We start from the raw sequence: 43,927 nt of genomic DNA, 5'->3' as shown, positions 1-43,927 counted from the left end.
AAGCGCTGCGCGAAGCCTTGATGGATCAGCTGCGCTGCGCCTTGCATTGGTTGCAGAGCCTGGAGCCCACGGGGGTGGGGGCACGTAACTTGAGCGAATGCTTGCAGCTGCAACTGCGCCAGCACGTACACAACCCTGAGCGCGACTTGGCGATGCAGATTTGCGCCGCGCATCTCGACTTGCTGGCCCGGCGCGACGTGACCCGCCTGTTGGCGCTGACCGGGGCAGACGCCGGGGCCTTGCGGCTGGCGCAGCAACTGATCAAGTCTCTGGAGCCCAAGCCCGGCCGCCCCTTTTCGACCGCCGAGGCCAACATCATCGTGCCCGATGTGATCGTGCAAAAAGCCGGTCGCGGCTGGCGCGTGATGCTCAATCCGGACGTGATGCCGCGTTTGCGCATCAACGAGATGTACGCCCAAGCCCTGCGCCAACAGCGCGGTCAGCAGCGCAGCAACGCCGCTGCGGGTGGTGGTGGGGCGGCCGCTGGGGATGACTCCGGCAACGTGCTTGCCACGCGGCTGCAAGAGGCGCGCTGGTTCGTCAAAAACATCATCCAGCGCTTCGACACCATCGAGCGCGTCTCACGCGCCATCGTCGAGCGCCAAAAAGCGTTCTTCAGCCACGGCGAGATCGCCATGAAGCCGCTGGTGCTGCGTGAGATCGCCGACGAGCTGGGTCTGCACGAATCGACCATTTCGCGCGTGACCACCGCCAAGTACATGACCACGCCCTACGGCACCTTTGAGCTCAAGTACTTCTTCGGCTCCTCCCTCAACACCGAAACCGGCGGCAATGCCTCCAGCACCGCCGTGCGCGCGCTGATCAAACAACTCGTCTCGGCCGAGAGCCCCCACAAACCCCTCTCCGACAGCCACCTCTCCGACATGCTCGCCGAACAAGGCATCCAAGTCGCCCGCCGCACCGTCGCCAAATACCGCGAATCCCTGCGTATTCCCCCAGCCAATTTGCGCAAGGCGATGTGAGAGGCGGGGCGCTCCACCCTAAAAAACCATGTCGTCCATCCTTCCGATCAATCTTGATGGCCTGCTGCGTTTGCAGGGGGTTGAGTCGCCGCGAGTCGAGTTCAAGGCCTCGTGGGATGAGAAAACCACCGGAGCACAGGTCATTCGCACCATTTGCGCCTTTGCCAACGACTTTCAGAACCTCAACGGGGGTTACATCGTCATCGGGGTGGCTCAGAGCAACGACGTGGCGGTGCTGCCCCCCAAAGGGCTGACGGCGGAAGAGGTTGAAAGCGCCCAAAAGTGGTTGCGTGGGCATTGCAACGTGATCGATCCGGTCTACCAGCCGGTGCTGTCGCCCGAGGTGTACGACGGTCAGCGGATTTTGGTGATTTGGGCCCCAGGCAGCCAAGCCCGGCCTCATCAGGCTCCCGAGTCCGCAGAAAAAGGCGCAGCGCGGAAGTTTTATATCCGGCTGGGGTCGGAGACCACGGATGTGGAGCGGCAGCCCGAGCTCAAAACCCAACTCATGCAGTTGACGGCGCGCGTGCCTTTTGATGATCGGCGTGCGCTTCAGGCCAGCGTTTTGGATATTCGGGAAACCAAGGTTCGGGAGTTTCTCCACGACATCGGTAGCGGTTTGGTGGATGAGCAAGACACCCGCACCTTGTATCGCCACCTGCGCGTCGCGGAGCCTGTCAACGGCCACGATGCCCCGCGCAATGTCGGCCTGCTTTTCTTCAGCCAGAACCCGGAGCAGTGGTTTCCTGGTGCGCGCATTGAAGTTGTGCAATTCGCCGGCAATGCCAGCGGCAACGTGCTGGAAGAAAAGGTGTTCAACCAGCGCCCGATCCACGAGCAGCTCCGAGAGTGTTTGGCCTATTTGGAGGGCCTGTCCGTGCGCATGATTCAGAAACTGCCGGGCCGTACTCAGGCTGGACACTGGGTCAGTTATCCCTCTCTTGCCCTGCGTGAAGCGCTGGTCAATGCGGTGTATCACCGCACCTATGAAGGTGTGCAAGAACCCATCAAGGTTTATTTGTACCCCGACCGGCTGGAAGTCATCAGCTACCCCGGCCCGGTTCCCGGGATTGAACTGAAGCATTTGGAAGGCACCGCCCCGCTGCCGCCGGTGCCCGCCCGCAACCGCCGTATTGGGGAGTTGCTCAAGGAGCTGAAATTGGCCGAGGGCCGTGGCACCGGGATTCCAAAGGTGCGGCGCACCATGCAGCAAAACGGCTCGCCACCGCCGCGCTTTGATTTTGACGACAGTCGCAGTTATTTCCGGGTCACCTTACCCGTGCATCCGGAATATCAGGCCATCTTGGCGCTGCAAGATGTCGCGCATCTCAAGGCGGTGGGCGATCACCAAGGGGCGCTGCAACGGTTGCGTGATGCCCATGTGGCGAGCCCCGGCGCTCTTGGGATTGGTTTGGAGCTGGCGCGTGAGTTGACCACCAAGGGCGACATTCATGCTGCTGAGGAGGTTTATCGGCAGTTTGTGAGCAGTAACCCGGCGGCCAATCCCGCGCCGCTCATCACGCTGATCGCCACCGCCTTGCTCGATACCAACCGGCCAAGCGACGCGGTGATATGGCTAGACCGTCTACCGCTGTTGGATGCGGTGGGTGACGCTTTCGAGGCCGCGATTCAGGAAAAGCGTGCCGGCCGCCTAGAAAAAGCGCACCGCTATTTCCAGATCGCGGGCGACGCTGTTTTGCAAGACGTCAAGGCTTTGCATGAGTTTGCTCAGGTCAAAATGAAACTGGCCGACAAAGCCCGGCCCAGGCATCGCGCCGGTAACCGTATGGCCTATTTCCGCTTGCTCGACGAAGCGCGCGACATGCTACAGCGCGTGGTCCAACTAGACGCCCCCCGGGCTCGTCACGCTTGGGCTTGGTACGACCTCGGCCGAGTACTCCGCTGGAGCCAAGCCCCCCTACCCGACATCCGCCACGCCTTCGAAAAAGCCATCGCCCTTGATCCCCATGAAGAGCGCTTCTTGAAAGCCGTCAAGGACTTGGGCGGATCGAAAAGTGAAAAGCAATTCTCTGTGGATTCATGATTTTGATCATTTATCCGCCAGACTCTTTTGATATCAGGAATTTCCCTGAAATTATTTTTAGGGTTAAAAATATTGTTGATGATCCTTTTTTGGAGCTATTTGAACTTTCAACTTCCCAAGAAAAAGGTATGGTTGCTCGAATCTCCTCTGGGCGAGGAGATGCCTCTAGAAAAATATTGCCAAGGGTGTTTCTACGGATTGGCCATCTTTTGAAGAAGTTAGATCTGTCTTTTTCTATATAGCTTTTATCAACTATGCCTTTTGCATAGTAATCTACTTCTTGGGTGTAATACGGCAATATATCATTCCCATCTTGGGTTGATGAGTTTGTCGTAAACCATTCTCGTATTGTTTTCATTGCCAACTCATTGGTTATAGCTACTTGATCAGTGTTGGGTGCTGCTTCTGGATTGTTATTGGTGATGTTATATTTGCTGGCTGGTGCGCCTTCATGGGTTGGCTTGGGTTCCGGTGGTTGCTCTTCTGGAAAGTTGCTTATAACCATCGCATCTATGAAATTTTTATCACTCATCATTGATGGAGTGTTGCAGCTTTCTATAGAAAATAACTTATCCCAAGAAATTCTTTCCCCCGCCAAAGAGAATGCGACATAATTGCAATCCCTTAGATTGGCCCCAAAGCTATTTTGGGCATCAAATGCTGTTTTTACGATGTATGCATTTCTATTTTTGTATGTGCCTCTCCATACAATAGTTGATGATACAGGTGAAAATGATGATGGGCTTTTAAGTGCTTGTTGAATAATCTGTTGCGCAGCGTCGATGATTTTCGCTTCACTGGTAGCCGTTTTTTGGTTCTGTATGATTTCGTAAGTGTATTCATATATTCTTACGGATAGGCCGTAGATCATTAGTGGTGCAATGAATATTATTGAGATTTTATTTAATATAGATTGCTTTTTGAATTCATCAGAAATAACTTTGAAAGTTGGTGTTTTTGTTGATGGGGGTGCTGCTTGTAATTTTACTTTGTTTGATGTGGTTGGTAAGTCAACATCGATTGGTTGATGTTGTTCATCATCGCATCTTAATAGGCAAATGCCGCCAGCCATTTCTATGGCTTTTTTATATTTTTTGGCAATATCTTCTCTTAGGCCATTTTTTAGAATAAATCCTGGCGTGCTAAGAATATTTTCAATTTGTTCTGGTGTGGCCTTAAAAAGGGCTGCTAGATTTTCTCTGCTCTTTTCCTCTGAAGCATTTTTCTGTAAGCCGTTGATTATAATGCTGTAGGTGATATTTGTTGTTGGCTCCATTGTATTTCCAGTGTTTTTTAATTAAATCAAATAACAATTTATTTATTCTAAAAAAATGTGTTCGAGGCTGTATTTAATTGCAGTGCGTAATATTTCAATAGAAGGTCTTGCAAGTGCTGTACTTCACTTTTGAACCTGCACCGGAAATTATATGCATGATGCACGCAAGAATTTTATACAAGTAAATAAACAACTTATAAATTTGTTGAGATAACGCGATTTCATCGCGGGGGCAATAGATCTCTCACGGCAAATGGCTCAAGCACATCAAAGCTTCCTGCTAGTCCGCTAGGCATTAGTGATGTAAGAGATTTCTTAAAGCCATCACTGACTGCATCCATAATCCTGGAATTGCTTATGCCATCTATGTCTTTTCCGAGGTGAATTTGCCTAACAATGATTTGGATAATTTCTTCTGGAATATAATTTTTGTTCTGCTGGGCTAATTTAGATAGCTTGATATCTAAAGCTTTAATAGGATCAATATAGAAAATATTATTCCTTATTCTATAAGGAACAACTAAAATATCTGTACCGCCAGAATACTGCCAGCGACGGGTGGTAAACCTCTCAAAACGTAACTGAACTTCTGAGAAGTATTTTGGGGAGAAGTACCACTTAGAGTTGTTGCCAAAAAAATCGGCTGATACTGAAGTTTCGTAGCCCCAGCAATTTTTATCGCAAAACCCAACAAAATAAAAGTGAACCTTTTCACCAGTCAGATCATGAAGGTAACGGAGGCTCGGTCCGATAATGTCTTTGCAAATTCTATCTTCTGGCCTAGTGAATACAACCACCCCAAGGCGCCATATGTTCGACCAATTAGCATGCGTAGCCTCACAGTCGGCAATTTCCAGATCGTAACTATCGAAAGGAATCATATAAATCCCGCTTTTTATATAGTAGCTACTTGCACATTAGGCATAACTATTTAGTCGCCCATCACCGCCGGAATTGTCACCCGTGCAAAACGAGTGAGCATGGAGCGTAACGGCGACACAGGGGGCGACTCGGACGGAATGGTCCAACACTGAGTTCGGGTGCGTTAGCGCGGTGCATCTCCATCCTCCATTTTGTGTACGGCCATCAAGCTAGTGATGTGCCGTTGGAGGGCATCGTAAATCTTTACAAGAGCCCTGAAAAGATCCCGACTCCAACTTTTGGTGGATGGGTGTGGCATCCCCCTTTTGGGGGTTATGACTTGGTTTGTTGGGCTGCCATCGCTCGGGCCACGCGGGAGCCGGTGGGGCGGTGGAGGAGGGTGGAGATGAAGGTGCCGGCGTCGATGAGGGTGGGGAGGTCGATGCCGGTGGGGATGCCGAGGCCGTGGAGGAGGTAGACCACGTCTTCGGTGGCGACGTTGCCGGTGGCACCTTGGGCGTAGGGGCAGCCGCCGAGGCCGGCGACGCTGGTGTCGAAGATGTGGATGCCGAGCTGGAGGCTGGCGTAGACGTTGGCCAACGCTTGGCCGTAGGTGTCGTGGAAATGGCCGCTGACCTCATCGAGGGGGAAGTGGCGCAAGGCGCGCTCCAAAGCGTGTTGCACCTTGAGCGGCGTGCCCACGCCGATGGTGTCGGCTACGCCCAAGTGATCGACGCCCAGATCCTTCATGGCGCGCGCCACGCGCTCCACCGCATCGGGCGAGACATCGCCCTCATAGGGGCAGCCCAGCGCGCATGAAATCACCCCCCGTACCCGCAGGCCGGCGGCGTGTGCGGCTTGGGTCACGGGGCGGAAGCGCTCGATGCTTTCGGCCACCGAGCAGTTGATGTTTTTGCGGCTGAAGCTCTCGCTGGCGGCGGCAAACACCACCACCTCATCCACCTTGGCCGCCAAAGCCGCTTCAAAGCCTTGCATATTGGGGGTGAGGGCGCTGTAGCGCACGCCGGACCGCCGTTGCAGCCCAGCCATCACGGCGGCGTTGTCGCTCATCTGCGGCACCCAGCGCGGGCTGACAAAACTGGTGACTTCGATGGCGTCGAGCCCGGCGTTTTGCAGCCGATGCACCAGCTCAATCTTGTGCTCGGCCGCGACCATCTGAGCCTCGTTTTGCAGACCGTCGCGCGGTCCAACATCGACCAGCGTGACTTTAGAAGGCAGGGACATCGGGTATTCCTCAGGGGTAAATGTGACGATGCACACGGCTGTCACACATGACTTGCGAATTACGTGATTTTGGGGCTGGCGTTGTGGTGCCGCTCAGACAACGATAGCGCCTGCCCGCCCGCCCCATGTCCACGACCTTCGTGCTGCTATGACCGAATCCCTCCGCCTACGCCTTGCTTGCCGTATCCGTGACCTGCTGTTGCAGGAGGTGGGCGAGGTCATCGACGTCAACTTGATGCTCGGGTTGCACGGCTACGCCCGTGCCGTGCTTAGCCTGTGTCGGGGTGGGCGCAACGCTGAGTTGCGTAGTCTGGGTGAGCAGTTTTGCCAAGCCACCCAAGCCGAAGAAAAGGCCCAGCGGGCCGCGCGCAGTGCCCATGAGCCGAGCTTTTTTCAGGGCGGGCTGAGTTCGATGAGTGCCTCGCCCTCGGCGACCTGATCGCCCACGCTGTAGCGCAAGGCTTGCACCGTGCCGGCCTTGGGGGCTGTCAGGGTGTGCTCGATCTTCATGGCTTCCATCACCGCCACGGCTTGACCCGCAGCGACGACATCGCCCACCTTGACCAGCAGTGCAATCACCTTGCCTGGCATCGGCGCTTGCAAGCCGCCGCCATGGGCCTGAGCGGCGCTTTGGGTGGCGTTTTTTATCGCGTCTTCCAAGGGATCAATCCAGCGCACCACCGCTTGGCCAGCGTCGGTGTGGATCGAGAGCAGCGTGCCCGTGCGGTCTTCAAAACGATAGACCGCGCCTTTGAAGCGTGACGCATCAACGCTCAGCAGCTGAGCGCCCAGCGCCAACTGCATCGGCCGACCTGCTTGCTGGAGCAGGCTGAAACGCTGGCGCTCGCCGGCGTACACGATCTCAAACAAGCGCTGCGCTGCGCCGTGCATGCGCCAGCCGTCGCGGGCCGACCAAGGGTCGCTTGATCCTTGGTGATGGATCTGACTTTGCGCGGCTTCCTCGGCCAAGCTGTGCGCCACCACCGCTTGGGCCACTGTGGCGAGCGCCAAGGGTGGGGCCTCAAACAGGGCGGCGCGTTCGTGCTCGATCAAGCCGGTGTCGAGCTCGGCGGAGGCAAAGCGCTTGCAGTTCACCACCCGGCGCAGAAAAGCCGCGTTGCTCGGCAGGCCCACCACATGGGTTTGGGCCAAGGCCGCGTCGAGCCGCGCCAAGGCTTGGGCGCGGTCCTCGCCCCAGACGATGATCTTGGCGATCATCGAATCGAAGTGCGGCGAGATCGTGTCACCTTCTTTCACGCCGGTATCGACCCGCACCGCGCCGCGCTCAAAGGCGACGTGCTCGGGCCAGCGCAGCACCGCCAGGGTGCCGATGGCGGGCAAAAAGCCGGTGTCGGGGTTCTCGGCGCAAAGCCGCGCTTCGATGGCGTGGCCGTGGCAACGCAGCGCTTCTTGCGCCAGCGGCAGGGCTTCACCGCTGGCGATGCGCAACTGCCACTCGACCAGATCCAGCCCGGTGATGGCTTCGGTCACGGGATGCTCGACTTGCAGCCGGGTGTTCATCTCCATGAAGTAAAAGCGCGGCGGCGCAGCGCCTTGGCCGGGCTCGACGATGAACTCGACCGTGCCGGCCCCCACATAGCTCACAGCGCGGGCGGCTTGGATGGCGGCTTGCGCCATGGCTTGGCGCACGGCCTCGGGCAGACCGGGGGCCGGGGCTTCTTCAAGCACCTTTTGGTGGCGGCGCTGCACCGAGCAATCGCGCTCAAACAGATGCACGAACTGGCCGTGGCGGTCGCCAAAGATCTGGATCTCGACGTGGCGCGGGCGCTGCACGTAGCGCTCGATCAGCACGGCGGCATCGCCAAAGCTGGCTTGGGCCTCGCGCTGGCACGAAGCGAGGGCGGCCTCAAAGGCTGCGGCCTCGGTGACGATGCGCATGCCCTTGCCGCCGCCGCCCGCGCTGGCCTTGATCAGCACCGGGTAGCCGATGCGCTCGGCCTCCAGCGCCAGCCGTGCGGGGTCTTGGTCCTCGCCGTGATAGCCCGGCACCAGCGGCACACCGGCGTCTTGCATCAAGCGTTTGGCGGCCGATTTGAGCCCCATGGCGCGGATGGCGCTGGCGGGCGGGCCGATGAAGACCAGGCCGGCGTCTTGGCACGCTTGGGCGAACTCGGGGTTCTCGCTCAAAAAGCCGTAGCCGGGGTGGATGGCCTCGGCCCCGCTGGCTTGGGCGGCGGCGAGGATCAGCTCGGGGCGCAGGTAGCTGTCGCGCGCACTTTGGCCGCCGAGGGCGATGGCTTCGTCGCAGGCCGCCACGTGTTGACTGTGTGCATCGCTGTCGGCGTACACCGCCACGCTGCGCACGCCCAAACGGCGCGCGGTGGCGGCGATGCGGCAGGCGATTTCGCCGCGATTGGCGATCAGGATTTTCTTGAACATGGGTCCGTGGTCCAGGCAGGGGGGCGTTTGTCCAGAAAGGCGTGCAGACCTTCGCGGCCTTCGGCGCTGGCGCGGGTGTCGGCGATGCGCAGGGCGGTGTCGGCGCGCAGCTCGGGGCTGAGCGGTGCTTGGGCGACGTCGCGCACCAGTTGCTTGCAAGCCCGCACCGCCGCCGGGCCGTTCGCTTGCAGGCCCTCGATCAGCGCCTGCACGTGGGCGTCGAGCTGCTCGGGCGCTACCACCTCGTGGACCAGCCCGCAGCGGGCTGCTTGGGCGGCGCTGAAGCGTTCGGCGGTGATCATGTAGCGCTGTGCGGCGCTCTGGCCCATGGCGCGCACCACGTAGGGCGCGATGGTGGCTGGCAGCAGGCCGAGCCGCGCCTCTGAGAGGCAAAACTGCGCCCCTTGCGCCGCCACGCGCACATCACACACGGCGGCCAGCCCCAAGCCGCCGGCAAAGCAGTCGCCGTGGATGCGACCAATGATCGGCACGGGGCAGGACCAGATCGTCCAGAGCATTGCAGCCAGCGCTTGGGCGTCGCGGTGGTTTGCGTCCCAGCCTTGGGTGGCCATGTCACGCATCCAGCCCAGATCGGCCCCGGCGCAAAAAACCTTGCCGCGTCCGCCCAGCACGATCACGCGCAGCTTGGGCTCGGTGGCCAGTTGGGCAAAGCAGCGATCAAGCGCATGGATCAGCTCGGCGTTGAAGGCGTTGCGCGTGTCGGGACGGTTCAGCCAGACGCGGGCCACGGGCCCCTCGCGTTCCAGCGCCAGCATCGGGGGGGGGGTGTTCATGTGCTTTTTGACGGCTTGTTGAGAGTCACATGCGAAAGATGCCGAAGCGGGTCGGTGGGATCGGGGCGTTCAAGCTGACTGATAGGCCCAGGCCCAGCACGCGGCGGGTATCGGCTGGGTCGATGACGCCGTCGTCCCAGAGCCGGGCGCTGGCGTAATAGGGGTGCCCTTGGCGCTCGTATTGCTCAAGGATCGGCGCTTTGAAGGCGGCTTCTTCCTCGCTGCTCCAAGGGCTGCCCTTGGCTTCCAGCCCATCGCGCTTGACGGTGGCCAGCACGCTGGCGGCTTGCTCGCCACCCATCACCGAGATGCGCGCGTTGGGCCACATCCAGATGAAGCGTGGCGAGAAGGCCCGACCGCACATGCCGTAGTTGCCAGCGCCAAAACTGCCGCCGATGATGACGGTGAACTTGGGCACCTCGGCGCAAGCCACGGCGGTGACCATCTTGGCCCCGGCGCGGGCGATGCCTTCGTTTTCGACCTTGCGCCCGACCATGAAGCCGGTGATGTTCTGCAAAAAAACCAGCGGAATGCGGCGCTGGCAGCACAACTCGATGAAGTGCGCGCCCTTGTCGGCACTTTCGGCGAACAAGATGCCGTTGTTGGCCACGATCCCCACGGGCAGGCCTTCGATGTGGGCAAAGCCGGTCACGAGGGTGGTGCCGTAGCGCGCCTTGAATTCGTCAAAGGCGCTGTCATCGACGATGCGGGCGATGACTTCGCGCACATCAAAGGGCTTGCGTGTCATCACGCCGTGGGCGTCGAGCGGGATGATGCCGTGCAGCTCAAGCGGATCAAAACGCGGCGCGCGGGCGGGCAGGCAAGCCAGCTCGTGCGTCTTGCGCCGATTCAGGTGGCGGATGGCTTGGCGGGCCAAGGCCAAGGCGTGGGCGTCGTTGTCGGCCAGATGATCGGCCACGCCCGACAGACGTGTATGCACATCGCCGCCGCCCAGGTCTTCGGCGCTGACTTCCTCGCCGGTGGCGGCTTTCACCAGCGGCGGGCCGCCGAGAAAGATGGTGCCTTGCTCGCGCACGATGATGGTCTCGTCGCTCATCGCTGGCACATAGGCCCCGCCAGCGGTACATGAACCCATCACCACCGCGATCTGCGCGATGCCCTCGGCCGACATGCGCGCTTGGTTGTAAAAAATCCGGCCAAAGTGATCGCGGTCAGGAAAAACCTCGTCTTGGTTGGGCAGGTTGGCCCCGCCCGAATCGACCAGATAAATGCAGGGCAGGTGGTTTTGCTGCGCCACTTCTTGGGCCCGCAGATGCTTTTTGACCGTCAGCGGGTAATAGGTGCCACCCTTGACGGTGGCGTCGTTGCAGATGATCAGGCATTCGACGCCGGCCACCCGGCCGATGCCGGTGATCAGCCCAGCGCAAGGCGCTTCGTCCTTGTACAGCCCCAAAGCAGCCAGTGGGCTCAACTCCAAAAAAGGACTGCCGGGGTCGAGCAAGGCTTCGATGCGTTGTCGGGGCAGCCACTTGCCGCGCCCCAAGTGTTTGGCCCGGGCCACCTCGCCACCACCTTGATGGATGCGCTCAAGGTGCGTTTGCAAGTCAGCCACGAGGGTGCGCATCACGGCGGCGTGGGCTTGGACGTCGGCGGCGCGCGGGTTGAGTTGGGAGGCGAGGATCGACATACAAGCCATTATGTAGTGACGTTTACGTTAACGTCACTCGTAGAAACATCAAGCAGCCGTTACACCTTGATGGCACCATGCCGGCCATGCTTTTTCATGATCTTTTGACTTTCGCCCTGAGCGGTCACGGTTTGGTGGCCTTGGCGCTGACCGGGGTGGCGCTGGCTTTCCGTCCGTGGGCGACTTTGCGACAAACCGAGGCCCTACAAAACCCTTGGCTGGCCATGCTGGTGGTGCTGCCGTGGTTTTGGGCAACACAAAAAATCGTGCCCTTTTTTGGCCCACAGATGCAGCTCTCTGGCGCTTGCTTGATGGTGCTGATGTTCGGCTGGCCGCTGGCGATGCTGACCCTGTGGCCGGTGGCCTTTTTGGGCGGCTGGTTGGCGGGGGTCAGCATAGACCGCACCACCGAGTTGCTGCTCTGGAACGGCATGATGCCGGGCACGCTGGCCTTGCTGATCGGTTTGGCGACACGGCGCTTTTTGCCGCATCACCTGTTTGTGTACATCCTCGGCCGGGGGTTTCTCACCACCGCTTTGGCCTTGGGGATCTCAGGGTCGATCTGGCTGTGGCTTGGGCCGGTCACCGCCGCTCAAGCCAGCGTGGTGCCGTCGAATCTCTCAGAGCTGCTGATCGGTCGCTGGTTGATTTCCTGGGCCGAAGCCTTTGCGACCGGGGGTATGACGGCGGTTTTTGTGGCCTTCTTCCCGGAGTGGATGCTGACGTATTCAGACCTGCGCTACCTTCCCACATCGGAGAAGGCTCAGGCGGGTCGTTCTCAGCATCAGAACGAGAAGCGCTGACCCGTTTGTAGGGCTTGGATGGTGTGCGGTACGCGCAACTGCTCGATTTGCCCCATCACGGCGGCCCGCTCACCCGGCTTCATGTGGGTGATGGCAATGGCGGTTGGCCGGTCGAGTTGGATGATTTCGTCGCGCAAGCGGCAAGGTGAGAGGTGTTGGCTGATCTTGGCCAGCGCGAGTTCTTCGTCGCTGAAGGCGGTTTCGATCACCAACTGCGCCAGCTTGCGACCCTTAAGGGTGGCCCATAGGTCGGGGTTGGGGCCGGTGTCGCCGGTGTAGACCCACCAGCCGCTGGGCGTCTCAACGGCGTAGCCCACAGCTGGCACGGTATGCCGAGCGGGGAGCACTTCGATGCGTTGCCCACCGATGGCCAAGACTTGACCGACATCCAGCTCAATCAATTCGATGATCGGTTGATGGCTGGGCAGGCGGGTGAAGTCGGGCCATAGCACGCCGTTGAAAAGATGCTTGCGCAAGGCGTCCAAGGTGGCCGCGAGGCCGTACACCCGGATCGGCTGGTAGGGCATGCGTTCGAAGCGTTCGCGCATCACGCTATCGGCCAAGAGTGGAATACCCAGCACATGGTCGAGATGCGAGTGCGACAACAGGATGTGGTCGATCTGCGCCAGCTCTTCCAAGGGCAGATCACCGACGCCGGTACCCGCATCGATCAAGACGTTCTGATCGATCAGGAAAGCCGTGGTCCGGTTGCCGGCGGCAATCGATCCCGAGCAACCAAGAACATGCAGATTCATCAGCTTTGCAAAACAAAATCAGGGTTGCACAAACTGCATCTGTGATCCTGCCAGCTCGATCACATCACCATCTTTCAGATGCACAGGGTCCGACATCACGGGCATGCCGTTGACTGTGGGGCGATGGGTGCCTTCAACATGCGAAAACACATAGCCGCCCGGTCGTTTGGTGATGGACGCCACTTGCATGCCCGGCCGACCCACGGTGGTGACCACCTTGGTCAGGACCACTTCTCGCCCAGCTGCTGCACCCGACAACACTTTGATGACCGCTTGAAGGGGCGGTCCGGCATTGACGCTGGGGTAGCCCTGCGTGTTGCTGCCTGTGAGCGGGGCGTTCTGTCGCATGATCGGTCCGGGGCCCGGCGGCATTTGGCCGGGCTTCAAGATCATGGTTTTTTCGTAGTCGTTACTTTCTTCAACGACGTACTTGATCTTGTACTTACCGATTTCGACGGTGTCGTTGTGTTGCAGCAATTGCTTCTTGATGGCCCGACCATTGATGTAGGTGCCATTGGTGCTGTTTTGGTCTTCGATGTAGACCCCAGGTCCATCCATCTGAAGCACGGCGTGCTCACCGCTGACGGCCAAGTTGTCGATCACGATGTCGTTGTACGGACGTCGTCCGAGGGTCGTCCGGTCCTTCATGAGCTGGACTTCCTTGATGACGACCCCGTCCAGCGAAACGACGAGTTTTGGCATGCGTGGCCTCTGAATCAATGCGTGAAAACAGTACGAGTCGGCGGAGCGGTCAGTGACGGAAGGGCCACCAAGAACGGGCACCAGCCCCACCCCCCCGCACCGTGACGAGGATCAGGGCTATATTATCCCGTCCGCCGGCTGAATTGGCAGCAGATACCAAGGCATCACCTGTTTCTGCAATGGTGTGATGGGCATGAAGCACTTGGGAGATCTCATCGTCGCTCAGCATATCCGACAGACCGTCTGAGCACAGTAGGTAGATGTCACCCGGCATGACGCCATGTGTGTGAGTTTCCAGCAAAACCACGTCTTCGACACCGACCGCGCGCGTGACCAAGTTTTTGTGGGTGCTTTTGGCGGCTTGTTCGGGTGTCAGCAGACCGGCGTCGATTTGTTCTTGCAGTAAAGAGTGATCACGGGTGATTTGCGTCAAGCGCCCACCTCGCCAGCGGTAGGTGCGCGAGTCCCCGACATGACCCACCAGCAAACGGCTGCCCCGGAACACAGCCACCACCAAGGTGGTGCCCATCCCTGCATATTGGGGGTTGGCGTTGGCGGCGTTGAAGATCGAACGGTTGGCGTTATCGACGCAGATATCCATCGCACGACGGACATCGTTCTCGCTGACCATCGCTGGCGCTTCACCGAGCCAGCGTCCTAGCTCAGAACGGATAAAGGTGGTGGCCATGTTGCTCGCCACCTCACCCGCGTTGTAGCCGCCCATGCCGTCGGCAAGGACAGCCAAGGCCACGGACTCGTCAACGACGACGGAGTCTTCGTTGTTCGAGCGGGCGAGACCGCGATCGGTCACGGCGTAGAACTCGAAACTCATGGGGAGTGCAGGGGTAGGGTGGGGGCAATCCAAGGACGGGGCCGATTTTGCCCGTAAGTCGGGCGAGTGCCAAACAATCAGCGTAAGAACGGTCGCGGCATGCGCGTAATCCTGCACCCTTGTGGGTCTTGTTTCGAATCTAAGGCGCGTTGTTCAGGGCGCTTGCGCTTTTCATCCCTTGGTGCAAGCAGTAACATTCGTGCGCCCGGCGTTGCCGAGGCGCCTTAAGCGATCTGTTTGGGTGCCCGGGGTGCTGTTTCAATGAATGCTTTTGATGGAGATAAATGACATGGCAACTGCAAAAAAGGCCGCCGTAAAGAAGGCACCGGCGAATAACGCGGCAACCCCGGAGGTCGCAGTCAAGAAGTCGGCGGCCAAAAAGGCAGTACCGGTCACCAAGCCGGCTGCGGGTTTTATGAAGCCCCTTACCCCTTCTCCGGTCTTGGCCGCCATTGTGGGTGCCAAGCCGTTGCCCCGGACCGAAGTGACCAAGAAGGTCTGGGTCTACATCAAGAAGCACAAGCTTCAGGATGAAGCCAACAAGCGCATGATCAACGCCGACGCCAAGTTGAAGGAAATCTTCAAGGTTGATCAGGTGTCGATGTTCGAAATGACCAAGCTGATCAGCGCACATCTCAGCTGAGGCCACCGAGCTGGAAGACCCGGGCACCACGTGGTGCCCGTTTTTCATGCTTGCAGGGCTAAAGCCTCGTCAAGACCCAAGTGAATGTTCATCGCCTGAATCGCGGCTCCGCTCGCACCTTTGCCCAAGTTGTCGATGCGTGCCATCAGCACCGCTTGGCTGGCGTTCGCAAAAACACACACATCGGCCCGATTGGTGTCGTTACAGGCTTGGATGTCGAAAAAGCCATCATCCAGCGCCTCTGGGCCATTGAGCGGCAAGACCCGTACAAAGCGTTCGCCTTGGTAGCGCGCAGCTAAAGCGGTATGCAGGTGCTCGGCGGTCACGCCTGTGCCCAAGCTACTCAGATGCAGCGGCACGCTCACGGCCAACCCTTGATAGAAAGAGCCGACCACCGGCATGAACACTGGGGCGCTGTTCAGGCCCGTATGGGCCCCCATCTCAGGGATGTGTTTGTGGCTTAGACCCAACGCATAGGGGCGCGGTGAGGCCAGTTTGGCGTCTCCACTGCTGCGGTATTGCTCAATCATCGACTTGCCGCCGCCCGAATAGCCGGTGATCGACGTGGCCGTGATGGCCGCGCTGGCCGGGATCAAGCCGGCGTCGATCAAAGGGCGCAGCAGCAAGATGAAGGCTGTGGCGTGGCAACCCGGGTTGGCAATGCGCTTGCTGGCACGGATCGCATCGCGCTGTGTGGGTGCCAGTTCGGGCAAGCCGTAGACCCAGCCGGGCTGAGTGCGGTGGGCGGTGCTGGCGTCGATGATGCAAGTGGCCGGGTTGGTGACCAAGCTGACCGCTTCCTTGGCGGCGGCGTCGGGCAGGCAAAGGAAGGCGACATCGGCGGCGTTGAGCAGCCGGGCGCGCTCAGTGCTGTCCTTGCGCTTGTCGGGGTCAATGCGCAGCAGCTCCAGATCGGCGCGCGCCGACAACAGCTCGTGAATCCGCAGGCCGGTGGTGCCTTCCTGACCATCGACGTAAACCACACGTTTCATGTCCATCCTTTTGATCCTTCGCGGCCATCCGGCCTCAAGGCGGCCAAGCATAAGCGATCGGTGACAATGCGGCCATGGTGACAAAGATGCCCAAAGGACTTGGTCGCGGCCTAGAAGCGTTGCTCGGGCCGCAGGTGGCGGATGTGGTGGCGAGTCGCGGTCGCGACGATCTGCCCTCAACGCTGAACGTGGACCAAATGCAGCCAGGACGCTATCAACCGCGTACCCGCATGGATGAGGGCGCGCTGTTTGAATTGGCTGAGAGCATCCGCACCCAAGGGGTGATGCAGCCGATTCTGGTGCGGCCCATCGAGGCAGCACCAGGCGCGCCGGCCTACGAGGTCATCGCCGGTGAGCGGCGCTTGCGGGCCGCCAAGCTGGCGGGGCTCGACACCCTGCCGGTGCTGGTGCGCAAGGTGCCCGATCAGGTCGCCGCTGTGATGGCGCTGATTGAGAACATCCAACGTGAGGATCTCAACCCGCTCGAAGAGGCCCAAGGCGTGCAGCGCCTGATCGAAGAATTCCGTCTGACGCACGAAGACGCTGCGCAGGCCATTGGTCGCTCGCGCAGTGCCACGAGTAACTTGCTGCGGCTGCTCAACTTGGTGCCTGCCGTGCGGCAGATGCTCTCGGCCGGTGATCTGGACATGGGCCATGCGCGGGCGCTGTTGCCGCTCGAAGGCGCGGCTCAGATTGCTTGCGCGCATGAAGTCCTCTCAAGGCAACTCTCGGTGCGCGAAGCCGAGCGTTTGGTGGCGCGCACGCTCGAAGGCAAAGCCGGCCCGGCGGCCCAAGCCACGCCGCCTGCCAAGTCGCGCGATTTGCTGCGCATTGAGGAACAACTCGCCGACCGCTTCACCGCTCCGGTGGATATCCGCATCAAAAAAGCCACCCGGCGCGGTCAGCCGGGCGAGATCGCCATCGCGTTCGGCTCGATGGATGAGCTCAACAGCCTGCTCGACAAATTGGGTTTGGGCGAGTCGTGAATCTCGCTGTCGTCGATCCCGCCGCTTTGGCTGCGCTCTATCCGATCTTGGTGGAGGCACCGCCACCGGGTTGGTTGGACGATGTGCAGCGCGCGATCATCGAGGTGCCCGCAGGGACGGTGCTGTTTGACGAAGGTCGGGCCTGCGCGGGTTTCCCGATGGTGCTAAGTGGCGCGGTGCGGGTGGCGCGGGGTGCGCCGCAGGGTCGGGCGATTGAGTTGTACCGCGTCTCACCGGGTGAAATTTGCATCGTCTCGGCCTCGTGCCTTTATGGCGATGCGCCGCTTTCAGCCCACGGTGTGGCGGTGGAGGCGACGCGCTTGCTGCTGCTGCCGGGGCCGGTGTTCATGCGCTGGTGCGCGCACGAGCCTTTTCGGCACTATGTCTTCGCGGTCTTTGCCAGTCGCATGGCCGATCTGATCGCCTTGGCTGAAGCCGTGGCTTTTCAGCGCCTCGATCAACGTCTTGCCGCCGCTTTGCTTGGACGCGGCGGCACGCTCAGCTTGACGCATCAGCAGCTGGCCGATGAGTTGGGCACGGTGCGCGAGATGGTCACCCGCTTGCTCAAGCGCTTTGAGCAATCCGGCTGGGTGGCCTTGGGGCGTGAACGCATTGAGGTGCTTGACCCCATCGCCTTGCGCCACCTCGCTGCGGGCGCTCCACTTGCTGTGTGACTGCGGTCACAGAACTTCTGCGCCAAGGCGCGCACACTGCGCCCCAGTCGGCATCGGGCCGGCCTTTTTCCGGAGACTCTGTGATGAAACCCAATGTTGGTGGTATCGACCGTATCGTGCGTATCTTGGCGGGCTTGATCCTGATCGGCTTGGCCGCGACCGGCACGGTGGGCGTGTGGGGTTGGATCGGTGTGGTGCCGCTGCTGACGGGCTTGTTCAGCGTCTGCCCGGCTTATTCGATCTTTGGCGTCAAGACCTGCTCACGTTGAGCGGGCACTCTGCGTCGTGCTTGCGTCCCACTCGGGCACAGCGTGGTGTTTGAGGGCGGCGCGGCGCTGAAGGGCGTCGGGCAGCACCTTTTCGACATGTCGCCAAAAAGCGGGGCTGTGGTTCATCTCGTGCAGGTGAGCCAGCTCATGCACGACCACGTAGTCGATCAAAGGCATGGGCAGATGCAGCAAGCGCCAGTTCAGACGCACCGTCTGGAGCGCACCGCGCTGGCTTGCACTGCCCCAGCGGGTGCGTGCTGAGGTGAGTTGCAACTGCGGCAGCTCGCGCAGATCAAGGCGTGGCGCATAGAGCACCATGCGCTCGGCAAACAGGCGCAGCGCGGCTTGCTTCCACCAGCGGTGAACGGCAGCCCGCAGGTGATCGGCGTCCAGCGCCTGCGCCTTGAGTCGCAAATGCAAGGTCGGTGATGACTCTGGGGTCTCTGGCGCGGCTTCTCTCAGTTCGGGCCGAGGACCTTTCCCCGTCAAATCCAGCTGCAAACTGCCGCCTAAATAAGGCAGCACGGTGCCGTGTTGCCATGCGATGGGGGCTTGGTGGGGTTCTTGGTTGCGGCGCTCTTGCTCAGCCAAGCGTTGCAAGATCCAGTCGGCTTTCTGGCGCAGCGCGGCTTCGATGTCGCCCTGTGCCACCCAAGCCGGGGCGCGCACGAAGAGGCCATCGCGGCGAATCACCAAGCCGATGCTGCGCCGCTGCACCCGGTGCAGCTGGTAGCTGAGGTTTTGCTCACCGAGCCGGATTTGCGGCATCGGTTTCAGGGGGGACGCTGGGGTAAGCCTCGGGATCAAGCCGGTGCATTTCGTCCTCGATCCAGGTTTCCACCTCTTGCATCAGCGCATCCGGTCGACGTCCGGTCGGGTCGATGGGCACGCCGATCGAGATATCGACCACCCCGGGGCGCAGCAAAAAGCTTTTGCGTGGCCAGCAGCGGGCCGAGGTGACGGCGATGGGCACGATGGGCGTGCCTGCTGAAATGGCCAGGCGCGCTGCGCCGCTGTGATACGTGCCCTTGCCGCCGCGCTCAGCCCGGGTGCCTTCGGGGAACATGATCATCCAGTTGCCTTGGGCCATGAACTGCTTGCCTTGCTCGGAGACCTTGCGCCACGCCTCGGTGCGGCGGCCCCGGTCGATATGCACCATGTCGAGCCGCGCCATCGACCAGCCGAAGAAGGGGATATAGATCAGCTCGCGTTTGAAGACATAAGACAGCGGGTGTGACATCAGCGCCGGGAAGGCAAAAGTCTCCCACGTCGATTGATGCTTGGGGGCCAGGACCACCGCTTTATGGGCGTCGGCAGCGGTGGGCAGGTGCTCCATGCCTTGAATGCGCCAGCGCACGCCGCAGATCCAGCGCGCGCCTTGGGTAGCAAGCCACAACCAGCCGGCGCACATCCAGTACAGCCGGGTGCCGCGCAAAAAAATCGAGGCGATCAGCACCGCCGTGGCGTAGGGCACCACGGTGATGACCAGCCAAAGCACGAAGAGAAAAGAACGCAGATAGATCATCAAAAGCTTTCAGCTCAGGGACTGCTATTGAGCACAGCGTGGGCAAAGGCGGCCAAATCGGCGTGGATCTTGACGCCCTTGATCTGATCACGCAGGGCTTGTTGCCCTGCACTGTCCATGCGCGCCGCCTTGCCGGTCAGCACCAAGTGCGGCAGGCAACCGGCAGCGGTGGCCGCTTGCAGATCGCGCAGCGAATCGCCCACCGCGTGAACGCCGCCAGCCAAGCTGATGCCGTAGCGCTCAGCGATCTGCTCGAACAGCCCGGCTAGGGGCTTGCGGCAGCGGCAGTTGTCTTCGGGGGCATGGGGGCAGAAAAACACCGCATCCACCCGCCCACCGTGCTGGGCCAGCAGCTCGTTCATGCGCAAGTGCATGCCGTTGAGCGCGTCCATGTCGAACAACCCCCGACCCAGGCCCGACTGATTGGTGGCGATCACCACATGCCAGCCGTATTGATTGAGTCGGGCGATGGCTTCGAGAGCGCCGGGAATCGGCACCCATTCATCGACGCTTTTGACGTAGTCGTCCCGGTCCTCGTTGATGGTGCCGTCGCGGTCGAGGATGATGAGCTTGATGGGTTGGCCCATGGGGATCTCCTTAACTGGCCAAGCGCGCCAGATCGGCGACTCGGTTCATCGCGCCGTGCAAGGTCTTGAGCAGGCCCAAGCGGTTGGCACGCAAGGCGGCGTCTTCCGCGTTGACCATCACGCCGTCGAAGAAGGCATCCACCGGGCTTTTGAGCGCTGCCAGCGCTTGCAGGCTCGCGGCGTACTCACCTTGCTCGAACCGGCGATCCGCATCGGGCTGCACCGCGCTCAAGGCTGCAAAGAGCTGCTGCTCAGCCGCTTCGGCCAAGAGCGCCGCGTCCACCTTGGCGTCCACCGCGCCTTCGGCTTTTTTGAGGATGTTGCTGATGCGCTTGTTGGCCGCTGCCAGCGAGGCCGCTTCCGGCAGGGCCGAGAAGCTGCGCACCGCTGCCAAGCGGCGCGGCACGTCGCCCAAGCGGGTCGGGTTGAGCGCCAGCACCGCATCGACTTCTTGCGCGCTATAGCCCTGATCGCGCAAGGAGACCGCGAGCCGGTCGGCGAAGAAGGCCAACAGTTTGGTCGTCGGATCTTCGATCAGTTCGCCAAAGGCCGGCACCGCCGCCTTGATCAGCTCGGGCAGATCAAGGGGCAGGTTGTTTTCCACCAAGATGCGGATCACGCCCAAGGCGTGGCGACGCAGCGCAAAGGGGTCCTTGTCGCCAGTGGGCAGCTGGCCGATGCCAAAAAGGCCCACCAGCGTTTCGAGCTTGTCGGCCAAGGCGACGACGGTGCCGCTGTGGTTGCGCGGCAGGGCGTCGCCGGCAAAACGCGGCTTGTAGTGGTCTTCGATGGCGATGGCGACCCCGTCGCGCAGGCCTTCATGACGGGCGTAGTAGCCGCCCATGATGCCTTGCAGCTCGGGGAACTCGCCGACCATGTCGGTCAGCAAATCGGTCTTGGCCAGCAGCGCTGCTTGTTGCACCTTGCTGTCGAGCACCTTGAACTGATCCTCGGCCTCGACCGTGTACGGCACGGTGGCCATGCGCAGTTGGTTGACGATGGCGTGGCCGATGGCCTTGACGCGCTCGGCGCGCTCACCTTGGGTGCCGAGCTTGCCGTGGTAGACCACCTTGGCCAGACCGGCCACACGGCTTTCCAACGTCTTTTTGCGGTCTTGGTCGAAGAAGAACTTGGCATCAGCCAGACGCGGGCGCACCACGCGCTCATTGCCTTGGATCACTGCGCTTGGGTCCGCCGGGCTGATGTTGCTGACGAGCAAGAACTTGTGGGTGAGCTTGGCCGAAGCATCCAGCAGCGGGAAGTACTTCTGGTTGGCCTTCATCGTCAGGATCAGGCATTCCTGCGGCACAGCGAGGAACTCCTGCTCGAACTGGCAAGTCAGCACGTTCGGGCGCTCGACCAGCGCGGTCACTTCGTCGAGCAGCGCCTCGTCCTCAATCGGCTTCAAGCCTTCCTTGGCCGCTGCGGCGTCGAGCTGGCGCACGATCTCGGCCCGCCGGGCGTCGAAGCTGGCGATCACCGCCCCTTCCGTGGCGAGCTGCTCGGCGTAGCTGTCCGCATCCCGCAGCGTCACGGTCGGATGGGTGGCTTCAAAACGATGGCCGGTGGTGGTGCGGCCGGAAGTCAGACCGAGGGTTTGAAGCGCCACCACCTCCGCGCCGTGCAGCGCCACCAGCCCGTGCGCGGGGCGCACAAAGTTGACGCTCGACCAGCCGTCGGCCAGCTGATAGGTCATGACCTTGGGGATGGGCAGCTTGGCGAGTGCGTCGTCGAGCGCCTTTTGTAGGCCCTCAGCGAGGGTGGCCCCGGGGAGGGTCAAGTCGAGAAATAGCGCTTCGGCCTTGCCATCCGGCAGGCGCTTCAGGCTCGGCACGACGGATGCGTCAGCGCCGACCGAAGCCAGTTTTTTCAGCAGTGCGGGCGTGGCCTGACCGTCGGCGTTGAGCGCCACCGCCACCGGCATGAGCTTTTGCTGCACCGATTTGTCGGCGGCTTTAGACGCAACGCCGGTGACATGGACGGCCAAGCGGCGCGGCGAGGCGAACGGCGTCACCACCGCGTCGGCAGCAGCCAGACCACTGGCCTTCAGATAGGCAGCGAGCGTGCCGGCAAAAGATTCACCCAATTTTTTGAGTGCCTTGGGCGGCAGTTCTTCGACGAAGAGTTCCACCAACAGGTTTTGAGTCGTCATGGGTAGGTTCCGTAAATCGCTATGAATTTTGGCCGAGGCGCTCACTCACTGCTGTGCAAGCAACGCCAAGTACTCTGGCCGCTTGGTAGCCATGCCCTTGAAGCTGCGCAGCAGGTGTGCGAATTCGGCGTCGGTGATGCCATACAGGCGTGCCACGATCTTGTCGTTCTCGGCCCGCAGGTGGTCCTTCGCCTTGGCGGTGACGGGCACCTCTTTGCGCTTGACATCAAAGAGCGGGGCCAGTTCAGCAAAGTCATCCCAGTGGGCGGCTAGGCTCAGCAGCAGGGCGTTTTGGGCGAGCTGGGTGAAGTCGGGGTTGGCGCGAATCTCAGCGTCCGTGGGCTGCGGCATGGGCAGGCGGTAGAGATAGGTTTTGCTGATGTGAATCTGGATCATGAAGCGCGCCAGCCAGTCGGTCGGCACGCTGTTGAACCACGCCAGCGCAAACAGCAGGCGCAGCGGTGACACGGCCTGCGTTTGCACCTGCCCGTCGGCACCGAGCACATAGGTTTTTGCCGCGTCGGCAAACAGCGTGTGGCCGAAGCCGCTGTTTTTCGGCAGTAGCGCAAAAATCAGGCTGCGCTCGTCGGTGTCGCGGGCAATTTCCCGAAATGCCAGCCGGACAAAATCGCGGTCGTAGCGCACAGCGCTGGCGTGCTGCGCCACTTCCGCCTTGGGCACTTTCAAATCCTGCGCCATGCGGTACAGCTCTTTGCTGGTCAGCCGCTCGTCAAACTTGGCGCCATCCAGCCAGTATTGCGGCTGGTCGTGCTGGTGGCTGTATTGCCAGATCGTCTTGCCTTCAAACAGCGGCAGCAGGCCGGGCGCGGCTTTTTCAAGGAATAAATCCTTGTCATTGGTCATGTGCAGCTCGTTGCGGAAATCCAGCCAGTCGGCCGAGAGCGCGGGGAACGCGCCGTAGCACTTGGCGAGGATCGGCAAATCGGTTGCGTCGCTCAATTCCATCAACGCCCACTGCTCGGGCGATAGCGCCTTCACGGTGGCCAGCGGGTAGGCCACATGGACTTCCGGCCTTTTCAGCTCAGCAGGATCAAGCACGTAGAACGCCGTGTCGATGGCCGGATCGTTCGCACTTGGCGGTGTGTTGACCACCTGCATAAGCGCGAACTTGTAGCTGCGATGTACATCGAGAAAAATGCCCTTGTTGTTCTCGAAGCTGTGAAAGAAGCGCAGTTGGCAGTGACTGAAGATGTGCCGCCGCAGGCCCATCGAGCCTTCTTCAAACATCAACGCGCTGGGCAGCACGTAGCTGAGGTTGCCGCCCGGTTTGAGCAGGCCCAAGTTGCGCTCTATGAACAGCCGGAACAGATTGCCATCGCCCGCGCCCTTGTTGAGCGGAAAGACAGCCTTGTCCTTGTAGTACGTGTTGGTGGCATGGCCGGAAGCTTGCGCGCTGCTGTACGCGGCGGCAATGTGCGCGCTGCCCAGCAGGCGCTCTTGCACGGCGGCTTTTTCGGAGTTTTTCAGCGTGCGGTAGTTGCTGCAAAACTGCGGGAAAAAATCCGCGTCCGAAAACTTGGTTTTGTCCCACGGCGGATTGCCGACGATGATGTCGAAGCCTTTTCGGTCCCCGGCAAAGGCTTCGGGGAAGGCCACTTCGTGGTGGAAAAAGTGGTACTTCTGTGCGTAAGCCGCCACCTGCCGCAGCGCGGTGGTCTGGGTGCGTGATTCGTCAAACAAGTCGCTCAGCAGATTGGGCGTCTTGCCCAAGGCCTCGCAGGCTAGGGCATCGCCTTCGGCCAGCATGGCGCGGCGGGTGCAGACGAAGCTTAGCGCTCGGGACAGCAAGTTCAGCTTGGGCGCAATGCTGTTCTTCCACAGTTGTTTGGACTGCTCCACCTCGGCGGCGGTGGTGTCTTGCATGGCGTCTAGCTCTTGCATGACAGCGCGCAATGCGTCAAAGCGGGCGCTGAGGTTGTCCACAAACAGATCGTTCTGCCGGGCCTCGTTGGCGTTGTAGGCGATGAACTCCTGCACGCTGGCCCCCATCAAGGCATTGCCGTGCTGCACATGGTGCTCAATGAAGGACAGCGGCGTGCCAAAGATGAAGCTGTCCATCCACAGGCTCAGGCGTGCCAGCTCCACCGCAAAGGGGTTCAGGTCCACGCCAAAAATGCAGCGCTTGAGCAAGGCGCGCTTCAAGATTTGCGCGTCGTCCGGTTCGTAATCCAGGTTCAGGAACGTCAACTGCTCGGCGATCTTGGCGCTTTCCTGCTGCACCAAGGCTTGCAGGTCGGCGTCGCTGTCCAGCCGCTCTAGGGCCAAGTCGGTCAGGTGGTTCAGGGCCTCCACCAAGAAGTGGCCGCTGCCGCAAGCGTTGTCCAAAATTTTCAGCTCCATCAGGGCCTTGCCCTGGTGGGAGGTCGTCATCAGCGCTTGGGCCACGCTGGCCTTCACCAACGGTTCTGAAAGGGCGGTGGGCGTGTAGTAGCTGGCGCTGGTCTTGCGCGAATTGCTGGCGCTCTTGAGGTAGACCTCGCCCTTTTTCACGCTGATTTCACGCAGCGCTTTGAAGCCCTTTTCCTGACGGATCAGGGCGGTGTCATAGGCGTCAAAGTAGGCCTCGACCGACTTGCCCTTGGTGGCCGCACTTTCGTACTCCAAGTAGACCGCGCTTTCAGCCGCTTTCTCGAAGCGGAATTCCAGCAAGCCTTCGTAGATGCGCCCCAAGTGCGTGACGTTCATGTTCTTGAAGTCGCGCCGGGTGTCGAACAGTGTGGTGCCTCGGTGGGTCTTGTAGAGCAGCTTTTCCAGCATCTGCCGCAGCGTGGCGTTGTCAAAAATCTTGGCCCGGGTCAGCAGCGGCGCACGTTGCGCGTCGAACAAGCCCCCGTTGAACAGCGGCACGTCGATGTCTTCGGCTTCAGGCTGGTGGCGCAGCGTGTTGAAGATCTGGCCCAGGCTGTAGCGGCGGTAAAACGGATGGCGGGCCAGTAGCGCGTGGTTCTTGTCTTCGAAGTACACGACAAACAGCAGGCGGAACAGCAGCACCACGCTGTTTTCATACACCGCCGCCATGCTGGCCTTGGGGTTGGCGCGCTGAATGGCGCGGCCCATGATTTCAAACAGCGAATCCTCACCCGCGTAGCCGTAGATCACGGCCTTGAGGTTTTCCTCCACGCCCAGCGTGAAGTCGGCCGAAGCGGCAATGACCTGCTCGATGGCGCTGCGCTGCCCCGCTACGGCGGGCAGCACAAAGGTGGGTCGGCCGAAGAAAAAGGCAAACAGGGCCAGCGCCGAGGTTTTCTCTTCGCCCGCGCCCAACGCGCCAATGGCTTCTAGGTCGAACTGGATGAAGGTCTTTTTGGCGGTGATCTTGTGGGTGTCATAGATCCGCCAGATCCGGCCGTTGGTCAGAAAGCCAAAGCGCACCCGCAGCGTGCTCAGGTAGTCCTGAAGCTGATGGTGCGGATTGTCTTTGTGGGCCTTGCCGGTATCGAGCGGTTTCTCCCAAGCCTTGGCTTCGCAGATCGCCGCGATCAGCTGGTGACCGGCGCTAGCCTGCTCGATCAACGCTGTGGTTTGTTCCGGCTGCGCCAGCAAACACCAGTCGGGTTTGGCCTGCTTGCCTTGCACGGTGAAGGCCTGCTGCGGCACGGTAAACCAGCCCAACTGTGCAAGCAGGGGCGCGATGAGACGCGCTTCGAGCTGGGCCTCGTTGCCTGCGGCGAGTTGGGTCGGCTGAAAGTGCGTTTCCAGCCATTCAGCCAAGCCAAAGGGTAGCGGCTTGCCCGCGAGCTCGCGCTGTTTCTGGCGCAGAAAGCTCTCGTCCAGCAGGCTGTTGTCCAGCCACGGAAGTCGGGAAGGCTCCAGCCCTTGTGACCCCTGTGTTGCTTGTGCGGCCATGGATCGCTCAGACCGTCTTCTGGTCCAGTTGCGCCACCCACTCGCGCGGTGCCATCGGGAAGCCCAAGCGCTTGCGGCTGTCGAGGTAGGCGGCGGCCACGGCGCGCGCCAAGTTGCGGATGCGGCCGATGTAGGCGGCGCGCTCGGTCACGCTGATCGCGCCGCGTGCGTCGAGCAAGTTGAAGGTGTGCGCGGCTTTCAAGACTTGCTCATAAGCCGGCAGCGCCAGCTTTTGCGCCATCAGGTGCTGGGCGTTGCCTTCGTGGGCCCCGAAGGCGTGCAGCAGGAACTCGACGTTGCTGTGCTCGAAGTTGTAGGTCGATTGCTCCACTTCGTTTTGGTGGAACACATCGCCGTACTTCAAGTCAGGTGCGCCATTCACCCCCTTGGCGTAGATCAAGTCGTAGACGTTTTCCACGTCTTGCAAGTACATCGCCAAGCGTTCCAGCCCGTAGGTGATCTCGCCCGTGATGGGTTTGCAGTCGATGCCGCCCACTTGCTGGAAGTAGGTGAACTGCGTCACTTCCATGCCGTTCAACCAGACTTCCCAGCCCAGGCCCCAAGCGCCGAGCGTCGGGTTCTCCCAGTCGTCTTCGACGAAGCGAATGTCGTTTTTCTTCAGATCAAAGCCCAGCGCTTCGAGCGAACCCAGGTACAGCTCCAAAATGTTGGCCGGTGCGGGCTTCAAGACCACTTGGTACTGGTAGTAGTGCTGCAAGCGGTTCGGGTTCTCGCCGTAGCGGCCATCCTTGGGGCGGCGGCTGGGCTGCACGTAGGCGGCCTTCCACGGCTCGGGGCCGAGGGCGCGCAAGAAGGTGGCGGTGTGGCTGGTGCCAGCACCGACTTCCATGTCGTAGGGTTGCAGCAGCGCGCAGCCTTGGGCATCCCAATACGCTTGCAGTCGAAGAATGATTTGCTGGAAGGTCAGCATGTCGGGCGCGCAAGCTCGGCAGGGCTTGCGATCATGGAAGTCATGGGAGGGCTGATTCTAGGCGGCTGGGCTTTGCAGTGCGGCCCATTGCGCGGGGGTGCCGATGTTTTCCCAGCGGCCGGGGTAGCGTTCTAAGCTGATCCGGCCATTTTGCAGGCCTTGGTGCAACAAAGGCCCGAGCGCGGCCCGCCGCCCCGCGACGATGCTGTCGAGCAGGGCCGGGCGCATCAGGGCCAGATTGGCGTAGGTGAGTCGCTCATGCCCACCCTGCGGGGTGGCGATATCGAAGTCGCCCTTGGGGTGATAAACCGGGTTCGGTACCAGCCAAAGGTGCGCGTGCTGGCCGCTTTGTAAGAAGCGCTCAGCGGCCGTGGCGTCAAAGCGGAAATCGGGGGCCCAGATGTCGCCTGAGACGACCCAAAACGCCTCGCGACCGCCTTCGGTCAGCCAAGGCAGTGCGGTTTTAAGGCCGCCGGCGGTTTCCAGTGCGCCACCAAAGTCGCGCCCTTCGTGGGCGTAGCTAATAGATAAGCCGAAGCGGCGGCCGTCGCCCAACACCGCTGGGAAGTGATCTTCCAGCCAAGCGGTGTTGATCAGCACCTCGCGCACGCCGTCGCGCGCCAAGGCCAGCAAATGCCACTCGATCATCGGTCGGCCCAGAATCGGCAGCAGCGGTTTGGGGCTCTGATCGGTCAGCGGGCGCATGCGCTCGCCGCGTCCGGCCGCAAGAATCATCGCGCGCAAGGGCAGTGGGTTGAGCGTCATGGTGGGGCTTGTTGAAAGTTCTGGCAAAGTGAAAGATTTTGCGTCAAAATCGTCAGCTTTGCGAAAGAATGGGGCGCATTTCGCGTTTTGCGCCTCGCCATTGTGTTTTACCGAGGAGATTCTTCATGACCATCAAGATTGGCATCAACGGTTTCGGTCGCATCGGCCGTATGGTTTTCCGTGCAGCGATTCAGAACTTCAACGAGATCGAAGTTGTTGGGATCAACGACTTGCTGGAGCCGGATTACCTGGCCTACATGCTGAAATACGACTCGGTCCATGGCCGCTTCAAGGGCGAAGTGTCGGTAGACGGCAACACCTTGGTGGTCAATGGCAAGAAGATCCGCCTGACCGCGCTGCGTAATCCGGCTGAGCTGAAGTGGGATGAAGTGGGTGCTGACATCGTTGTCGAAGCCACCGGCCTGTTCCTGACCAAGGACACCTGCCAGACCCACATCACCGCCGGTGCCAAGAAGGTCATTCAAAGCGCCCCGTCCAAGGACGACACCCCGATGTACGTCTACGGTGTGAACCACACCAAGTACAGCGGCGAAGCCATCATCTCGAATGCTTCGTGTACCACCAACTGCTTGGCTCCGATCGCCAAGGTGTTGAACGACAGCTTCGGCATCAAGCGTGGCCTGATGACCACGGTGCACGCGGCCACTGCCACCCAAAAGACTGTGGACGGCCCGTCGAACAAAGACTGGCGTGGTGGTCGCGGCATTTTGGAAAACATCATCCCGTCCTCGACCGGCGCTGCCAAGGCCGTCGGCGTGGTGCTGCCGGAACTCAAGGGCAAGCTGACGGGCATGGCCTTCCGCGTGCCGACCTCCGACGTGTCGGTGGTTGACTTGACCGTCGAGCTCGACACCGCCGCTTCCTATGAAACCATCTGTGCCGCCATGAAGTCGGCGTCAGAAGGCTCCATGAAGGGCGTGCTGGGTTACACCACCGAGAAGGTCGTCTCGACCGACTTCCGTGGCGAGAGCTGCACCTCGGTGTTCGACTCTGAAGCCGGTATCGCTTTGGACGGCACCTTCGTCAAGGTCGTGTCTTGGTATGACAACGAATGGGGCTACTCCAACAAGGTGTTGGAAATGGTCCGCGTGATGGCTTCGAAGTAAATCCTTCGTCCGTCCGGCGCATCACGGCTCATAAAGCCTCATAAAGCCTCATAAGGGCGTGCTCTCGCAAGAGGGCACGCCCTTTGTCATGGGGCGCAGGATAATTGCCCGTATGAAACTCCGATTCACCAAGATGCAAGGCGCAGGCAACGATTTCGTGGTGCTTGACGCCACCCGCGCGCCGCTTGAACTCTCACCTGCGCAGTTCCGCTTCATCGCTGATCGCCGTTTTGGCATCGGCGCTGACCAGATTCTGATCGTCGGGCCCTCGCCAGCTGAGGGCATCGACTTCCGCTATCGCATCGTCAACGCTGACGGCAGTGAAGTCGAACAGTGCGGCAACGGCGCACGCTGTTTTGCCCGCTTTGTCAAAGATGCGGGCCTGACCGACAAGCTGCGTATACGGGTCCAAACCCTGTCGGGCGTGATTGAGCCTGAGCTGCACAGCGACGGCCGGGTCACGGTCGATATGGGCCCGCCGGTGCTTGACCTGCCGCGTGTGCCCTTCAACCCCGAAGGCCTCTCCGCGCCGCGTCAGGTCGGGGCCACCGAGCTGTGGTCGCTGCCCGTGGCTGATCGCCTCATCGAAGCGGCCGTGGTGTCGATGGGCAACCCGCACGCGGTGTTGCCGATCACGCAGTTCGGCGTCGAGGATGTCGATCAAGCGCCGGTGGCGCAGTTTGGTCCGTTGATCGAACATCACCCCGCCTTCCCGCGTCGGGTCAATGTGGGCTTTCTCCAAATTGTTTCACGTGGAACAGTGCGGCTGCGGGTGTTCGAGCGTGGCACTGGCGAGACGCTGGCCTGTGGCACCGGCGCTTGCGGGGCGGTGGTCGCCGGTATCCGTCTGGGCTGGCTGGATGAGCGGGTGGATGTCGAAACCCGGGGTGGTCAGCTGACGATCGAGTGGCGCGGCCCGGGGCATTCGGTCTTCCTCACTGGCCCCGCCGTGACGGTGTTTGAGGGCGAGATTGAGCTTCCAGTCTAAAAGCGAAGGCCATGGCGAGGTGAAGCATGATGGACGTGGATGGCGTGGCCCTGCAAATGCGCCTAGCGCGTATGGAACAGCGCTGGCGCGAGGTGCTGCATCACGGCCGCGACAACGCGCTCACCGCGCAGCGCATGCATGACTGGGCCTGCACCTTGTTGCGGGTCAATGAGCCGGATGAGCTGGTGGATGTGTTGTTGGCTGAGTTGATGGAAGCCTTCCTGATCCCCGAAGCGGGGCTGCGACTCTGGTCGGTGGCAGCGCGCTACCAAGAGGCACCTTTCTTCGAGAGAGTCAGCCCCGCTTTGCGTGAGGCCACCTCGGCCTTGGCCCCGCTCTACTGCGGTCCCCGGATCGCTTCACCGGCCTTGGTTTGGCTCGATGAGCCCGAGGCGGTGGCGTCGATGGTGCTGATTCCCTTGCGCTTGGCCCCCATGACCCCCGCCTTTGGTTTGATGGTGTTGGGCTCGCCTGAGCCGGATCGCTTCAGCGTCGCGCTGGCGACCGATTTTCTGCAACGTATGGGCGAGCTGGCCAGTGCGGCCTTGATGCGCCTTCTCCCGAATCGGCCCTGAACCATGCGTCAACGTGCCTCTGTCGTGCCTGCTCTGCCCGCCTTGGCGCAGGTGCGTGATCTGCCGGCTGACATCGCGGCCTTCCTGACGCACTTGCGTGTTGAGCGCCGCTTGGCCGAGCGCACCTTGAGCATGTATCACGATGCCTTGGTGCGCCTGATGCGCGCTGCGGCCGAGTTGCCGCTTGATCTGCGCAAGGTGCAGCCCAGCCACGTGCGGCGCTGGGCGGCGCGCCTTAACGGCCAAGGGTTGTCGGCGCGCAGCATCGCCATTCATTTGGCGGCGTGGCGCGGGCTCTATCGCTACTTGGGCCGTGCAGGGCTGGTGGGGCTCAATCCGGTGGAAGGCATCCGGCCGCCCAAAGCGGGGCGGCCCTTGCCCAAGGCGTTGAGCGTTGAACAGGCGGTGGCGCTGGCCGAGCACCGGGCTGGAGCTGCGGCGGCTGATGAACCTCTGGAGCTGCGCGACCGGGCCATCGTTGAACTGCTTTACGGCTGTGGCTTGCGCATCTCCGAATTGCTCGGTTTGGATGTCCGCCCCGGCGGGGCCACGGCCGGTTGGGTCGATGTGGCGGAAGCGCAAGCCCAAGTCTTCGGCAAGGGCCAGCGGCGGCGCAGTTTGCCGGTCGGGCCGGTGGCGGTGAGCGCCCTGAAGGCTTGGCTGGCGGTGCGTGCCACCTTGGCCAAGCCGGAGGAGGGCGCGCTCTTTGTCAGCACGCGCGGCACGCGGCTCACGGATGGTCAATTGCGGCGCAGGCTGGCGCAGCGAGCTTTGGAGGCGGGCTTGGGTGTGCATGTGCAGCCGCACATGCTGCGTCACAGCTATGCCTCGCATTTGCTGCAATCGAGCGGCGATCTGCGCGCTGTGCAAGAGCTGCTGGGCCACGCTCAGGTCACCACCACGCAGGCCTACACGCGGCTCGACTTCCAGCATTTGGCCCGGGTCTATGACGCCGCGCATCCTCGGGCGCGCAAGGGTTAAGTCGGTTTGAGACGGTCCGAATCAGCGTTGTTTCACGTGGAACAACAGCGACAATGCCGACATGAAAGTCATTCAAATTCGTGAAGGTAAAGAGCGTTCGCTGCTGCGACGCCATCCTTGGGTGTTCCAAGGCAGCGTTGCTTCTGGCAAGGCCGATTTGGGCGAAACGGTGCGGGTGCAGTCCCACGACGGCCAGTTTCTCGCTTGGGCGGCCTACAGCCCGAATTCGCAGATCCGTGTGCGCGCCTGGAGCTTCGACGAGAGCGAGCGCATCGACCGCGCCTTCTTCCGTCGCCGCATCGAGCAGGCGGTGGCCGTGCGCGCCCGCATGGCGGTGCCCAGCAACGGCGTGCGCTTGTTGCATGGCGAGGCCGATGGTCTGCCGGGCTTGGTGGTGGACCGCTACGACGACACGCTCTCGGTGCAGTTTCTCAGCGCAGGGGTGGAGCACTGGAAGGATGTCATCGCCGATGAGTTGCTTGCGACGACGGGCTGCACGCGCATCTTCGAGCGCTCGGATGCCTCGGTGCGCCAGCTCGAAGGCCTGCCTTCGGTGACCGGCTGGTTGCGTGGCGATGGCTCAACCGTGATCACCTTGCAAGAGCACCGCTGGCATTTGCGTGTCGATGTGGCTGAGGGCCACAAGACCGGCTACTACCTTGATCAGCGCGACAACCGGGCGCTCTTTGCCGACATGGTGCGGCAGTACGGCTGCAAGCAGGTGCTGAACTGCTTTAGCTACACGGGCGGTTTTTCAGTGGCGGCGCTCGCCGGTGGGGCGCAGGAAGTCTGGAGCATTGATTCTTCGGCCCCCGCCTTGGCCCGTGCGGTCGAGCACGTGGCGCTCAACGGTTTTGAGGCCGAGCGCCATCACGTGGTCGATGCCGATGTGAACGCTTCGCTGCGTCAGTACCTCAAAGAAGGTCGGCGCTTCGATGCCATCGTGCTTGATCCGCCCAAATTGGCCCCGACCGCTGCGCACGCTGAGCGGGCGGCACGGGCTTACAAAGACATCAACCGCTTGGCGCTGATGCTGCTCAACGAGGGCGGCTTGCTGCTGAGCTTCAGTTGCTCAGGCGGCATCAGCGCCGATCTGTTTCACAAGATCGTGGCCGGTGCCGGCATGGACGCCAAGGTCGATGCTTACTTGCTGCGCCGGCTCGAAGCGGCCAGCGATCACCCCACCACCTTGGTCTTTCCCGAGGGTGAATATCTCAAAGGCTTGGCGCTGTTGCGGCGCTGAACGGTGCGTGAAGCCCTGCTGTGGATAACTTTGACGCCCAGCGGGTTTTTTTGTGGGATTCTCTCTGCGGTATGGGTGGTTTTGAGCTGTGGATAACTTTGTGGATGGCCCCCAAAATTTAGAATCTCGCCCTGACTGAATCCGAGGACTTTTTCCATGTTGTATCCCCAGAAATTCGATGTGATTGTGGTGGGCGGTGGCCACGCTGGCACCGAGGCGGCGCTGGCTGCTGCGCGTATGGGCTGTGACACCCTGCTGTTGAGCCACAACATCGAGACCTTGGGGCAAATGAGCTGCAACCCCTCGATTGGTGGCATCGGCAAGGGCCATTTGGTCAAGGAAGTGGACGCGCTGGGTGGGGCCATGGCGGCCGCCACCGACGAGAGCGGTATCCAGTTCCGCATCCTCAATGCCTCCAAAGGCCCAGCGGTGCGCGCCACCCGGGCGCAGGCGGACCGGATTCTCTACAAGGCCGCGATTCGCCATCGGCTGGAGAACCAGCCGCACCTGTGGCTCTTTCAGCAAGCGGTCGATGACCTGATCCTTGAAGGTGATCGCGTTGCGGGCGTGATCACCCAAGTGGGGATTCGCTTCGAGGCCCGCACGGTGGTGTTGACCGCTGGTACCTTCCTCGATGGCAAGGTCCACGTCGGCTTGAACAATTACCCCGCCGGGCGGGCGGGCGATCCGGCGGCGGTGACTTTGTCGGCGCGGCTCAAAGAATTGCCGATGCCCCAAGGGCGACTCAAGACCGGCACGCCGCCGCGCATTGATGGCCGCTCGATCGATTTCAGCAAGCTCGTCGAGCAGCCCGGTGATCTGGATCCGGTGCCGGTGTTCAGCTTTCTCGGCACGCCTGAGCAGCATCCGCGCCAGTTGCCGTGCTGGATCACCCACACCAACACCCGCACCCACGACATCTTGCGCTCAGGGTTTGATCGCAGCCCGATGTTCACCGGCGTGATTGCTGGGGTGGGGCCGCGCTATTGCCCGAGCATCGAAGACAAGATCAATCGCTTTGCCGACAAGGACAGCCATCAGATCTTTTTAGAGCCCGAAGGTCTGACCACCCATGAGTTCTATCCCAACGGCGTATCGACCTCGTTGCCCTTTGATATTCAACTCGCCGCCCTGCGCTCCATGCCGGGGCTGGAAAACGCCTATGTGCTGCGGCCGGGCTATGCCATCGAGTACGACTACTTTGATCCGCGTGAACTCAAGGCCACGTTTGAGTCGAAGGTGCTTCAAGGCTTGTTCTTGGCAGGGCAGATTAACGGCACCACCGGCTACGAAGAAGCGGCCGCCCAAGGCCTGTTTGCCGGGGCCAACGCGGCCCTGCAAGCCAAAGAGCGCGACCCGTGGTCCTTGGGTCGGCACGAGGCCTATTTGGGCGTGCTGGTCGATGATCTGATCACCAAGGGCGTGTCGGAGCCGTACCGCATGTTCACCAGCCGGGCGGAGTTCCGCCTGCACTTGCGCGAGGACAACGCCGACGAGCGCCTGACCGAGATCGGCCACAAGCTGGGCTTGGTCGATGAGCATCGGTGGACGGTGTTCAACCGCAAGCGCGATCTTGTTTCACGTGAAACATCGCGCCTGCAATCGACCTGGGTGCATCCGCGCATCGTCTCGGCCGAGGTGGCCGAGCGCCATCTGGGCAAGGCGTTGGAACATGAATATCGTCTGCTTGATTTATTGCGCCGCCCGGGCATCGGCTTCGATGCCGTCTCGTCGTTGAGTGAAACCATCGATGTTTCACGTGAAACATTGCGCCAAGAAGTGGGCGTGCGGCTGGCCGATGAGGTGATCGAGCAGATCGAAATCACCACCAAGTACGCCGGCTACATCGACAAGCAAAAGGAAGAAGTCGAGCGCACGGCGGGCTACGAACAACTGCCTTTGCCCGCTGATCTGGATTACGCCGCCGTGACGGCGTTGTCGATTGAAGTGCGCCAAAAGCTGGCCCGCCAGCGCCCCGAGACCTTGGGGCAAGCGGCACGGATCTCAGGCGTGACACCCGCAGCGATTTCGCTGCTGTTGGTGCATTTGAAAAAGAAGCGCTTGAAAGGCGCGGTAAAAGACGCGGTGAAAGACGCGGTGAAAGACGGGGAGCCCACATGACGACTGCTGATGTACACGCTTTTTTACCCACCTTGCGCCAAGGTGCGGCGGAGTTGGGTGTCGCGCTGGATAGCGCTGCGGCTGAGCGCCTGCTGGCCTATGTGGCGTTGATCGCGCGCTGGAACAAGGTCTACAACCTGACCGCTTTGCGCGCGCTCGATCAAATGATCACTCACCATGTCATCGACAGCTTGGCGCTGATTCCACCGTTGCGCGCTGTGTTGGGTCACAAGGTCGAGGAGCAGCTCAGCGTGCTGGATGTCGGCAGCGGCGGGGGCATGCCGGGGGTGATGGTGGCGACGGTCTGTCCGGGTTGGCAAGTGACGTGCGTGGACGCCGTGGCCAAGAAGTCCACCTTCATTCGCCAGGTCTCGGCTGAATTGGGGTTGAAAAACCTCAGCGCGGTTCATAGCCGGGTCGAGCAGATGCCGGGCAGCTTCGACATCATCACCTCGCGCGCCTTTGCGTCGCTGGCCGATTTTGTGAGCCTGACCCGTCATCTGCTGCGCCCTGACGGTCTCTGGGTCGCCATGAAGGGCGTGGAGCCCTTCGATGAAATTGCCGCTTTGCCGCCGGACATTGAAATGTTTCACGTGGAACATTTGCGTGTTCCGGGGGTGGATGCCCGTCGTTGTCTGGTGTGGATGCGCAAGGTGAAGTGACAAGGTGAATTGATCATGACCAAGATTTTTTGTGTCGCCAATCAGAAAGGTGGGGTCGGCAAAACCACCACCACCGTCAATCTGGCTGCCGCCTTGGCGGCTGTGGGGCAGCGCGTGCTGCTGATTGATCTGGACCCGCAAGGCAACGCCACGATGGGCTCGGGGCTGGACAAGCGCAGCTTGCCGCTCTCGGTCTACGACGTTTTGCTGGGTTCTTCGAGCGTGCAAGAGGCGCGGCAGCACGTCGCGGCCGTGGGTTACGACGTGCTCGGGGCCAACCGTGAGCTGGCGGGGGCGGACATCGAGTTGGTGTCGATGGAACACCGCGACCGGCGTCTCAAGATGGCCTTGGTGGCGGTGGAGACCGAGTACGACTTTGTGCTGATCGACTGCCCACCGTCTTTGAGCCTACTGACGCTCAACGGCCTGACCAGTGCCCACGGCGTGATCGTGCCGATGCAGTGCGAATACTTTGCGCTCGAAGGCTTGTCCGATCTGGTCAACACCATCCGCCAGATCCAAGCTAAGTTGAATCCGCAGCTGGAAATCATCGGCCTGCTGCGCGTCATGTTTGATCAGCGCACCACCTTGCAAAACCAAGTCAGCCAAGATTTGTTGGCGCACTTTGGCGATCAGGTTTTCAACACCATCATCCCGCGCAATGTGCGCTTGGCCGAGGCCCCAAGCCATGGCCTGCCGGGGGTGGTGTTTGATCCATCCTCACGCGGGGCCAAAGCCTTCTTGCAGTTTGCCCGCGAGATGGTGGAGCGCGTCCAACCCGCCGCAGCGCGTTGAACGCTTAAACAGCGGTTTGAGCCCTTGAAAAGCGCCACGTCCCGGCGGCGTCTTGCTGGCGGTGCAGCTCACCGCTGTGCCAAAGCGCGTGCAAATGTGCGATGGCTTCGCCCATGGCGAACAAGGTTTGATGGGCATCGAGCGGGCGTCTAAAGAGCACCGGCAACACGTCGGCGGCGCTGATGCCCTCGGCTTCAACGGTTGGTGCGGCCAAGCTTTGGCGCAGGTCCGCAAAGCGATCCGCGTGGTGTTGCAGCAGTTGCGTGATGCGCCCTTGCAGGCCCCGAAAGGGTCGGCCGTGGGACGGCAGCACCCAGGTCTGATCGGGCAGATGCTGCATGGCGTGCAACGAGTCGAGATAAAGCTGCAAAGGATTGCCCTCGGGCTCGGCGTCGGTGACGCTGACGTTGGTCGAGATGCGCGGCAGCACCATGTCGCCCGAAATCATCAGCCCGGCGTCGGCGCAGTAGAGCGCCATGTGTTCGGGGGCGTGGCCGTGGCCGGCGATCAGGTTCCACGTGTGCGCCCCGATGCGCAGCGTTTGCCCGGCCATCAAGCGCCGGTAGGTGGGGGGGACCCGCGCAACAAGTTCGCTGTAGTAGCCCGCTTTGGCGCGTATCCAGGATTGCTTCTCGGCATCGACCAGCCCGTGGCTGCCCAGAAAGTCGGCCGCCGCTTGGCCCCAATGGCCTGAGCTTTGCTGCGAAGCGGCGCGCGCTGCCAGCCAGTCGGTGGCGCTGATCCACAGCCGCACCGGGCGCGTGGGAAGGCTCCAGCGCTCGATCAACCAGTCGGCCAAGCCGATGTGATCCGGGTGCATGTGGGTGACGACGACGCGCAGGATCGGCAAACCCTCCAGCGCATGGGCAAACAGCGTCTCCCACGCTTGGCGGGTCGTGGGCGTATCGAGGCCGGTGTCCACCACGGTCCAGCCTTGCACGCCCTCCAAGCAGTCACGCAGCAACCAGAGGTTGATGTGATCCAAGGCAAAGGGCAGCGGCATGCGCAGCCAGTACACCCCCGGCGCGATCAACACCCGCTCGGCCAAGGCGGGAACGCTTTCACCCTGGGGATAGGTGAGGACTTCGTGGGTGGCGGTGTGTTGGGGCAGGCTCATCGTGGGTAGACTAACGTTTACGTTAACGTCAGTGTAGCCATGACCACCAGCCCGTCTTCCGCGCGTCTTTTCACCATATCCGAGTTGGCGCAGGAGTTCGATCTCACGCCCCGGGCGATTCGTTTTTACGAAGATGTCGGCTTGCTCACGCCCAGCCGCGATGGGCGGCACCGGGTCTACACCCACCGCGACCGCACGCGTCTCAAGCTGACCTTGCGGGGCAAGCGCTTGGGCTTGTCCTTGCAGGAGATCAAGCAGCTGGTGGACATGTACGACGCGTCCTCGGACACCAAACCGCAGCTGGAAGCGTTTTTGCAGGTGTTGCACACCCATCGTCTGCAACTGGAGCAGCAGCTCGAAGACATCCGCATCACTTTGGATGAAATCAGCCAGCACGAAGAACGCTGCCGCAGCACGCTGGCTCAACAACACACCCCACCCATGCCTCTCGGAGACTGACCCATGACCTTGACGACCCTGCCTGGCCTCGACTTCATGTTGGGCGACGACATCGACGCGCTGCGCGATGCGGTACGCAGCTTTGCACAGCGCGAGATCGCGCCGCTGGCGGCGGAGATGGATCGCAGCGATCAGTTCCCCATGCTGCTGTGGCGCAAGATGGGCGAGTTGGGTTTGCTGGGCATCACCGTGCCACAAGAGCTGGGCGGTGCGGGCATGGGGTATCTGGCGCACATGATCGCCATGGAGGAGCTGAGCCGGGCCTCGGCCTCGGTGGCCCTGTCTTATGGCGCGCACAGCAACCTGTGCGTCAACCAGATCCGGCGCAATGGCAGCGCCGCCCAACAGGCCAAGTACTTGCCCAAGCTGATCTCGGGCGAGCATGTGGGTGCCTTGGCCATGAGCGAGCCGGGCGCGGGCTCCGACGTGCTGAGCATGCAACTGCGCGCCGAGTGGCGCGCTCCGCAGGGGCGCTATGTGCTCAACGGCAGCAAGATGTGGATCACCAACGGCCCCGACGCCGACACCTTGGTGGTTTACGCCAAGACCGCGCCTGAGCTGGGCGCGCGTGGGGTCACGGCCTTTTTGATCGAGAAGGACATGCCGGGTTTTCGGGTGGCGCAAAAACTCGACAAGCTGGGCATGCGTGGCTCGCACACTGGCGAGCTGGTGTTTGATAACGTTGAGGTGCCGGCTGAGAACGTGCTGGGCGAGGTCGGCGGCGGCACCAAGGTGCTGATGTCCGGTTTGGACTACGAGCGCGCCGTGCTGGCCGCTGGACCGCTGGGCATCATGCAGGCGGTGATGGACAACGTGGTGCCCTACATCCACGACCGCAAGCAATTTGGTCAGAGCATCGGCGAGTTCCAGCTCATCCAAGCCAAGGTGGCCGATATGTACACCGTGCTGCAAGCGGCGCGCGCTTTCACCTACACCGTGGGCAAAAACCTCGACAAGCTCGCGGCCCAACCGGGGGGCGGGCATGTGCGCCAAGTGCGCAAGGATTGCGCCAGCGTCATCTTGTGGTGCGCCGAAAAAGCCACCTGGATGGCGGGTGAGGGCATCCAGATCTTTGGCGGCAACGGCTACATCAACGACTACCCGTTGGGGCGACTGTGGCGCGACGCCAAGCTCTACGAGATCGGTGCGGGCACCAGCGAGATCCGCCGCATGCTGATCGGTCGGGAGCTGTTCGCCGAGACCGCTTGAGGCCGCGACCTTGTGCGTAAACTTGGGTGCTTCCGCCTTCACCCGTCTCTAGCCCCATGCCCACCATGCCCCACGCTTTGCAGGATCTTTTCCAGAAAAACCGCGACTGGGCCCAAGAGAGCGAAGCCCGCGAGCCGGGCTTTTTCTCGCGGCTGCTCAAGCAGCAGTCCCCGCAGTACCTCTGGATCGGTTGCGCCGACAGCCGGGTGCCAGCCAATGAATTGGTGGGTTTGCTGCCAGGCGAGCTGTTTGTGCATCGCAACGTTGCCAACGTGGTGGCGCATTCGGATCTGAACGCCTTGTCGGTGATCCAGTTCGCGGTGGACATGTTGCACGTGAAACATGTGATCGTGGTCGGGCACTCGAACTGCGGCGGTGTCAAGGCCGCGCTGAGCAATTTGCGTGTTGGGCTGGCTGATAACTGGCTGCGTCACGTGCAAGACGTGCGCAGCCTGCACCAAAGCTTCTTGGACTCTCTGCCGCCTGCTCGGCGGGTGGATGCGCTGTGCGAGCTCAATGTGTTGGAGCAAGCGCGCAATGTGTGTCGCACCACCATCGTCGAAGATGCGTGGCAGCGCGGCCAAGAGGTGGTGATTCACGGCTGGGTCTACGGCTTGCACAATGGTTTGCTGGAAGACTTGTGCATGACCGTGGCCGGTGCCGACGATATTGCGCCGATGTATGCCAAGGCTTTGGACGCTGTGACGCGGCGCTACGGCTTGAAAAATGTTGATTCCGTTGTCGAGGATGTTTGATGTTTCCACAGCAGTTGAATGACAGCCGGGCGTTTGAGATCGCCACGGCTTTGATCGAAGGTTTCAATCGCCACTACCGGCCCTTTCGCGCCACCAGCGCTGAGGCCAAAAAGCGCTTTGAACAACAAGATTGGCACGGCCAGCAGCGCGCGCAGCGCGAGCGCATCGAGTTCTACGATAAGCGCGTGGCCGAGGCGGCGGAGCGTTTGCAACATGAATTCGAGGCTGTTTCGCTGCCGCGTGATACCTGGCACCAAGTCAAACTGCATTACATCGGTTTGCTGACCAATCATCATCAGCCCGAATTGGCCGAAACTTTCTTCAATTCAGTCACGACCAAAATCCTGCACCACAGTTATTTCCATAACGATTTTTTATTCGTGCGACCAGCGGTCAGTACAGAATATATTGAAAATGATGAGCTTGAAGCCAAGCCGACGTATCACGCATATTATCCGAATGATAAAAATCTGCGTGAAACCCTGAATAAAGTCATCGAAAACTTTGGGCTTAACCTACCCTTTGAAAACATCAACGCCGATTTGGATGATGTTTACGCGGCCTTGCTCAAGGAAATGGACGACACGCGGCTGAGGGCGAATTTCCAGATCCAAGTGCTGTCGAGTCTGTTCTTTCGCAACAAGGGCGCTTATTTGGTCGGCAAGATCATCAACGGCTACCGCGATATTCCGTTCTCTTTGCCCATCTTGCACAATGATCACGGTGAGTTAATCATTGATGCCGCCTTGTTCGGCGAAGAAGACATCTTGGCGTTGTTTAGCTTTGCACGGGCTTATTTCATGGTGGACATGGAGATCCCGAGTGCCTACGTGCAGTTCTTGCGCTCGATGATGCCGCGCAAGCCGCGCAGCGAGCTCTACAGCGCCCTCGGTCTGCAAAAGCACGGCAAGAATTTGTTTTACCGTGACTTTCTGTTCCACCTGCGCCACTCGACCGACCGTTTCCGCATCGCCCCCGGTATCAAGGGCATGGTGATGATGGTGTTCGATCTGCCGAGTTTCCCGTTTGTTTTCAAGGTCATCAAGGATTTCTATCCAGCGCAGAAGGAAACCACCCGTGAGCTGATTCAGGGTAAATATTTGCTGGTGAAGCAGCACGACCGTGTTGGGCGCATGGCCGACACGCTTGAATTCAGCAACGTTACCTTCCCGCGTGAGCGTTTTGAAGAAGAGCTGATCAAAGAGCTGAAGCATTTTTGCCCCAGCCTGATTGAAGATAATGGTGAAAACATCGTGATTCGCCATGTGTATATTGAGCGCCGCATGATTCCGCTCAATATCTTCTTGCAAGACGCCACACCTGATCAGTTGGAGCATGCCGTGATCGAATATGGCAATGCCATCAAGGATCTGGTCTCGGCCAATATTTTTCCGGGCGATATGCTCTGGAAGAACTTTGGCGTCATGCGCCAAGGCAAGGTGGTTTTCTACGACTACGACGAAATCGAATACATCACCGATTGCAACTTCCGCCGTGTGCCCGAGCCGCGCAACGAGGAAGAAGAAATGTCGGGCGAGATCTGGTACACGGTTGGCCCCAAGGATGTGTTCCCCGAAACCTTCGGTCCCTTCTTGCTCGGCAACCGTGCGGTGCGCGCGGTGTTTATGAAGCATCACGCCGATTTGCTCGATGCCGCTTTCTGGCAAGGCCACAAGGAGCGTATTGCCGCCGGGCATGTCCACGACGTCTTCCCCTACGATCCGAGCCGCCGTTTCCGCGCCACCCGAGGAGTGCTCCATGCTTGATCCCGTGGTTATTGTTGCGGCCGCCCGCACGCCCATCGGCGGCTTGTTGGGTGATTTCGCTGGCTTGGCCGCGTGGGAGCTTGGGGCTGTGGCGATCCGCGCGGCCGTTGAGCGTGCTGGGGGCGAGATCACTGCGACGGCCGTGAATGAGGTCTTGATGGGCTGCGTGCTCATGGCCGGCCAAGGCCAAGCCCCGGCGCGCCAAGCGGCCCTCAAGGCGGGGCTGCCGCTCTCAGCCGGCGCGGTGACGCTCAACAAGATGTGCGGCTCGGGCATGCGCGCCGTGATGCTGGCGCACGACATGCTCCGAGCGGGCTCAGCCGAGGTGCTGGTCGCCGGCGGCATGGAGAGCATGAGCAACGCGCCGCACCTGATGTTTGCGCGCAAGGGCGTGAAGTACGGTGCCACGCCCATGTTCGACCACATGGCCATGGACGGGCTGGAAGACGCTTATGAGCGTTTGCCCAACGGGGGTGGCAAAGCGATGGGTGTGTTTGGCGAGCAGTGCGTTGAAAAATACGGCTTCACCCGTGAGGCCCAAGATGCGTTCGCGATTCAATCGACCTTGCGCGCCCAGCAAGCCCACCAAGACGGTTCTTTCGATTGGGAAATCGCGCCGGTGACGCTCAAGGGCCGCAGCGGTAGTACTGACACGGTGATCCGCCAAGACGAGCAACCCGCCAAGGCCAAGCTCGACAAGATCGCCAGCTTGAAGCCTGCTTTTAAGAGGGACGGCACCATCACCGCTGCCAATGCCTCAAGCATCAGCGACGGCGCGGCGGCTTTGGTGCTGATGCGCGCCTCGACGGCGGCGGCGCGCGGTCTGCAACCCATCGCGCGCATCGCGGCCCACGCGGTGCATGCGCAGGAACCAGCGTGGTTCGCGACCGCCCCGGCGGGCTCGATCCGCAAGGTGCTCGACAAAGCCGGCTGGTCGGTGGCCGATGTCGATCTGTGGGAAGTGAACGAAGCCTTTGCGGCGGTCACGATGGCGGCGATGGTGGATTTTGAGTTGCCGCACGCCCGCGTCAACGTCCACGGTGGGGCCTGTGCGTTGGGGCATCCGATTGGCGCTTCGGGCGCGCGGATCTTGGTGACCTTGCTCGGCGCACTGCGTCAGCGGGGTTTGAAGCGCGGTGTCGCTTCTTTGTGTATCGGCGGCGGTGAAGCCACCGCCTTGGCTTTGGAGATGTTATGAGTCGCTATTGGAGTGCGGTGGTCCACCAGCTCAAGCCCTATGTGCCGGGCGAACAGCCCAAGCTGGCCAACCTGATCAAGCTCAACACCAATGAGAACCCCTATCCGCCCAGCCCGCAGGTGTTGGCGGCCATCCGGGCCGAACTGGGCGACGACGCCAGCCGTTTGCGGCTTTATCCCGACCCGGGGGCCACGGGTTTGCGAGCCGCTTTGGCGCGTCAACACGGTTTGCAGCCTGCGCAGGTGTTTGTCGGTAATGGCTCGGACGAAGTGCTGGCGCACATCTTTTTGGCGCTGCTCAAGCACGAAGACGCCGCCGGCCAGCCCCGGCCGCTGCTCTTTCCCGACGTCACCTACAGCTTCTATCCGACCTACTGCCTGCTCTACGGCGTGACGGCGCGCACCTTGGCGCTGGACGAGCAGCTCGGCCTGCACCTGGACGACTACATCGCGCAGGCCGACGCTGGCGCGGTGATCTTCCCCAATCCCAACGCCCCGACCGGGCGCGGCGTGCCGCTGGCGGATGTCGAGCGCTTGCTGCTCGCCCGGCCCGACATGGTGGTGGTGGTCGATGAAGCCTATGTGGATTTCGGTGCCGAGTCGGCCGCCACGTTGGTGGATCGTTTTCCCAACCTTGTGGTGGTGCATACCTTCTCCAAGTCGCGCTCACTGGCCGGCATGCGGGTGGGCTACGCCTTGGCGCAAGTCCCGCTGATCGAAGCGCTGGAGCGCGTCAAAGACAGCTTCAATTCCTATCCGCTTGACCGGCTGGCCTTGGCGGCGGCGCAGGCGGCGGTCGAGGACGAGGCCTACTTTGAGCAGACCCGCCAAGCGGTGATCCGCAGCCGTGATGGGCTCAGCGCCGAGTTGCGCCAGCTTGGCTTTGAAGTGCTGCCCTCGCAAGCCAACTTCGTCTTTGCCCGCCATCCCCAACACAGTGGCGCGGCCTTGCAACAGATGCTGCGTGAGCAAGCCATCATCGTGCGGCACTTCCGCCAGCCCGAGCGCATCGCGCCCTACCTGCGCATCACCATCGGCACCGACGCCGAATGCCAAGCCCTGGTCCAAGCTCTTGTGGCCGCCTTGAAAGGATCCCTCTGATGACCATGCCTACTGCGGCTAGTTCTGCTACTTCTGCTGCTTCTTCGTCAAAGCTTTCCGTGTTGGTGATCGGGGCCTCGCGCGGCCTCGGTCTTGA

Annotated in this window: 40 protein-coding genes; 22 read left to right on the top strand and 18 right to left on the bottom strand. The window is 61.1% G+C overall.

Annotated elements, in window-relative coordinates:
• Positions 1–983, top strand: a 983-nt coding sequence (gene rpoN / locus AC3VI7_RS03805) for an RNA polymerase factor sigma-54 (protein ID WP_489671395.1), incomplete at its 5' end; no start/stop codon positions are given.
• A 28-nt stretch (positions 984–1,011) separates the two neighbouring features.
• A complete protein-coding gene (locus AC3VI7_RS03800; protein WP_489671184.1) occupies positions 1,012–3,027 on the top strand; it encodes an RNA-binding domain-containing protein in 2,016 nt (671 codons plus the stop codon).
• A gap of 10 nt (positions 3,028–3,037) precedes the next feature.
• Here AC3VI7_RS03800 and AC3VI7_RS03795 read toward each other — a convergent pair whose 3' ends face one another.
• From AC3VI7_RS03795 to AC3VI7_RS03785, 3 genes are all read right to left on the bottom strand, one after another.
• Entirely contained in the window at positions 3,038–4,303 is a 1,266-nt protein-coding gene (locus AC3VI7_RS03795) for a hypothetical protein (protein ID WP_489668348.1), read from the bottom strand.
• A gap of 221 nt (positions 4,304–4,524) precedes the next feature.
• Positions 4,525–5,184: a hypothetical protein gene (locus AC3VI7_RS03790; RefSeq protein ID WP_489668349.1), complete on the bottom strand. Its 660-nt coding sequence runs from the start codon at positions 5,182–5,184 to the stop codon at positions 4,525–4,527.
• Between the two features lie 313 nt (positions 5,185–5,497).
• Positions 5,498–6,409: a hydroxymethylglutaryl-CoA lyase gene (locus AC3VI7_RS03785; protein ID WP_489668350.1), complete on the bottom strand. Its 912-nt coding sequence runs from the start codon at positions 6,407–6,409 to the stop codon at positions 5,498–5,500.
• A gap of 148 nt (positions 6,410–6,557) precedes the next feature.
• Here AC3VI7_RS03785 and AC3VI7_RS03780 point away from each other — a divergent pair, with 148 nt between their 5' ends.
• Positions 6,558–6,848, top strand: coding sequence for a hypothetical protein (locus AC3VI7_RS03780; RefSeq protein ID WP_489668351.1), 291 nt, complete (start codon positions 6,558–6,560; stop codon positions 6,846–6,848).
• Here AC3VI7_RS03780 and AC3VI7_RS03775 read toward each other — a convergent pair.
• Genes AC3VI7_RS03775 through AC3VI7_RS03765 form a run of 3 tightly spaced genes read right to left on the bottom strand, consistent with a single transcriptional unit; the run spans position 6,803 to position 11,251 of the window.
• Entirely contained in the window at positions 6,803–8,809 is a 2,007-nt protein-coding gene (locus tag AC3VI7_RS03775; protein WP_489668352.1) for an acetyl/propionyl/methylcrotonyl-CoA carboxylase subunit alpha, read from the bottom strand. The two genes, AC3VI7_RS03780 and AC3VI7_RS03775, sit on opposite strands and share 46 nt — an antisense overlap.
• Positions 8,791–9,603 (bottom strand): enoyl-CoA hydratase/isomerase family protein, encoded by an 813-nt coding sequence (locus AC3VI7_RS03770; RefSeq protein ID WP_489668353.1) that lies wholly within the window; start codon positions 9,601–9,603, stop codon positions 8,791–8,793. Before AC3VI7_RS03770 ends, AC3VI7_RS03775 begins: the two co-directional genes overlap by 19 nt.
• Positions 9,604–9,628: 25 nt before the next feature.
• The gene (locus AC3VI7_RS03765; protein ID WP_489668354.1) at positions 9,629–11,251 is read right to left on the bottom strand and encodes a carboxyl transferase domain-containing protein; all 1,623 of its coding nucleotides are present in this window, start codon (positions 11,249–11,251) and stop codon (positions 9,629–9,631) included.
• Positions 11,252–11,337: 86 nt separating this feature from the next.
• Between AC3VI7_RS03765 and AC3VI7_RS03760 the strand changes: the two genes are divergently transcribed.
• Positions 11,338–12,054, top strand: coding sequence for a hypothetical protein (locus AC3VI7_RS03760; protein WP_489671185.1), 717 nt, complete (start codon positions 11,338–11,340; stop codon positions 12,052–12,054).
• On the opposite strand, the gene AC3VI7_RS03755 is transcribed toward AC3VI7_RS03760, so the two are convergent.
• From AC3VI7_RS03755 to AC3VI7_RS03745, 3 genes are read right to left on the bottom strand one after another with little or no spacing between them, the layout of a single operon-like run.
• The gene (locus AC3VI7_RS03755; RefSeq protein ID WP_489668356.1) at positions 12,036–12,809 is read right to left on the bottom strand and encodes an MBL fold metallo-hydrolase; all 774 of its coding nucleotides are present in this window, start codon (positions 12,807–12,809) and stop codon (positions 12,036–12,038) included. The genes AC3VI7_RS03760 and AC3VI7_RS03755 overlap by 19 nt on opposite strands.
• 18 nt (positions 12,810–12,827) lie before the next feature.
• Complete coding sequence (locus AC3VI7_RS03750) at positions 12,828–13,511, bottom strand: FHA domain-containing protein (protein ID WP_489668357.1); 684 nt, start codon at positions 13,509–13,511, stop codon at positions 12,828–12,830.
• A 49-nt stretch (positions 13,512–13,560) separates the two neighbouring features.
• Positions 13,561–14,343: a Stp1/IreP family PP2C-type Ser/Thr phosphatase gene (locus AC3VI7_RS03745; protein ID WP_489668358.1), complete on the bottom strand. Its 783-nt coding sequence runs from the start codon at positions 14,341–14,343 to the stop codon at positions 13,561–13,563.
• 289 nt (positions 14,344–14,632) lie between these two features.
• Here AC3VI7_RS03745 and AC3VI7_RS03740 point away from each other — a divergent pair, with 289 nt between their 5' ends.
• Positions 14,633–14,986 carry an SWIB/MDM2 domain-containing protein gene (locus tag AC3VI7_RS03740; RefSeq protein WP_489668409.1) on the top strand — a complete coding sequence of 118 codons (354 nt, stop codon included), beginning with the start codon at positions 14,633–14,635 and terminating at the stop codon, positions 14,984–14,986.
• A 44-nt stretch (positions 14,987–15,030) separates the two neighbouring features.
• Here the strand turns inward: AC3VI7_RS03740 and argC are convergent, their stop codons facing one another.
• Entirely contained in the window at positions 15,031–15,978 is a 948-nt protein-coding gene (gene argC / locus AC3VI7_RS03735) for an N-acetyl-gamma-glutamyl-phosphate reductase (protein WP_489668410.1), read from the bottom strand.
• Positions 15,979–16,052: 74 nt separating this feature from the next.
• Here argC and AC3VI7_RS03730 point away from each other — a divergent pair, with 74 nt between their 5' ends.
• From AC3VI7_RS03730 to AC3VI7_RS03720, 3 genes are all read left to right on the top strand, one after another.
• Positions 16,053–16,964: a ParB/RepB/Spo0J family partition protein gene (locus AC3VI7_RS03730; RefSeq protein WP_489668359.1), complete on the top strand. Its 912-nt coding sequence runs from the start codon at positions 16,053–16,055 to the stop codon at positions 16,962–16,964.
• The gene (locus AC3VI7_RS03725) at positions 16,961–17,638 is read left to right on the top strand and encodes a Crp/Fnr family transcriptional regulator (RefSeq protein ID WP_489668360.1); all 678 of its coding nucleotides are present in this window, start codon (positions 16,961–16,963) and stop codon (positions 17,636–17,638) included. Before AC3VI7_RS03730 ends, AC3VI7_RS03725 begins: the two co-directional genes overlap by 4 nt.
• 83 nt (positions 17,639–17,721) lie before the next feature.
• The gene (locus tag AC3VI7_RS03720) at positions 17,722–17,907 is read left to right on the top strand and encodes a YgaP family membrane protein (protein WP_489668361.1); all 186 of its coding nucleotides are present in this window, start codon (positions 17,722–17,724) and stop codon (positions 17,905–17,907) included.
• On the opposite strand, the gene AC3VI7_RS03715 is transcribed toward AC3VI7_RS03720, so the two are convergent.
• Genes AC3VI7_RS03715 through AC3VI7_RS03685 form a run of 7 tightly spaced genes read right to left on the bottom strand, consistent with a single transcriptional unit; the run spans position 17,899 to position 27,734 of the window.
• Positions 17,899–18,675 carry a M48 family metallopeptidase gene (locus AC3VI7_RS03715; RefSeq protein ID WP_489668362.1) on the bottom strand — a complete coding sequence of 259 codons (777 nt, stop codon included), beginning with the start codon at positions 18,673–18,675 and terminating at the stop codon, positions 17,899–17,901. The two genes, AC3VI7_RS03720 and AC3VI7_RS03715, sit on opposite strands and share 9 nt — an antisense overlap.
• A complete protein-coding gene (locus AC3VI7_RS03710; RefSeq protein WP_489668363.1) occupies positions 18,653–19,432 on the bottom strand; it encodes a lysophospholipid acyltransferase family protein in 780 nt (259 codons plus the stop codon). The genes AC3VI7_RS03715 and AC3VI7_RS03710 overlap by 23 nt, the downstream gene beginning before the upstream one ends.
• A 14-nt stretch (positions 19,433–19,446) precedes the next feature.
• Positions 19,447–20,019 carry a D-glycero-beta-D-manno-heptose 1,7-bisphosphate 7-phosphatase gene (gene gmhB / locus AC3VI7_RS03705; RefSeq protein WP_489668364.1) on the bottom strand — a complete coding sequence of 191 codons (573 nt, stop codon included), beginning with the start codon at positions 20,017–20,019 and terminating at the stop codon, positions 19,447–19,449.
• A 10-nt stretch (positions 20,020–20,029) separates the two neighbouring features.
• Positions 20,030–22,171: a glycine--tRNA ligase subunit beta gene (glyS, locus tag AC3VI7_RS03700; protein WP_489668365.1), complete on the bottom strand. Its 2,142-nt coding sequence runs from the start codon at positions 22,169–22,171 to the stop codon at positions 20,030–20,032.
• Positions 22,172–22,216: 45 nt separating this feature from the next.
• Entirely contained in the window at positions 22,217–26,038 is a 3,822-nt protein-coding gene (locus AC3VI7_RS03695; RefSeq protein WP_489668366.1) for an Eco57I restriction-modification methylase domain-containing protein, read from the bottom strand.
• A 7-nt stretch (positions 26,039–26,045) separates the two neighbouring features.
• Positions 26,046–26,969, bottom strand: coding sequence for a glycine--tRNA ligase subunit alpha (glyQ, locus tag AC3VI7_RS03690; protein WP_489668367.1), 924 nt, complete (start codon positions 26,967–26,969; stop codon positions 26,046–26,048).
• A gap of 57 nt (positions 26,970–27,026) precedes the next feature.
• Positions 27,027–27,734 (bottom strand): nucleotidyltransferase family protein, encoded by a 708-nt coding sequence (locus tag AC3VI7_RS03685; RefSeq protein ID WP_489668368.1) that lies wholly within the window; start codon positions 27,732–27,734, stop codon positions 27,027–27,029.
• Between the two features lie 125 nt (positions 27,735–27,859).
• Between AC3VI7_RS03685 and gap the strand changes: the two genes are divergently transcribed.
• The 8 genes from gap to AC3VI7_RS03645 all read left to right on the top strand — a co-directional run bounded on the left by gap (position 27,860) and on the right by AC3VI7_RS03645 (position 36,226).
• Positions 27,860–28,861 (top strand): type I glyceraldehyde-3-phosphate dehydrogenase, encoded by a 1,002-nt coding sequence (gap, locus tag AC3VI7_RS03680; protein ID WP_489668369.1) that lies wholly within the window; start codon positions 27,860–27,862, stop codon positions 28,859–28,861.
• A 112-nt stretch (positions 28,862–28,973) separates the two neighbouring features.
• Positions 28,974–29,849, top strand: coding sequence for a diaminopimelate epimerase (gene dapF, locus AC3VI7_RS03675; RefSeq protein ID WP_489671394.1), 876 nt, complete (start codon positions 28,974–28,976; stop codon positions 29,847–29,849).
• Positions 29,850–29,875: 26 nt separating this feature from the next.
• Entirely contained in the window at positions 29,876–30,424 is a 549-nt protein-coding gene (locus tag AC3VI7_RS03670) for a DUF484 family protein (protein WP_489668371.1), read from the top strand.
• 3 nt (positions 30,425–30,427) lie between these two features.
• Positions 30,428–31,405: a tyrosine recombinase XerC gene (locus tag AC3VI7_RS03665; protein WP_489668372.1), complete on the top strand. Its 978-nt coding sequence runs from the start codon at positions 30,428–30,430 to the stop codon at positions 31,403–31,405.
• 61 nt (positions 31,406–31,466) lie between these two features.
• Positions 31,467–32,648: a class I SAM-dependent rRNA methyltransferase gene (locus AC3VI7_RS03660; RefSeq protein WP_489668373.1), complete on the top strand. Its 1,182-nt coding sequence runs from the start codon at positions 31,467–31,469 to the stop codon at positions 32,646–32,648.
• A 156-nt stretch (positions 32,649–32,804) separates the two neighbouring features.
• Positions 32,805–34,769 (top strand): tRNA uridine-5-carboxymethylaminomethyl(34) synthesis enzyme MnmG, encoded by a 1,965-nt coding sequence (mnmG, locus tag AC3VI7_RS03655; RefSeq protein ID WP_489668374.1) that lies wholly within the window; start codon positions 32,805–32,807, stop codon positions 34,767–34,769.
• Complete coding sequence (gene rsmG / locus AC3VI7_RS03650) at positions 34,766–35,431, top strand: 16S rRNA (guanine(527)-N(7))-methyltransferase RsmG (protein ID WP_489668375.1); 666 nt, start codon at positions 34,766–34,768, stop codon at positions 35,429–35,431. Before mnmG ends, rsmG begins: the two co-directional genes overlap by 4 nt.
• A gap of 15 nt (positions 35,432–35,446) precedes the next feature.
• Positions 35,447–36,226, top strand: a complete 780-nt coding sequence (locus AC3VI7_RS03645) for a ParA family protein (RefSeq protein WP_489668376.1) — start codon at positions 35,447–35,449, stop codon at positions 36,224–36,226.
• Positions 36,227–36,230: 4 nt separating this feature from the next.
• On the opposite strand, the gene AC3VI7_RS03640 is transcribed toward AC3VI7_RS03645, so the two are convergent.
• Complete coding sequence (locus AC3VI7_RS03640; protein WP_489668377.1) at positions 36,231–37,343, bottom strand: MBL fold metallo-hydrolase; 1,113 nt, start codon at positions 37,341–37,343, stop codon at positions 36,231–36,233.
• Positions 37,344–37,382: 39 nt separating this feature from the next.
• Between AC3VI7_RS03640 and AC3VI7_RS03635 the strand changes: the two genes are divergently transcribed.
• From AC3VI7_RS03635 to hisC, 6 genes are all read left to right on the top strand, one after another.
• A complete protein-coding gene (locus tag AC3VI7_RS03635) occupies positions 37,383–37,802 on the top strand; it encodes a MerR family transcriptional regulator (protein WP_489668378.1) in 420 nt (139 codons plus the stop codon).
• A gap of 3 nt (positions 37,803–37,805) precedes the next feature.
• A complete protein-coding gene (locus AC3VI7_RS03630; RefSeq protein ID WP_489668379.1) occupies positions 37,806–39,011 on the top strand; it encodes an isovaleryl-CoA dehydrogenase in 1,206 nt (401 codons plus the stop codon).
• Positions 39,012–39,076: 65 nt separating this feature from the next.
• Positions 39,077–39,766, top strand: coding sequence for a carbonate dehydratase (can, locus tag AC3VI7_RS03625; RefSeq protein WP_489668411.1), 690 nt, complete (start codon positions 39,077–39,079; stop codon positions 39,764–39,766).
• Positions 39,766–41,532: a bifunctional isocitrate dehydrogenase kinase/phosphatase gene (gene aceK / locus AC3VI7_RS03620; protein ID WP_489668380.1), complete on the top strand. Its 1,767-nt coding sequence runs from the start codon at positions 39,766–39,768 to the stop codon at positions 41,530–41,532. Before can ends, aceK begins: the two co-directional genes overlap by 1 nt.
• Positions 41,525–42,730, top strand: coding sequence for an acetyl-CoA C-acyltransferase (locus AC3VI7_RS03615; RefSeq protein ID WP_489668381.1), 1,206 nt, complete (start codon positions 41,525–41,527; stop codon positions 42,728–42,730). Before aceK ends, AC3VI7_RS03615 begins: the two co-directional genes overlap by 8 nt.
• Positions 42,727–43,830, top strand: a complete 1,104-nt coding sequence (gene hisC, locus AC3VI7_RS03610; protein ID WP_489668382.1) for a histidinol-phosphate transaminase — start codon at positions 42,727–42,729, stop codon at positions 43,828–43,830. The genes AC3VI7_RS03615 and hisC overlap by 4 nt, the downstream gene beginning before the upstream one ends.
• The last annotated feature ends 97 nt before the right edge of the window (positions 43,831–43,927 follow it).

Source organism: Leptothrix toolikensis (SeqCode), from assembly GCF_057922285.1.
Note: the sequence above shows the minus strand (reverse complement) of the source record. Positions and strands in the feature narration are given on the sequence as shown.

What these genes read in the sequence shown, in the direction of transcription:
- AC3VI7_RS03740 (WP_489668409.1), top strand. Translation starts at nt 14,633, where the DNA reads ATGGCAACTGCAAAAAAGGCCGCCGTAAAGAAGGCACCGGCGAATAAC.
- AC3VI7_RS03635 (WP_489668378.1), top strand. Translation starts at nt 37,383, where the DNA reads ATGACCACCAGCCCGTCTTCCGCGCGTCTTTTCACCATATCCGAGTTG.
- AC3VI7_RS03670 (WP_489668371.1), top strand. Translation starts at nt 29,876, where the DNA reads ATGATGGACGTGGATGGCGTGGCCCTGCAAATGCGCCTAGCGCGTATG.
- AC3VI7_RS03795 (WP_489668348.1), bottom strand. Translation starts at nt 4,303, where the DNA reads ATGGAGCCAACAACAAATATCACCTACAGCATTATAATCAACGGCTTA.
- AC3VI7_RS03640 (WP_489668377.1), bottom strand. Translation starts at nt 37,343, where the DNA reads ATGAGCCTGCCCCAACACACCGCCACCCACGAAGTCCTCACCTATCCC.
- AC3VI7_RS03730 (WP_489668359.1), top strand. Translation starts at nt 16,053, where the DNA reads ATGGTGACAAAGATGCCCAAAGGACTTGGTCGCGGCCTAGAAGCGTTG.
- AC3VI7_RS03710 (WP_489668363.1), bottom strand. Translation starts at nt 19,432, where the DNA reads ATGATCTATCTGCGTTCTTTTCTCTTCGTGCTTTGGCTGGTCATCACC.
- can (WP_489668411.1), top strand. Translation starts at nt 39,077, where the DNA reads ATGCCCCACGCTTTGCAGGATCTTTTCCAGAAAAACCGCGACTGGGCC.
- AC3VI7_RS03720 (WP_489668361.1), top strand. Translation starts at nt 17,722, where the DNA reads ATGAAACCCAATGTTGGTGGTATCGACCGTATCGTGCGTATCTTGGCG.
- AC3VI7_RS03800 (WP_489671184.1), top strand. Translation starts at nt 1,012, where the DNA reads ATGTCGTCCATCCTTCCGATCAATCTTGATGGCCTGCTGCGTTTGCAG.
- AC3VI7_RS03780 (WP_489668351.1), top strand. Translation starts at nt 6,558, where the DNA reads ATGACCGAATCCCTCCGCCTACGCCTTGCTTGCCGTATCCGTGACCTG.
- AC3VI7_RS03660 (WP_489668373.1), top strand. Translation starts at nt 31,467, where the DNA reads ATGAAAGTCATTCAAATTCGTGAAGGTAAAGAGCGTTCGCTGCTGCGA.
- hisC (WP_489668382.1), top strand. Translation starts at nt 42,727, where the DNA reads ATGAGTCGCTATTGGAGTGCGGTGGTCCACCAGCTCAAGCCCTATGTG.
- glyQ (WP_489668367.1), bottom strand. Translation starts at nt 26,969, where the DNA reads ATGCTGACCTTCCAGCAAATCATTCTTCGACTGCAAGCGTATTGGGAT.
- mnmG (WP_489668374.1), top strand. Translation starts at nt 32,805, where the DNA reads ATGTTGTATCCCCAGAAATTCGATGTGATTGTGGTGGGCGGTGGCCAC.
- AC3VI7_RS03715 (WP_489668362.1), bottom strand. Translation starts at nt 18,675, where the DNA reads ATGCCGCAAATCCGGCTCGGTGAGCAAAACCTCAGCTACCAGCTGCAC.
- AC3VI7_RS03785 (WP_489668350.1), bottom strand. Translation starts at nt 6,409, where the DNA reads ATGTCCCTGCCTTCTAAAGTCACGCTGGTCGATGTTGGACCGCGCGAC.
- AC3VI7_RS03750 (WP_489668357.1), bottom strand. Translation starts at nt 13,511, where the DNA reads ATGCCAAAACTCGTCGTTTCGCTGGACGGGGTCGTCATCAAGGAAGTC.
- AC3VI7_RS03630 (WP_489668379.1), top strand. Translation starts at nt 37,806, where the DNA reads ATGACCTTGACGACCCTGCCTGGCCTCGACTTCATGTTGGGCGACGAC.
- AC3VI7_RS03665 (WP_489668372.1), top strand. Translation starts at nt 30,428, where the DNA reads ATGCGTCAACGTGCCTCTGTCGTGCCTGCTCTGCCCGCCTTGGCGCAG.
- gap (WP_489668369.1), top strand. Translation starts at nt 27,860, where the DNA reads ATGACCATCAAGATTGGCATCAACGGTTTCGGTCGCATCGGCCGTATG.
- AC3VI7_RS03615 (WP_489668381.1), top strand. Translation starts at nt 41,525, where the DNA reads ATGCTTGATCCCGTGGTTATTGTTGCGGCCGCCCGCACGCCCATCGGC.
- AC3VI7_RS03755 (WP_489668356.1), bottom strand. Translation starts at nt 12,809, where the DNA reads ATGAATCTGCATGTTCTTGGTTGCTCGGGATCGATTGCCGCCGGCAAC.
- AC3VI7_RS03695 (WP_489668366.1), bottom strand. Translation starts at nt 26,038, where the DNA reads ATGGCCGCACAAGCAACACAGGGGTCACAAGGGCTGGAGCCTTCCCGA.
- gmhB (WP_489668364.1), bottom strand. Translation starts at nt 20,019, where the DNA reads ATGGGCCAACCCATCAAGCTCATCATCCTCGACCGCGACGGCACCATC.
- AC3VI7_RS03765 (WP_489668354.1), bottom strand. Translation starts at nt 11,251, where the DNA reads ATGTCGATCCTCGCCTCCCAACTCAACCCGCGCGCCGCCGACGTCCAA.
- AC3VI7_RS03770 (WP_489668353.1), bottom strand. Translation starts at nt 9,603, where the DNA reads ATGAACACCCCCCCCCCGATGCTGGCGCTGGAACGCGAGGGGCCCGTG.
- AC3VI7_RS03790 (WP_489668349.1), bottom strand. Translation starts at nt 5,184, where the DNA reads ATGATTCCTTTCGATAGTTACGATCTGGAAATTGCCGACTGTGAGGCT.
- rsmG (WP_489668375.1), top strand. Translation starts at nt 34,766, where the DNA reads ATGACGACTGCTGATGTACACGCTTTTTTACCCACCTTGCGCCAAGGT.
- AC3VI7_RS03760 (WP_489671185.1), top strand. Translation starts at nt 11,338, where the DNA reads ATGCTTTTTCATGATCTTTTGACTTTCGCCCTGAGCGGTCACGGTTTG.
- AC3VI7_RS03745 (WP_489668358.1), bottom strand. Translation starts at nt 14,343, where the DNA reads ATGAGTTTCGAGTTCTACGCCGTGACCGATCGCGGTCTCGCCCGCTCG.
- glyS (WP_489668365.1), bottom strand. Translation starts at nt 22,171, where the DNA reads ATGACGACTCAAAACCTGTTGGTGGAACTCTTCGTCGAAGAACTGCCG.
- aceK (WP_489668380.1), top strand. Translation starts at nt 39,766, where the DNA reads ATGTTTCCACAGCAGTTGAATGACAGCCGGGCGTTTGAGATCGCCACG.
- AC3VI7_RS03645 (WP_489668376.1), top strand. Translation starts at nt 35,447, where the DNA reads ATGACCAAGATTTTTTGTGTCGCCAATCAGAAAGGTGGGGTCGGCAAA.
- AC3VI7_RS03685 (WP_489668368.1), bottom strand. Translation starts at nt 27,734, where the DNA reads ATGACGCTCAACCCACTGCCCTTGCGCGCGATGATTCTTGCGGCCGGA.
- dapF (WP_489671394.1), top strand. Translation starts at nt 28,974, where the DNA reads ATGAAACTCCGATTCACCAAGATGCAAGGCGCAGGCAACGATTTCGTG.
- AC3VI7_RS03775 (WP_489668352.1), bottom strand. Translation starts at nt 8,809, where the DNA reads ATGTTCAAGAAAATCCTGATCGCCAATCGCGGCGAAATCGCCTGCCGC.
- argC (WP_489668410.1), bottom strand. Translation starts at nt 15,978, where the DNA reads ATGAAACGTGTGGTTTACGTCGATGGTCAGGAAGGCACCACCGGCCTG.